At 67.5% G+C, this 55,543-nt stretch carries 58 protein-coding genes and 3 tRNA genes (2 of these 61 cut by a window edge); 37 read left to right on the top strand and 24 right to left on the bottom strand.

From position 1 onward, the window contains the following. The 3 genes from EL338_RS19615 to EL338_RS19605 all read right to left on the bottom strand — a co-directional run. Positions 1-338: the start of a PDR/VanB family oxidoreductase gene (locus EL338_RS19615; protein WP_308213139.1), read on the bottom strand. The gene continues 619 nt to the left of window position 1, outside the view; the window shows 338 of its 957 coding nt (coding positions 1-338); the start codon lies at positions 336-338; its stop codon lies off the left edge, out of view. A gap of 64 nt (positions 339-402) precedes the next feature. Further along, on the bottom strand, positions 403-1,620 hold the full coding sequence (locus tag EL338_RS19610) for a cytochrome P450 (protein ID WP_126335277.1): 1,218 nt from the start codon (positions 1,618-1,620) through the stop codon (positions 403-405). Between the two features lie 290 nt (positions 1,621-1,910). After that, on the bottom strand, positions 1,911-3,098 hold the full coding sequence (locus EL338_RS19605; RefSeq protein WP_126335276.1) for an alkene reductase: 1,188 nt from the start codon (positions 3,096-3,098) through the stop codon (positions 1,911-1,913). Between the two features lie 225 nt (positions 3,099-3,323). Between EL338_RS19605 and EL338_RS19600 the strand changes: the two genes are divergently transcribed. From EL338_RS19600 to EL338_RS19590, 3 genes are all read left to right on the top strand, one after another. Continuing rightward, positions 3,324-3,695 (top strand): EthD domain-containing protein, encoded by a 372-nt coding sequence (locus tag EL338_RS19600; protein ID WP_163791855.1) that lies wholly within the window; start codon positions 3,324-3,326, stop codon positions 3,693-3,695. 123 nt (positions 3,696-3,818) lie between these two features. Continuing rightward, positions 3,819-5,384, top strand: coding sequence for an AMP-binding protein (locus EL338_RS19595; RefSeq protein WP_126335274.1), 1,566 nt, complete (start codon positions 3,819-3,821; stop codon positions 5,382-5,384). Continuing rightward, positions 5,381-6,367 carry a DUF7064 domain-containing protein gene (locus EL338_RS19590; protein ID WP_126335273.1) on the top strand — a complete coding sequence of 329 codons (987 nt, stop codon included), beginning with the start codon at positions 5,381-5,383 and terminating at the stop codon, positions 6,365-6,367. The genes EL338_RS19595 and EL338_RS19590 overlap by 4 nt, the downstream gene beginning before the upstream one ends. Positions 6,368-6,388: 21 nt before the next feature. Here EL338_RS19590 and EL338_RS19585 read toward each other — a convergent pair whose 3' ends face one another. After that, a complete protein-coding gene (locus tag EL338_RS19585) occupies positions 6,389-6,676 on the bottom strand; it encodes a hypothetical protein (RefSeq protein ID WP_126335272.1) in 288 nt (95 codons plus the stop codon). A gap of 15 nt (positions 6,677-6,691) precedes the next feature. Beyond that, positions 6,692-7,750, bottom strand: a complete 1,059-nt coding sequence (locus EL338_RS19580) for a phosphotransferase family protein (protein WP_126335271.1) — start codon at positions 7,748-7,750, stop codon at positions 6,692-6,694. 271 nt (positions 7,751-8,021) lie between these two features. Here EL338_RS19580 and EL338_RS19575 point away from each other — a divergent pair, with 271 nt between their 5' ends. From EL338_RS19575 to EL338_RS19500, 16 genes are all read left to right on the top strand, one after another. Then, positions 8,022-9,218 carry a TetR/AcrR family transcriptional regulator gene (locus EL338_RS19575; protein WP_163791853.1) on the top strand — a complete coding sequence of 399 codons (1,197 nt, stop codon included), beginning with the start codon at positions 8,022-8,024 and terminating at the stop codon, positions 9,216-9,218. A 203-nt stretch (positions 9,219-9,421) separates the two neighbouring features. Continuing rightward, positions 9,422-11,362 carry a flavin-containing monooxygenase gene (locus tag EL338_RS19570; protein ID WP_126335269.1) on the top strand — a complete coding sequence of 647 codons (1,941 nt, stop codon included), beginning with the start codon at positions 9,422-9,424 and terminating at the stop codon, positions 11,360-11,362. A 9-nt stretch (positions 11,363-11,371) separates the two neighbouring features. Beyond that, positions 11,372-12,259 (top strand): alpha/beta hydrolase fold domain-containing protein, encoded by an 888-nt coding sequence (locus EL338_RS19565; protein ID WP_126335268.1) that lies wholly within the window; start codon positions 11,372-11,374, stop codon positions 12,257-12,259. A gap of 11 nt (positions 12,260-12,270) precedes the next feature. Further along, complete coding sequence (locus EL338_RS19560) at positions 12,271-13,881, top strand: flavin-containing monooxygenase (protein ID WP_126335267.1); 1,611 nt, start codon at positions 12,271-12,273, stop codon at positions 13,879-13,881. Between the two features lie 42 nt (positions 13,882-13,923). Beyond that, positions 13,924-14,739 carry a mycofactocin-coupled SDR family oxidoreductase gene (locus tag EL338_RS19555; RefSeq protein ID WP_126335266.1) on the top strand — a complete coding sequence of 272 codons (816 nt, stop codon included), beginning with the start codon at positions 13,924-13,926 and terminating at the stop codon, positions 14,737-14,739. Then, positions 14,739-15,779, top strand: coding sequence for an NAD(P)-dependent alcohol dehydrogenase (locus EL338_RS19550; RefSeq protein ID WP_126335265.1), 1,041 nt, complete (start codon positions 14,739-14,741; stop codon positions 15,777-15,779). The genes EL338_RS19555 and EL338_RS19550 overlap by 1 nt, the downstream gene beginning before the upstream one ends. 624 nt (positions 15,780-16,403) lie before the next feature. Next, complete coding sequence (locus tag EL338_RS19545; protein WP_126336972.1) at positions 16,404-17,114, top strand: MlaE family ABC transporter permease; 711 nt, start codon at positions 16,404-16,406, stop codon at positions 17,112-17,114. Continuing rightward, positions 17,111-17,965 (top strand): ABC transporter permease, encoded by an 855-nt coding sequence (locus tag EL338_RS19540; RefSeq protein WP_126335264.1) that lies wholly within the window; start codon positions 17,111-17,113, stop codon positions 17,963-17,965. The genes EL338_RS19545 and EL338_RS19540 overlap by 4 nt, the downstream gene beginning before the upstream one ends. A 3-nt stretch (positions 17,966-17,968) precedes the next feature. Further along, positions 17,969-19,333: an MCE family protein gene (locus tag EL338_RS19535; RefSeq protein ID WP_126335263.1), complete on the top strand. Its 1,365-nt coding sequence runs from the start codon at positions 17,969-17,971 to the stop codon at positions 19,331-19,333. Between the two features lie 36 nt (positions 19,334-19,369). After that, entirely contained in the window at positions 19,370-20,398 is a 1,029-nt protein-coding gene (locus tag EL338_RS19530; RefSeq protein ID WP_126335262.1) for an MCE family protein, read from the top strand. Further along, positions 20,395-21,711, top strand: a complete 1,317-nt coding sequence (locus EL338_RS19525) for an MCE family protein (protein ID WP_126335261.1) — start codon at positions 20,395-20,397, stop codon at positions 21,709-21,711. The genes EL338_RS19530 and EL338_RS19525 overlap by 4 nt, the downstream gene beginning before the upstream one ends. Further along, positions 21,711-23,003 (top strand): MCE family protein, encoded by a 1,293-nt coding sequence (locus EL338_RS19520; protein ID WP_126335260.1) that lies wholly within the window; start codon positions 21,711-21,713, stop codon positions 23,001-23,003. Before EL338_RS19525 ends, EL338_RS19520 begins: the two co-directional genes overlap by 1 nt. Further along, entirely contained in the window at positions 23,003-24,148 is a 1,146-nt protein-coding gene (locus EL338_RS19515) for an MCE family protein (RefSeq protein WP_126335259.1), read from the top strand. Before EL338_RS19520 ends, EL338_RS19515 begins: the two co-directional genes overlap by 1 nt. Position 24,149: 1 nt before the next feature. Continuing rightward, entirely contained in the window at positions 24,150-25,583 is a 1,434-nt protein-coding gene (locus EL338_RS19510) for an MCE family protein (RefSeq protein ID WP_126335258.1), read from the top strand. Further along, positions 25,547-26,086 (top strand): Rv1363c family protein, encoded by a 540-nt coding sequence (locus EL338_RS19505; RefSeq protein ID WP_126335257.1) that lies wholly within the window; start codon positions 25,547-25,549, stop codon positions 26,084-26,086. The genes EL338_RS19510 and EL338_RS19505 overlap by 37 nt, the downstream gene beginning before the upstream one ends. Further along, positions 26,083-26,571, top strand: coding sequence for a hypothetical protein (locus EL338_RS19500; protein ID WP_126335256.1), 489 nt, complete (start codon positions 26,083-26,085; stop codon positions 26,569-26,571). Before EL338_RS19505 ends, EL338_RS19500 begins: the two co-directional genes overlap by 4 nt. A 34-nt stretch (positions 26,572-26,605) precedes the next feature. Here the strand turns inward: EL338_RS19500 and EL338_RS19495 are convergent, their stop codons facing one another. Continuing rightward, positions 26,606-27,433 carry an SDR family NAD(P)-dependent oxidoreductase gene (locus EL338_RS19495; protein ID WP_126335255.1) on the bottom strand — a complete coding sequence of 276 codons (828 nt, stop codon included), beginning with the start codon at positions 27,431-27,433 and terminating at the stop codon, positions 26,606-26,608. Between the two features lie 194 nt (positions 27,434-27,627). Here EL338_RS19495 and EL338_RS19490 point away from each other — a divergent pair, with 194 nt between their 5' ends. Further along, a complete protein-coding gene (locus tag EL338_RS19490; RefSeq protein WP_126335254.1) occupies positions 27,628-28,548 on the top strand; it encodes an alpha/beta hydrolase in 921 nt (306 codons plus the stop codon). Here EL338_RS19490 and EL338_RS19485 read toward each other — a convergent pair whose 3' ends face one another. The 6 genes from EL338_RS19485 to EL338_RS19460 form a co-directional block, all read right to left on the bottom strand. Further along, entirely contained in the window at positions 28,549-29,730 is a 1,182-nt protein-coding gene (locus EL338_RS19485) for a TetR/AcrR family transcriptional regulator (RefSeq protein ID WP_126335253.1), read from the bottom strand. It lies immediately after the preceding gene. 122 nt (positions 29,731-29,852) lie between these two features. Further along, the gene (locus tag EL338_RS19480; protein ID WP_126335252.1) at positions 29,853-30,269 is read right to left on the bottom strand and encodes a MaoC family dehydratase; all 417 of its coding nucleotides are present in this window, start codon (positions 30,267-30,269) and stop codon (positions 29,853-29,855) included. Then, positions 30,266-30,715, bottom strand: a complete 450-nt coding sequence (locus EL338_RS19475; RefSeq protein WP_126335251.1) for a MaoC family dehydratase N-terminal domain-containing protein — start codon at positions 30,713-30,715, stop codon at positions 30,266-30,268. Before EL338_RS19475 ends, EL338_RS19480 begins: the two co-directional genes overlap by 4 nt. After that, the gene (locus tag EL338_RS19470) at positions 30,712-31,905 is read right to left on the bottom strand and encodes a lipid-transfer protein (RefSeq protein ID WP_126335250.1); all 1,194 of its coding nucleotides are present in this window, start codon (positions 31,903-31,905) and stop codon (positions 30,712-30,714) included. Before EL338_RS19470 ends, EL338_RS19475 begins: the two co-directional genes overlap by 4 nt. Before the next feature lie 128 nt (positions 31,906-32,033). Further along, complete coding sequence (locus EL338_RS19465) at positions 32,034-32,828, bottom strand: SDR family NAD(P)-dependent oxidoreductase (protein ID WP_126335249.1); 795 nt, start codon at positions 32,826-32,828, stop codon at positions 32,034-32,036. Between the two features lie 203 nt (positions 32,829-33,031). Next, entirely contained in the window at positions 33,032-33,715 is a 684-nt protein-coding gene (locus tag EL338_RS19460; protein WP_126335248.1) for a hypothetical protein, read from the bottom strand. A gap of 161 nt (positions 33,716-33,876) precedes the next feature. Between EL338_RS19460 and usfY the strand changes: the two genes are divergently transcribed. Both usfY and EL338_RS19450 read left to right on the top strand, forming a co-directional pair. Continuing rightward, positions 33,877-34,188 (top strand): protein UsfY, encoded by a 312-nt coding sequence (gene usfY / locus EL338_RS19455; protein ID WP_126335247.1) that lies wholly within the window; start codon positions 33,877-33,879, stop codon positions 34,186-34,188. 168 nt (positions 34,189-34,356) lie between these two features. Then, positions 34,357-34,581 (top strand): hypothetical protein, encoded by a 225-nt coding sequence (locus tag EL338_RS19450; RefSeq protein WP_126335246.1) that lies wholly within the window; start codon positions 34,357-34,359, stop codon positions 34,579-34,581. A gap of 5 nt (positions 34,582-34,586) precedes the next feature. On the opposite strand, the gene EL338_RS19445 is transcribed toward EL338_RS19450, so the two are convergent. From EL338_RS19445 to EL338_RS19435, 3 genes are read right to left on the bottom strand one after another with little or no spacing between them, the layout of a single operon-like run. Further along, complete coding sequence (locus tag EL338_RS19445) at positions 34,587-34,919, bottom strand: GNAT family N-acetyltransferase (RefSeq protein WP_126335245.1); 333 nt, start codon at positions 34,917-34,919, stop codon at positions 34,587-34,589. Then, complete coding sequence (locus tag EL338_RS19440; RefSeq protein WP_126335244.1) at positions 34,916-35,899, bottom strand: pirin family protein; 984 nt, start codon at positions 35,897-35,899, stop codon at positions 34,916-34,918. Before EL338_RS19440 ends, EL338_RS19445 begins: the two co-directional genes overlap by 4 nt. A 17-nt stretch (positions 35,900-35,916) precedes the next feature. After that, positions 35,917-38,640 carry a cation-translocating P-type ATPase gene (locus tag EL338_RS19435; RefSeq protein ID WP_126335243.1) on the bottom strand — a complete coding sequence of 908 codons (2,724 nt, stop codon included), beginning with the start codon at positions 38,638-38,640 and terminating at the stop codon, positions 35,917-35,919. A 95-nt stretch (positions 38,641-38,735) separates the two neighbouring features. On the opposite strand from EL338_RS19435, the gene EL338_RS19430 reads away from it, so the two are divergent. Continuing rightward, complete coding sequence (locus tag EL338_RS19430) at positions 38,736-40,388, top strand: NERD domain-containing protein (RefSeq protein WP_126335242.1); 1,653 nt, start codon at positions 38,736-38,738, stop codon at positions 40,386-40,388. Here EL338_RS19430 and EL338_RS19425 read toward each other — a convergent pair. The 3 genes from EL338_RS19425 to EL338_RS19415 all read right to left on the bottom strand — a co-directional run bounded on the left by EL338_RS19425 (position 40,385) and on the right by EL338_RS19415 (position 42,490). Beyond that, the gene (locus tag EL338_RS19425) at positions 40,385-40,978 is read right to left on the bottom strand and encodes a TetR/AcrR family transcriptional regulator (RefSeq protein ID WP_126335241.1); all 594 of its coding nucleotides are present in this window, start codon (positions 40,976-40,978) and stop codon (positions 40,385-40,387) included. The two genes, EL338_RS19430 and EL338_RS19425, sit on opposite strands and share 4 nt — an antisense overlap. Positions 40,979-40,985: 7 nt before the next feature. Then, a complete protein-coding gene (locus EL338_RS19420) occupies positions 40,986-41,684 on the bottom strand; it encodes a crotonase/enoyl-CoA hydratase family protein (RefSeq protein ID WP_126335240.1) in 699 nt (232 codons plus the stop codon). An 80-nt stretch (positions 41,685-41,764) separates the two neighbouring features. Next, the gene (locus tag EL338_RS19415) at positions 41,765-42,490 is read right to left on the bottom strand and encodes an MBL fold metallo-hydrolase (protein WP_126335239.1); all 726 of its coding nucleotides are present in this window, start codon (positions 42,488-42,490) and stop codon (positions 41,765-41,767) included. 100 nt (positions 42,491-42,590) lie between these two features. Between EL338_RS19415 and EL338_RS19410 the strand changes: the two genes are divergently transcribed. From EL338_RS19410 to EL338_RS19345, 14 genes are all read left to right on the top strand, one after another. Then, entirely contained in the window at positions 42,591-43,040 is a 450-nt protein-coding gene (locus tag EL338_RS19410; protein ID WP_126335238.1) for an RrF2 family transcriptional regulator, read from the top strand. Continuing rightward, positions 43,037-44,284 (top strand): globin domain-containing protein, encoded by a 1,248-nt coding sequence (locus tag EL338_RS19405; RefSeq protein WP_126335237.1) that lies wholly within the window; start codon positions 43,037-43,039, stop codon positions 44,282-44,284. The genes EL338_RS19410 and EL338_RS19405 overlap by 4 nt, the downstream gene beginning before the upstream one ends. 203 nt (positions 44,285-44,487) lie before the next feature. After that, positions 44,488-44,560, top strand: a tRNA-Thr gene (locus tag EL338_RS19400). A gap of 38 nt (positions 44,561-44,598) precedes the next feature. Further along, positions 44,599-44,672: transfer RNA gene (locus tag EL338_RS19395), tRNA-Met, on the top strand. 38 nt (positions 44,673-44,710) lie between these two features. Then, positions 44,711-44,878 carry a 50S ribosomal protein L33 gene (gene rpmG / locus EL338_RS19390; RefSeq protein WP_126335236.1) on the top strand — a complete coding sequence of 56 codons (168 nt, stop codon included), beginning with the start codon at positions 44,711-44,713 and terminating at the stop codon, positions 44,876-44,878. Positions 44,879-44,967: 89 nt separating this feature from the next. Continuing rightward, positions 44,968-45,420 (top strand): (3R)-hydroxyacyl-ACP dehydratase subunit HadA, encoded by a 453-nt coding sequence (gene hadA, locus EL338_RS19385; RefSeq protein ID WP_276006025.1) that lies wholly within the window; start codon positions 44,968-44,970, stop codon positions 45,418-45,420. Then, on the top strand, positions 45,407-45,835 hold the full coding sequence (hadB, locus tag EL338_RS19380; RefSeq protein ID WP_126335234.1) for a (3R)-hydroxyacyl-ACP dehydratase subunit HadB: 429 nt from the start codon (positions 45,407-45,409) through the stop codon (positions 45,833-45,835). Before hadA ends, hadB begins: the two co-directional genes overlap by 14 nt. Before the next feature lie 15 nt (positions 45,836-45,850). Further along, positions 45,851-46,354: a (3R)-hydroxyacyl-ACP dehydratase subunit HadC gene (hadC, locus tag EL338_RS19375; RefSeq protein ID WP_126335233.1), complete on the top strand. Its 504-nt coding sequence runs from the start codon at positions 45,851-45,853 to the stop codon at positions 46,352-46,354. Between the two features lie 199 nt (positions 46,355-46,553). Next, positions 46,554-46,626 (top strand) — tRNA-Trp (locus tag EL338_RS19370). An 85-nt stretch (positions 46,627-46,711) separates the two neighbouring features. Further along, the gene (gene secE / locus EL338_RS19365; RefSeq protein WP_126335232.1) at positions 46,712-47,155 is read left to right on the top strand and encodes a preprotein translocase subunit SecE; all 444 of its coding nucleotides are present in this window, start codon (positions 46,712-46,714) and stop codon (positions 47,153-47,155) included. Positions 47,156-47,193: 38 nt separating this feature from the next. Then, positions 47,194-47,997, top strand: coding sequence for a transcription termination/antitermination protein NusG (gene nusG, locus EL338_RS19360; protein ID WP_126335231.1), 804 nt, complete (start codon positions 47,194-47,196; stop codon positions 47,995-47,997). A gap of 79 nt (positions 47,998-48,076) precedes the next feature. Next, on the top strand, positions 48,077-48,505 hold the full coding sequence (rplK, locus tag EL338_RS19355; RefSeq protein ID WP_126335230.1) for a 50S ribosomal protein L11: 429 nt from the start codon (positions 48,077-48,079) through the stop codon (positions 48,503-48,505). Positions 48,506-48,602: 97 nt separating this feature from the next. Continuing rightward, complete coding sequence (gene rplA / locus EL338_RS19350) at positions 48,603-49,310, top strand: 50S ribosomal protein L1 (protein WP_126335229.1); 708 nt, start codon at positions 48,603-48,605, stop codon at positions 49,308-49,310. Between the two features lie 79 nt (positions 49,311-49,389). Further along, positions 49,390-49,989, top strand: a complete 600-nt coding sequence (locus tag EL338_RS19345; RefSeq protein WP_235666219.1) for a M15 family metallopeptidase — start codon at positions 49,390-49,392, stop codon at positions 49,987-49,989. A 280-nt stretch (positions 49,990-50,269) separates the two neighbouring features. Here the strand turns inward: EL338_RS19345 and EL338_RS19340 are convergent, their stop codons facing one another. From EL338_RS19340 to EL338_RS19315, 6 genes are all read right to left on the bottom strand, one after another. Further along, positions 50,270-51,130, bottom strand: a complete 861-nt coding sequence (locus EL338_RS19340) for a cyclopropane mycolic acid synthase family methyltransferase (RefSeq protein ID WP_126335227.1) — start codon at positions 51,128-51,130, stop codon at positions 50,270-50,272. A 37-nt stretch (positions 51,131-51,167) separates the two neighbouring features. Further along, positions 51,168-52,085, bottom strand: a complete 918-nt coding sequence (locus EL338_RS19335; RefSeq protein ID WP_126335226.1) for a cyclopropane mycolic acid synthase family methyltransferase — start codon at positions 52,083-52,085, stop codon at positions 51,168-51,170. A 169-nt stretch (positions 52,086-52,254) separates the two neighbouring features. Continuing rightward, complete coding sequence (locus tag EL338_RS19330) at positions 52,255-53,106, bottom strand: alpha/beta fold hydrolase (RefSeq protein WP_126336971.1); 852 nt, start codon at positions 53,104-53,106, stop codon at positions 52,255-52,257. A 65-nt stretch (positions 53,107-53,171) separates the two neighbouring features. Beyond that, on the bottom strand, positions 53,172-54,542 hold the full coding sequence (locus tag EL338_RS19325; RefSeq protein WP_126335225.1) for an ABC1 kinase family protein: 1,371 nt from the start codon (positions 54,540-54,542) through the stop codon (positions 53,172-53,174). Positions 54,543-54,603: 61 nt separating this feature from the next. Further along, on the bottom strand, positions 54,604-55,197 hold the full coding sequence (locus EL338_RS19320; RefSeq protein ID WP_126335224.1) for a DinB family protein: 594 nt from the start codon (positions 55,195-55,197) through the stop codon (positions 54,604-54,606). 1 nt (position 55,198) lies between these two features. After that, positions 55,199-55,543 carry the 3' portion of a DinB family protein gene (locus tag EL338_RS19315; RefSeq protein WP_126335223.1) on the bottom strand. It continues 186 nt past the right edge of the window, so only the last 345 of its 531 coding nucleotides appear in the window; its start codon lies off the right edge, out of view; it ends in the stop codon at positions 55,199-55,201.

The raw sequence follows: 55,543 nt of genomic DNA, 5'->3' as shown, positions 1-55,543 counted from the left end.
ACATAGTTGGCGGCGGGCGCCAGCCGAAAGTGGTTGCGCGGGCCGCGGATACGCAGCGTCGTCCCCGGCTCGATCGAGTCGTGCACATAGATCGAACCGCCGCGCGACTGTCCCTCGGGTTCGCGGAGCACCGCGATGCGCCAGGACCCGCGATCCGCGGGATCCCCACACAACGAGTACTGGCGCACCAGGCCCGAGGGCATGACCAGGTCGATGTGCGCGCCGGGCTCCCATTCGGGCAGCGGGTGGCCGCCGACCTCGCGCAGCAGCAAGGAGGCGACACCGTCGGCGACGGTGGTCTTCTCGGCCACCGTCACGTCGGCCTCGTACTCGCGCATCACTAGCCGAACGGTGCTCGGCTGAGGCAGACAATCGACCCCGGTCATGCGTATTCCTCGATGTTCACCAGGTGACGGGGAGCGCCTTGAGTCCGAAGATCCGAGCGTCGTTCTTGAGCTCGACCTCCTCGGCGGGCACCGCAACCTTGAGGGTCGGGATCCGCTGCAGCAGCGCGTTGATCACGACCTGCAACTCGACGCGCGCCAGGGGAGCGCCGAGGCAGACGTGGATGCCGTATCCGAATGCGATGTGGCTGCGCGCATCTCGGCGGATGTTCAAGGTATTGGGATCGTCGAAGACCTTCGGGTCACGGTTGGCCGCATCCATGGCCACCATGACGATGTCGCCCTCCTTGAACGTGTGACCACCGATCTCCACGTCGGCGGTAATCGTCCGTGGCAGGTTGCCGATGATGTCGTCGAAGCGCAGCAGTTCTTCGACCGCGCCGGGCAGCAGCGTGGGATCCTGCCGGATCTGTTCGAGCTGATCGGGATGCTCGAGGAGGGTGAACATGCCCAGCGAGATCATGTTGCCCGTGGTCTCGTGGCCGGCCATCAGCAGCAGCGTGGCCATGCCGGCCACCTCGTTCAGTTCGAGGTCGCCGCTGCGAACGTGGTTGACCAGCAGGCTGATCAGGTCGTCGCCGGGGTTCTCCAGCTTGCTGGCCGTGAGCTCGCCGAGGTACTGCATGACCGCCATGATCGCGCCGTTCACTTCCTCCGGAGCGGCGTCGGAATCCAGCACCTTGCGGGTCTCCACCTGGAACCAGTCGTGCTTGTCGTAGGGCACACCGAGGAGTTCGCAGATCACCAGCGAGGGCAACGGAAGCGCGATGTCCTCGACGATGTCGCCGGTGCCGGGCTTCTCGAGCATCGCGTCGATGAGGTTGTTGGCGATCCGCTCCACCGTCGGCCGCATGGCCTCCATGCGACGCGGAGTGAACTCGCGGGCGAGCATCTTGCGCAGACGAGTCTGCTCCGGGGGATCCATCGCCAGGAAGAAGCCGGGCATGGCCTGATCTCCGGAGTCGCCGCGCGACGGGTCTGGGATGTTCTGCACGCTTGCCGCGCGGTCCGCCAGCACGGCCTTCACGTTCTGGTGATCGGTGACCAGCCAGGCCGGAACGTTCTTGAACAACACCTCGGTGACCCCGTCCACCTCGGCGTACTCCGCCGCGGGTGCGAACGGACAGGTCCGCTTGAACGGAAACGCCGGGGGCTGTGCGGTTCCCGCGTCGGAGCCGCCGGGCTGGGCGGTGGTTGTTTGCTCGGTGATCGCCATTTCAGATCCTCCTGGAGTACGCGCCACGCTGCTTCGGTGGAAATGACCCTGCTCACATTAGTGATTGCCGATAGCATCACATAGAACCGATCATGCCGTCAAGGTTGCCGTGTGAAGGCGGGTTTGTGCCGCCCGGTAGACGCCCTGAAGATACATCGTTGAGCTGCGTAAATAGTCCGGAAGTCGGCGGTCGGTCGGAGGCCTCGCAGCACGGTCTGCCAAGTCCTTCGCGGCGCCGATAGTAAATAATGATTCTGCGAGTGACCCGGATGTGTGGGCGCGGCGGGCGGTCACGACCCGCGTTGGTCGGCCTGCGGGATGAACGTCGAGGGGTCGGCGGCGAGATTCGCCGAATCGGCGTCTGCGCCGACCGCCGCCCGCGGGTCCCAGGTCGGATAGTCCGTGTAGCCCTGCGCGGTCGGCGGACCGTAGAAGGTCGTCGGGTCCGGGGCGGTCAGCGGTGCGCCGTGCCGGAACCGCTCGGGCAGGTCCGGATTGGCGATGAACAGCGCGCCATACGAGATCGCGTCCGCATGGCCGGCGGCCACGGCGTCCGCGCCGGTGCCGCGCGAATAGCCGCCGTTGGCGACGAGGAAGCCGTCGTAATGCTCGCGCATCAACCCGACGGCGCGAGTCTCCGATTGATAGGAGTAGTACTCCCCATAATCGGACACCTCCAGGAACGCCAGGCCCCGGGAACTCAACTCCCGCGCGGCGTGGCTGAAGGTGGCAACCCAGTCGTCGTCGCGAACGTCGTTGAAATAAAAGGTGGGGGACAGCTTCACTGCGGTGCGGTGTGCGCCGATGGCCGCAACGATGGCGTCGACCACCTCCAGCAGGAACCGAACCCGGTTGGCTACCGAGCCGCCGTAGGAGTCCGTGCGGTGGTTCACGCTCGACGCGAGGAACTGGTTGACGAGGTAGCCGCTCGCGGCGTGCAATTCGATGCCGTCCATCCCCGCGCGCACGGCACGCACCGCGGCCTGTGCGTGCCACTCGATCTCCTCGTGAATTTCGGCCGTGGTCAATGCGCGGGGTTGCCCGAAGGCGCGCTTCGGGCGCGGGCAGGTCCAGGTGTAGCCGCGAAAGTCGGGGTCGGGCTGGATGGCCGACGGTGCCACCGGCTTCGCGCCCGCCGGTTGGTACTCCTCGAACGAGAGCCGGCCCACGTGCATGAGCTGCATGAAGATCGTGCCGCCGCGCTGGTGGACCGCGTCGGTGACCGGCCGCCACCCGGCCTCGTGTTCGTCGGTGTAGATCGCGGGGACGAAGTCGTAGCCGCGCCCGCGCGGCGAGGGGTTGACGCCTTCGGTGACGATGACGCCGGCACCGGCCCGCTGGGCGTAGTACTGGGCCATCAGCGGCGTGGGGATCTCGTCGATGGTCGCCCGGTGCCGTGTGCAGGGCGCGAACCAGATCCGATTCTCGATCGCTCGGTTTCCGACCGTGGCCGGTGAGAACAGGTCCGGTGCTGTCATACCCGCGAAATCCTTTCCCGTGCAACGCGTGCCGCTTCTGTGAATCAAGATATCACCCAGATGTGGTCTTTCAGATCCTTTTGGGCGAAGCTTCTGGTCGGTGCGTGGCAGCTCGATGTCCGTGTAAACAGGGAAATTGCAGTCGAGTACCGTCTGCGAGGCTCAGATGCGGTCGATGTTGTGGCTCCGGCGGTGGCGGTCAGCGTGAATCACTATTCTGTCTACATGTCTGTACCCATGGTCACGTTCCTCATGTTTATCCGCAAGCGTCCAGAGCTGTCGCGCGCGGAGTTCGTCGATTACTACGAGAACAAACACATCGAACTCATCGGCCGACTCGTCGGCGGGCGCCCCAAGGCGTACCGGCGGCATTACGCCGTCGAGGGAGACCCGTTGGTGCACCGGCTGACGGTGGCGCGCGGCGATCGGGTGGCCGACCTCGCCGCCGTCACGGAGTTGACCTTCGAGCGCTACGCGGATGCCGAGGCCATGGTGGGGCGGATGCTGGCCGACGATGTCCTGCCGCAGGTTCTCGCTGATGAACGGCGGTTCATCGCGCCGGAAGGGATCAGCTGGCTGTTGACGCAGCGGGAGTGACAGGGATATAACTACCGATATAACAGCACTTCACGCTTATCGTTATAGTTCCAGCTAAACAGCTAGGACTGTGCCGACATTCACTGTAAGTGCGATTTGCATCGGGCTTGAGGAGGCGTTGCGATGTACCCCGGTGACCGAGCCCGGCAGTACCCAGACCGAGTTGCCCTGGTGATGGCCGAGACCGGCGAGAGTCTCACCTACGCGGACTTCGAGGCGAAGGCCAACCAGCTCGCGCACTTCTACCGCGACCTGGGTCTGCGCCCCGGGGAAGGGGTGGCGTACATGATGGAGAACTGCCTGGCCAACGTCGTCGCTCAGGGTGCCGGCGAGCGAACCGGCCTGTACTACACCCTGATCAACTTCCACCTCACCGCGGACGAGGCGGCCTACATCGTCAACGACAGCGAGGCGCGGGTGGTCGTCACCACGCGGGCGGTCCTCGACGTCGCGCGGGAGTTGCCGGCCCGCTGCGCGGGCGTGCAGCGATGGCTCATGGTCGACAAGCCCGACGATCTCGACGGATTCGAGGACTACGCGGCGGTCGTCGATTCCTATCCCACGGTTGCCGTCGACGACGAGCGGCTGGGTCTGGCGTTGCTGTACTCGTCGGGCACGACCGGAAAGCCCAAAGGTGTTCTGCGGCCGCGCCTCGACCTAGATCCCGCCGACCCGCTGCCGATCTTCCAGTTGGTGCCCAAGGTGTACCGGACCCGCCCGGACATGGTGTTCCTGCAGCCCGCGCCGCTATATCACTCCGGGCCCCAAAGTGCCACAGCGGAATCGCTGCGTTGCGGCGGCACCTGCGTGATCATGCAGAAGTTCGACGCCGTGCGCTTCCTGCAGCTGGTGGACGAACACAAGGTGACCAACACCCTCGTCGTCCCGACCATGCTGTCCCGCATTCTGCAACTGCCGCAGGAGATCCGGGACAAGTACGACCTATCGTCGCTGGAAGCCATCGCACACGGCGCGGCGCCCTGCCCGCCCTCGGTGAAGCGCGCCATGATCGACTGGCTGGGCCCCATCCTGTTCGAGTACTACGGCTCCACCGAAGCCAACGGCAGCGTCATCTGCGACTCGCACGAATGGCTGCAGCGTCCCGGCACGGTGGGCAAACCGTTGGTCGGCGAGCTGATCATCCTCGGGCCGGACGGTGCGCGATTGCCCGCCGGTGAGCCCGGCGTCGTCTGGATCAAGGGCGCCACGAACTTTCAGTATCTGAACGACCCGGAGAAGACCCGGGAGGCCCAGAGCGCCGACGGCACCATGAGCACCAACGGGGATATCGGATACGTCGACGAGGACGGCTACCTCTACCTCACCGACCGGGTCGGTTTCACCATCGTCGCCGGCGGCGTCAACATCTATCCCCGAGAGGTCGAAGACGTGCTGGCCGCTCACCCCGCCGTCGCCGACGTGGCCGTCATCGGCGTACCCGACGAGGACATGGGGGAGGCGGTGAAGGCGATCGTGGAGTTGCGCGCCGGGGTCGACCCCGAGGGGATCGAACGCGAACTGATCGAGTTCAGCCGGTCGCGGCTGGCCAAGTTCAAGTGCCCGCGCTCCGTCGATGTCGTCGACATGTTGCCGCGCAACACCAACGGCAAGCTGATGAAGAACGAGCTCGTCAAGCGCTATCGCGAGCAACCGCAGACGACCGAACTGCAGAAGGGAAGTGTGCGGTGAGCCGCAGTTACGCTGATTTCGCGAGGCCCTCCTACCGGGACACCCGCTGGCTCGAGACGCACTGGTTCTCCGCGGTGACCACCGATTCCATCCGGCTGCACTTCTGGATGGGCTTTCGGCTCAACACCGGCGTCGCGACGACGAAAGTGTATGCGTTCTCGCAGTTCTGCGATTCCGTGCTGGACATGGAGATGTGCGACATGCAGTACAACAGCCCCATCGGTGCCGCCCGGCTCTCGGACTTCGCCCTGGAATCGGGCGTGGCGGTCAAAGCCCGCTCGGCTCCGCGCGCCTACGACCTGACCTACCGCTCGGCCTGCGGTCGGATGACCGCGGACCTGGAGTTCGAGGCCCTGATGGCGCCCGCGGACCTGGCGGTCACCAAGATCCCGGACGGCCCAGAGGGTTTCGTGGCGTTCCATCGCGGCCCGAGCCGCGGCGCACCGGAGAACAGGACGGGCAGTGAGCCCTCCGGGCACATCGATCAGACGATGACGGCGCGTGGCAGCGTCACCATCGACGGCGTGACCCACGAGGTGGACTGCGTGGCGCAGCGCGATCACTCCTGGAGCCCCCGCGCCGAGGTCGGGCACACCATCGGCACCTTCGACATGGTGCACTTCGGCCAGGAGTTGACGCTGCTGGCCCACACCGGGGAGACACCGGACAGTGAGCCGACGGTCTCGCACGGGTATCTGCTGCGGGACGGGCAACTGCTGGCGCTGCGCGAAGCCAAGGTGAGCTACGAGCGGCAGGGCCTACGCATCGTCGGGTTCCGATACCTGATCGTCGACGAGAACGGTGCGGACTACGAGATCACCGGCCGCGCCCGGGGTTCGGCCGAGATCGACGGTGGCCAGAACATCTACCTGGTGATGGGCCTGTTCGACTGCGAATGGAACGGTCGGTCCGGCTACGGCGAGGTGCAGTGGCACGACTACATTCCCCGCCTGCAGGGGGTTCGGGCGGCGCAGCGCGCGTAACCCGCGCCGCGCCCGACGCTTTCAGGCCCCGCTGGCGGCCTTCCGGTAATGCAGCGACACCTGTTGGGCAACGTCGCGCCGAACCCGGTCCAGCAGTTCTGCGGCCGCCTCGGCGTCCGGGGTGACCGGTGTCGAGGGCGCCGGGTTCGGATCGGCGCCGGCCCGCAACTCGACCGCGACGTTGGCCAGGATCCCGGTCGAGGCCCACAGTTGTCCGCGGGCGTAGGGATCCTCGACGCGGTCCATCACATCGGTTTCCAGCGTGCGCACGATGGTGTCCAGCGCGTCGGACATGCTGATGTAGTCCATGAATCGTGTTCTTTCCTAGGTGGTCACGGTGGTGATGGTCGCGACGGGCTGGCCGCTGCCCTCGAAGGCACGGACCTTCTCCAGTAGAACGATCGAAAGCCGCCGGTTGATATAGCTCGACAGCAGCGGGCGCACGTCGCTGTAATGACCACTCGTCAGCAACGCGATGGCCTTGGCCTCCATGCACAGTCGGGACCACCCCGCGGCGACCTCCCACCAGATGAGACGTTCCTCGTCGATGGCGGTGCCCGTCTTCTCCGCGTACTGGCGCAGGAACTCGTCGCGCCGGAGCACTCCCATCATGAGGTCCTCGGGCGCCACGGTGCCCATCAGCGTCCAGCCCAGGTCGAAGTACGGGTCTCCGGCCCCGGCCTCCTCCCAGTCCAGCACTGCGGCAATGGTGTTCGGATCGGACCACATGACGTTGCCCAGTCGGTAATCGCCATGGACCACCGTCGGCGCCGCATCTGTCGAGGGCATCCTCCGCACCAGCCAGTCGGTCAGGAAGGTGTGAAAGTCGGGCAGCACCAAGCTGGTTTCGGCCAGCGACCGCGTCCAGCGCTCGACCACCCCGGCGGCGGTCTTGGTCGGTGCCCAGTCGAGGGCCTCCGGCGGCCGCGGGGTGTCGGCCAGCCGGTGCAGGGACACCAGCTGGTTCACGTAGGCCTCGGCCATCGCGGCCTTGGTCGCGGTATCGAGCCCGGGGGCGCCGTCGCCGACGACATAGCCGTCGATCATCTCGGAGATCAGGTAGCCACGACCGATGCGGGGCTCATGCGCAGCGGAGGCGATCACGCGTGGCGTCGGAATGCCTTGTTGCACCAGCCATTGGGCCAGCGCGGCCTCGCCCGCTGCGCTGTAGGGCTCGAGGGGGCCGTGTAGGGGTGGTATACGCACAATCACCGAACCGCCCCACGCCGGCAGGTCGCCGGTGTAGCGGAGGGTGGTCTGAGACAGCCCGCCGCCGAGCAGTTCTCGCTGCAGACCGACGGACCGCAACGCTTCGGACACCACTTGATCCAGGGCGTGCAGGTCGATACCCCAGTGCTGCTCCTGGGGGCTGCCGTCGTGCATCTCGCCACGTCCTTTCGAAAGCGGGCTGCGCTGGCCCGTCGGATGCCCGATGCGATTCACAATTTCACCCAGAAGAATACTTCACCGGATGGTGTAGTCAACCGGCTTGGGGCATGTATCTGCTGATATAGCGCCAGAGAACGAGGTTGTGCGGGAGTCCGGAGGGGCGCCGAGTGTTATTCGGGCTTCTATTTGTGGTGGCTGCTGCGGTAACCTATCGAGGTGCCTGCGCGCGGCAGTGCATCGAATCCGAGGTGAGGACAGTGGCCAGGTGACCCAGACGGCAACGGTCGCGGCACGGCCCGATTCGCCCCGCAAGCTGCAGATTGTCGAGACGGCCGGCGCGCTGTTCCAGGAGCGCGGCTTCCATCAGGTGAGCATGGACGACATCGCGCAAGCGGTCGGCCTGCGCGGACCCGCGCTGTACCGGCACTTCCGCAGCAAGCAGGAGCTCCTGACGCGGGTGGTGCTGGACCAGATCACGGTGTGCCTGGAGGTTGCCGAACGGGCCGCTGATCGCGACGGTACGCCACAGCAGCGGCTCGACCAGTTCGTCGGCGATCTTGCTCGGCTGGCGCTCGACCGCAACGAGATCATGCTCTGGCGTCGGGAGCGTCGTCGCCTGGACGCGCAGGCGCAACTCGAGTTCCGGCGCCGCGCGCGGTTGCTCGGTCAACACACCGGCACGGTGTTGCGCGGTGTCCGAGGCGATTTGGACGACTCCCAGATCGACTTGCTCAGCTGGGCGCTGCTGTCCACCTTCGCGCATACGCACCGGTTCGGCCGCGTGGTGGATTCGGTGGGCGGCCGCCAGCGGGCGCTGAGCGTCCTGACCCGGATGGCGGCCGCCGTCGCGGCATGTCCACTGCCTGCCGGCGGCGGGGACGATTCGGCGTTGCCGTCGAATTACTTGCCGCTCGGACGACGTGAACGCATCATCGAGACCACGACCACCCTGTTCAACGATCGCGGATTCGTCGAGGTCAGTATCGAGGACATCGCCGCCGCCTCGGATACCGCGATCGCGACCATCTACCAGTACTTCGACAGCAAGGCCAGCCTGCTCTACGCGATCCTCGACCGGGGGATCGAGGGTGTGAACTACGTGACGACGCATCTGCTGGCCGGCGTGGCGACCGACGCGGCCGCGGTCGAGGCGCTGATCGGCAACTACATCGATCTTGCGATGGGCCCGCACCGCAGGATGTTTCGCATTTTCGACGAGGAACTCACGGCCCTGCCCGAGCAGCAACGGGCCACCCTGTTGCTGGCGCATCGCGGCCACATCGACGAGTGGGTGGGGGCGCTGCAGCGGGTTCGCCCCAAGATGTCGGTGTTCGAGGCGCGGGCGCGGGCCCGCACCGCCACCGGCGTCGCGTCCGACATCACCCAGACCGATCGCCTGCGGACCGCCCCGGCCGCCCGGGCGGCGCTGGCGAGTGTCCTCGGAGCCATCGTGCTCGGCTGAGCCGGCGGGCTTGTCAGTACAGCGTGAATCATCCTTACGTTTCTATGGCGCTTATTTGGTGGCGATAGCATCCGAAAAGCCCTTATATAACGGATTTAGCCCGACCCCTTTGTGAATCTGCCTTCTGGTGTTAAGTTCTGTTCTAGCCAGACGGCATGTGTGAGGGCGACCGGTGTCGCCGCCCGTGACGAAAGGAATCCACCGTGAAGGCCACCCAGCCCCAGTCCGCTTTCGACGCGGGGGTGCTTCGCGAGGCGTTGCAGGAAGCCAGTATTCCCACGCTGCTACCGATCCTGGTGCAGCTGACCGGCGACGAGCGCTGGATCTCCGAGGAATTCCGGGTCGGTCGCCCGGTCGGCTTCGTCGACGATCCCACCGGCGGGCTCGCCGAGGAAAAGCAGCGCGAGGTCCGCGCGGCCGCCGGCGAGGCGATCCAGCGCTGGTCGGCGGGGGCCGCGGTGCAACTGCCGAACCCCGACGATGGCCTGCTCGCCCGCCTGATGAGTGCGGCCATGGGGCAGCGGGTTTCGGAGGCGTATTCGCCGATGATCGCCGAGCAGATCGGGTTGCGGCCGTTCACGCCGGACCCGGTGCAGCACGAAGACCGGCTGGACGTCGCCGTCATCGGCGCCGGCGTCTCGGGCATCGTGATGGCCCGTGCGCTCAAGGCCGCCGGGATTGCCTACACCGTGTACGAGAAGAACGACGAGGTGGGCGGAACATGGTGGGAGAACCGCTATCCCGGTGCCCGGGTGGATGTGCCGAGTAGCCTGTACTCCTTCTCGTTCGCCACCAAGCCGTGGTCTGAGCACTTCAGCCGGCGCGACGAGATCGCGGACTACATGATCGCCACCGCGGACGAACTCGGGATCCGCGACTCGATCCGATTCGGTCACGACGTGACCGCCGCCCACTGGGACGACGCCGCGCAGCGGTGGCGCCTGACCGTCGTCGCCGATGGCAAGACCCGGGAGGTGACGGCCGGCGCCGTGATCACCGCGGTGGGCCTGCACAACCGCCCGAAGTATCCCGACATCGCCGGACTGGACACCTTCGCCGGCGAGGTGGTGCACTCTGCCGCGTGGCCGGAGGGGCTGGACCTCACCGGGCGCCGCGTCGGGGTCATCGGCGCCGGCGCCAGCGCGATGCAGGTGGTCGCGGCGACCGTCGAGGCCACCGAACATCTGGCGATCTTCCAGCGCTCCCCGCACTGGATCGTGCCGAATGACATTTACTTCCAGCCGGTTTCGGACAAGCTGAACTGGCTGCTGGCGAACGTCCCGCTGTACTGGGAATGGAACCGGTTCCGGTTGTACTGGATCTACACCGAGGGGATGTTCCCCGCCCTGGTCGTGGACCCCGAGTGGGACCGCAGCAAGAACTCGGTCAACGGCTACAGCGAGGCGATCCGGCGGTTCTACACCGGATACCTCGAGCAGAAGCTGCCGGGCCGGCCCGACCTGATAGCGCGCACCACCCCCGACTTCCCGCCCTTCGGGCGCCGGATCCTGCTCGACAACGGCTGGTTCGACGCGTTGGTGCGCAGTGACGTCGACCTGGTCACCGAGCCGATCGACCGGGTCGAGGAGAGTGGGATCGTCACCGCCGACGGTGTGCGCACGGAACTCGACATCATCGTGCTGTGCACCGGGTTCCAGCAGCAGCGCTACCTGTACCCGCTCGAGGTGGTCGGACGCGGCGGGCGCAGCCTGCGCGACGAGTGGCACGACGACGACGCACGGGCGTACCTCGGGCTGACCACCCCGGGTTACCCCAACCTGTTCTACCTGTTCGGCCCGAACACGAATCCGCCGGGCGGCAGCTACATCAATCTTGCTGAGGCGCAGGCCCGTTACGTCGTGGAGCTGCTCGCCGCGATGGTGGCCGACGGGATCACCGCGGTTGACTGCCGCGAGGATGTCTTCGCCGACTACAACCGCCGCCTCGACGAGGCCAACGCCAAGATGGTGTTCGCCCAGGAGGGGGTGGACAGCTACTACCGGAACTCGACCGGTCGCGTCGTCACCAACTCACCGTGGACGGTGCTGCAGTACTGGACCATGACGCGACATCCCAACCTGGACGACTACCACGTGAGCACCGCCGGCCGGCAGCGCGTGAGCGCGTCCGCGGTGGCCGAGTAGGGAGTCGAGATGGCGGAACAACGCGTGATCGACGCTGTGGCGCAGGCGTATTCCTTTGCGGCCGCGGACGCAACGATCGATCAGATTCGATCGGGCTACGACGCCAGCATGGCGCGGGCGGGTATCTCGAACTCGGTGACGGTGAGCCAGGACGTGATCGGGGGAGTGCCGGGAGCCTGGTTCCGGCCCGCCGGGACCGTCGGCGGGGTGGTCCTGCATCTGCACGGGGGAGGTTTCCGGTTCGGCTCGAGCCGCAGCCACGGCCCCTTGGCGGCCGAGTTGGCCGCGGCGGCCGCGGTGGCGGTGTTCGTCGCGGACTACCGGCTGGCCCCCGAACATCCGTTTCCCGCGGCCGTCGATGACGCGGTGGCCGCGCTGGCCGCGTTGATCGCCGACCATGGTGCGGAACACGTGGTGATTTCCGGAGATTCGGCCGGGGGTGGACTGGCGCTGGCCGCCCTGCTGGCAGTCAAGAGCCGCGGCGGCCAACTGCCCGCGGCCGCAACCATGCAGTCGATGTGGGCCGACCTGACCATGCGCAGTCCGTCGGTGACCGAGCGCGCCGGCCGGGATCCCTTGATGACCCGGGAACAGCTGGACGCCAACGCCGCCGACTACCTCGGCGTCCACGATCCGGCGGATCCGCTGGCGTCGCCGGTGTACGGCGACCTTTCCGGACTGCCGCCGCTGTACCTGCAGGTCGGCACCGAGGAGATCCTGCACGACGACACCACCCGGGTCGCCGAGGCCATCCGAGCGACGGGCGGCCGGGCCACCGTCGAGGTGTACGACGGGATGCCGCACGTGCACCAGATCCTGTTGGGCGACTTGCCCGAGGCACACTCGGCGATCTCGGCCACCGCAGACTTCATCCGCGACGTTCTCGCTATCCAGTAAAGGACCACGATATGGCGACCGAGCCCCTCAACGACGCGACAGATCCGATCGACGTCCTCGTGATCGGTGCCGGAATCTCCGGCATCTACCAGCTGTACAAGCTGGCCCAGACCGACCTCACGTACCGGGCGGTCGAGGCCGGCGACGGGGTCGGGGGTACCTGGTACTGGAACCGCTACCCGGGCGCCCGCTTCGATTCCGAAAGTTACAGCTACGCCTACTTCTTCTCCGAGGAACTACTCGGGGAGTGGAACTGGACCGAACACTTCGCCGGCCAACCCGAGATCGAGAACTACCTCAACACGGTCGTCGACAGGTTCGACCTGCGTCGCCACATCACCTTCGGGGTGCGGGTGCTGACCATGACGTGGGACGAGGCCGCCCGCACGTGGTCCACCACGCTCTCGGACGGCAGCACCATCCGCTCGCGGTTCGTGGTGACGGCGATCGGGATCCTGTCGGCCCCGCAGTATCCCGCCGTGCCAGGGATCGAGGACTTCCAGGGCGAGTCGTATCACACGGGACTGTGGCCCAAGCACGACATCGACTTCACCGGGATGCGCGTCGCCGTCATCGGTACCGGATCCAGTGGCGTCCAGATCATCTCGGCGATCGCCGGACAGGTCGGATCCATGACCGTGTATCAGCGCACACCCAACTGGTGCACCCCGCTGAACAATCGGCCGATCACCGCCGAGGAGCAGCAACAGCTCAGGGCCGACTTCGACCAGATGCACACCGGCCTGATGGGTTCGTTTGCCGGCTTCGTGCACAACTTCTCCGCCGACAACCCGGCCGAGCAGACCCCGGAGCAGCGCGCCGCCTACTGGGAAACCCTCTGGCAGGCACCCGGATTCGCCAAGCTTCTCGGCAACTACGTCGAGGTGATGACGGACAAGGACTACAACACCGAGTTCACCAAGTTCCTCGAGGCGAAGATCCGCGCCCGCGTCCACGATCAGAAGATCGCCGACAAACTCATTCCGGACCACGGTTACGGGGTCAAGCGGCCGCCGTTCGAGACCGACTACTACGAGGTGTTCAACCTGCCGCACGTCTCGTTGATCGACATGCGGGACACGCCGATCGAGCGTGTCACGCCGCGCGGCATCGCCACCGCCGACGGCGAACGCGAGTTCGACATCATCGTCTACGCCACCGGATTCGACGCGATCACCGGCGCCTTCGACCGCATCGAGATCACCGGCACCGCGGGCACGCTCAAGGATTACTGGGCCGAGGGCCCGCACACCGTGGTCGGCGCGGCGAGCCCGGGCTTCCCGAACCTGTTCTTCGTGGTGGGGCCGCACAGTTCGGCCGGCAACGTGCCGCGTATCTCGGAGCGCCAGTGCGACTTCGTCAACGAGGTGATCGGGGAGGCGTTGCGCCGCGGTTGCACCCGCGTCGAGGCCCGCCCCGAGGCCGAGGCGGAGTGGACCGCGCACGTCTACGAACTGAACCAGGGAACGCTGGGCGCCCAGGCCGCCCTCGACTACACCTACGGCGTGAACACCCCGGGGAAGGCGGTCACCTTCCGCCATTACGACGGCGGGCTGATCGGACTCACCGCCAAGCATGCCGAGATCGCGGATTCGGGCTACGCCGCATTCGACTTCAGTTGAACCCCCGGTAAACCCAGTCGACCTCAGGAAGGACATCAACCCATGGCCGGAGAACTCGACGGCAAAGTCGCCTTCATCACCGGTGCTGCGCGTGGCCAGGGCCGAACGCACGCCGTGGCGCTGTCGCGCGCCGGCGCGGACATCATCGCGGTGGACATCGCCGGTCCGCTGCCGGGCGTGCCCTACGATTCCCCGACGCCCGAGGATCTCGACGAAACCGCGCGACTGGTCGAGAAGGAGGGCCGCCGGGTGCTCGCCGAGCGGGTCGATGTTCGCGACCTCGACGGCCTGCGGGCCACGGTGGGCCGGGGTGTCGGCGAGTTCGGCCGCCTCGACGTGGTGGTTGCCAACGCCGCGATCTGCGTGCCTGCCACCTGGGACCAGACCAAGCCCGAGGTGTTCCGGGACAGCCTGGACATCAACGTCACCGGGGTGTGGAACACCATCATGGTCTCGGCGCCGCACCTGGTCGACGGCGGCGGCGGTTCGATCATCGTGGTCAGTTCCTACGCCGGCAAGAAGGTGCAGCCGTTCATGGTGCCCTACACCACCAGCAAGCACGCGGTGGTGGGCATGACCCGGGCGTTCGCCGCGGAGCTCGGCCGACATCGGGTGCGGGTCAACAGCATTCACCCGGGCGCGGTCGACACACCGATGGGGTCCGGGGACATGATCGCCCAACTCACCGCCGCCGGGGAGAGCAATCCGCCGTTGATGGGGATGGGCACGCCGTTCCTGCCGGACTACTCCACCGGGCCGGAGGAGATCTCGAAGGCGGTGGTGTTCCTGGCGTCCGACGCGTCGTCCTACATCACCGCCGAGCACCTCAGCGTCGACGGTGGGGCGCAGTACTTCTGATGCGTGCCGTACAGCTGGTCGAGCCCACGGTGGTTCGGATCGTGGAGGTCCCGATTCCGGAGATCGGGCCGGACGATGTTCTGCTGCGGGTGAGCGCGGCCGGACTGTGTCATTCCGATCTGCACGTGGTGCACAACCCGGACCGGATCTTCTCCCGGCCCGTGACGCTGGGGCACGAGGTGGCCGGCACCGTCGCCGCCGTCGGCGCCGGCGTGCGTGACTGGGTCGAGGGCGACTCGGCCGTCGTCCACCTCTGCTGGTCTTGTGGACGATGCCGCAACTGTGTCGCCGGTGCCGATAACGCGTGCCTGCGCGGTGGTCGTCGGGCCCAACCGCCGGCCCCGGGATTGGGTCCCGACGGCGGGATGGCCGAATTCATGCGGGTGCCGGCACGGTTCCTGGTGAGCATCGACGGACTCGACCCGGTGGTTTCCGCGCCGCTCGCTGACGCCGCGATGACCGCGTACCACGCGATCGGGCACAGCCGGGCCGCGCTGACGCCGGGGGCGGCAGCCGTGGTGATCGGTGTGGGCGGACTGGGCCACTGCGCCATCCAGATCCTGCGCGCGACGTCGGCGGTGCGCATCATCGCGGTCGACATCGATCCGGACAGGCTCGTCGATGCGCGACGGCACGGCGCCCACGACGCGGTGCCGGCCGGTGCGGACGCGCACACCGAGATTCTGGGCATGACCGACGGGTTGGGCGCGGCCGCGGTTTTCGATTTCGTGGGCAACGACGCCTCGTTGTGCACCGCGGCGCATTGTGTGGCGCCCTACGGAGTTGTGCAGGCCGCGGGCCTCGCCGGCGGCACGGCCCCGATAGCGGCGGAGCCGAGGACCGGTGTCGGCTGGCCCTGGGGTGCCACGTTCCGCACCTCCTACGGCGGCACAAGGACCGATCTGATGGCGTGCGTGGCGCTGGCGCGCGAGGGCCACATCGCCATCGATGTGGAGCGGTTTGCGCTGGTAGATGCGTTGCAGGCGGTTGAGCGGCTCGAGTCCGGGAAGGTTCAAGGACGCGCCGTTCTGGTGCCGTGAGGCGACGGGCCGCGAGTTTCGAGGCGGTGCCGGCGGGGGATCGAGATGGCAATGCCAAGTCCGTAAGGACAACTAACAAGGTGGTCCCTGTCGGGCGTCGGCGCGGACCGCGTCGCGAAAATCGTCATTTTTCGGACGCAATTCAGACGATCTAGAATTCCTATTTACAACGCGGATGATTTCGCGGCCCCGTGCGGCGGGTCTCGGCTACGCGGAGGGGTCTCCTCTGAATAGCGCAATCGCCTGTTCATAGGCGCAATATTGACCGGGCTGGAAGCCCGGGCCGAGTATTGACGAGGCCGCAACAAGGCCGGGAGCTTGACGGTCGAAAATCGAGTATGCGATGCTATCGTCAATCACTCTTGTGACGGAAGCCACTTCGGCGGTGCGGCGCGGGGCGCTTGATGGAAAGGGTGTCAGGTTGATTCGGTCAGTGCAGAATTATCTTTCACAAAGCGGTGTGCGCCGCGGGTGGGCGTACGCCCACGCAGGGACGATCGGACTCTCGTGACCACTACCGAAGCAACTGCTGCCGGTTCGACCTCGCGATGGAGCAACGGCCTGGCGAGCATCTCGTCGACGAAGGCGGGCAAGCCGTTCACCGCGCTCGGCGGTTTCTTCGCCATGGCGATGGACACCTTCGCGGCGATGTTCCGGCGGCCGTTCGCCTGGCGGGAGTTCCTGGAGCAGTCCTGGTTCGTCGCGCGCGTGTCGCTGGTTCCCACGCTGATGCTGGCGATCCCGTTCACCGTGCTGCTGATCTTCACCTTCAACATCCTGTTGCTCGAGTTCGGCGCCGCCGACTTCGCCGGCACCGGTGCCGCCTACGGCACCGTCACCCAGATCGGACCGGTGGTGACCGTGCTGGTGGTCGCCGGGGCCGGCGCCACGGCGATGTGCGCCGACCTCGGGGCGCGCACCATCCGGGAGGAACTGGACGCGCTGCGGGTGATGGGTGTCGACCCGATCCAGTCGCTGGTGGTGCCAAGGGTTTTGGCCGCGACGGTGGTGGCGACCCTGCTGTCTTCGGTGGTGATCCTGGTGGGTCTGACGGGTGGCTTCGCCTTCTCGGTGTTCGTCCAGCACGTGACGCCGGGTGCGTTCATCAGCGGCCTGACGGTCATCACCGGTGCCGCCGACGTGGTGATCTCGCTGATCAAGGCCGCACTGTTCGGTCTGGCCGCGGGTCTGATCGCCTGCTACAAGGGCATTTCCGTCGGTGGCGGGCCCGCGGGTGTGGGCAACGCGGTCAACGAGACCGTCGTGTTCACGTTCGTCGCGCTGTTCGCCATCAACATCATCGCCTCCGCGGTGGGGATCAAGGCGACGCTATGACCGCCACCACTCCCAGCAAGCGGTATGGGCGCTTGCAGAACAGCTTTCGTGGTTGGGTCGCCGGCCTGACCCGGATCGGGACGCAGGCGCGGTTCTACTTCTACACCCTGGGTTCCATCAAGGACGTGCTGCTGCACTACCGGGTGGAGCTCATCCGGTTGATCGCCCAGATGAGCCTGGGCGTCGGCGCTCTGGCCGTCATCGGTGGCACCGTGGTGATCGTCGGCTTCCTCACCCTGTCGACGGGTGCTTTGGTCGCGGTCCAGGGCTACAACCAGTTCGCCGACGTCGGCGTCGAGGCGCTCACCGGCTTCGCCTCCGCCTACTTCAATGTCCGACTGATCGGGCCGGTGATCGCCGGGATCGGGTTGGCCGCCACCATCGGCGCCGGGGCCACCGCGCAGCTGGGCGCCATGCGGATCAACGAGGAGATCGATGCCCTCGAGGTCATGGGGGTGCGGTCCATCGCCTACCTCGCCTCGAGTCGGGTGCTGGCCGGTGTGATCGTGGTGATCCCGCTGTACTGCGTCGCGGTGCTGTCGGCGTTCTGGGCGGCGCGGTTCGGCACGATCGTCGTCTACGGCCAGTCCTCGGGCGTGTACGACCACTACTTCGAGACGTTCCTGAACTCGACCGACATCATCTGGTCGTTCTTCCAGGCCATCGCAATGGCGGTCGCGATCATGCTGGTGCACACCTACTACGGGTTCACCGCGACCGGTGGGCCCGCGGGAGTCGGGGAGGCGGTCGGTCGCGCCGTCCGCACCTCGTTGATCACCGCGGTGTTGGTGGTGCTCTTCCTCTCGCTGGCGATCTATGGCCAGTCCGGCAACTTTCATCTGGCGGGGTAGTCGATGGAGAACACATTGGGCCAACGTCGGGTTCACCCCCTGTGGTGGACAGCGGCTCTGTTCCTGACGGTCATCGGTCTGGTGGTGATGTGTTCGGCGATCTTCGCCGGCACGTTCCGCCGTTATGTGCCAGTCACTTTGACCTCAGACCGCTCGGGTCTGGTGATGGAGTCGGGAGCCAAGGTCAAGCTGCAGGGCGTCGAGGTGGGCCGGGTCGCCGGCATCTCCGGCGGCAAGCACCCCGTGGGACTGCAGCTCGAGATCTTCCCCGACCAGGTGGACTACATCCCCGCCAACGTGGAGGCCGAGATCGCCTCCACCACCGCCTTCGGGGCCAAGTACGTCGACCTGATCTATCCGGCCGAACCGAGCGCGCAGCGGATCGCCGCCGGCGCGGTGCTGCAGGCCCGCAACGTGTCCACCGAGGTGAACACCGTGTTCGACAACCTCGTCGGGTTGCTCGACCAGATCGACGTCTCCAAGCTCAGTGCCGTGTTGACGGCCGTGGCCGACGGCGTCCGCGGACAGGGCGAGCGAATGGGCCAAGCCACCACGGACGCCAACGAGGTGCTGCTGGCGATCAATCCGCGGATGGACAACGTCGGCAAGAACTGGGTGTCGTTCAAGGGCTTCAGCGATGCCTACAGCAGTGCGGCCCAAGACATCCTCAGCACGCTGGACGCGGCGAGCGTCACCAGCACCACCATCGCCGACCGCGCCAGCGACCTCGATGCGCTGTTGCTCAGTTCGATCGGCTTCTCCAACAGCGGGATCGACCTGATCGCGCCGAACCGCGACAACATCATCCAGGGCATCAACGTCCTCGAGCCGACCACCAGCCTGCTGCTCAAGTACGACCCCATCTACACCTGCCTGCTGCAGGGTGCGAGGTTCGCGCTGGAGAACGGTGGCTACGAGAACATCGGCGGCAACGGCCGATCGGTGGTGCAGGACGTCGGGCTGCTGCTGGGCGACGACCCGTACAAGTACCCGCAGCATCTGCCGGTGGTCAACGCCAAGGGCGGACCCGGAGGCAAGCCGAGCTGTGGCTCGCTGCCCGACGTCAGCAAGAACTACCCCGTGCGATACCTGGTGACCGACACCGGATTCGGCACCGGCCTGGACATCCGGCCGAATCCGGGAATCGGCTTCCCGGGCTGGGTGAACTACTTCCCGGTCACCAAGGGCGTCCCCAAACCGCCGCGGCTGCGGTATCCGGGCGGCCCGGCACCGGGACCCCCGCCGCCGTGGCCGGGCGGCCCGCCCTACGGCGCCCCGTGGTACGGACCCGACGGCACCCCGCTGTGGCCGGGTGTGCCCGAGCATCCCGCCCCGCCGGCCCCGCCCGCACCGGAACCAGCACCATGACCCACCGGACCATGACCCACAGGACCAGGATCAACCGTGCGAACTAACCTGCGACGTGTCGTCGTCAACCTAACCGTGTTCGTGGTGGCGTGTGTTGTCGCCACGTTCGGTCTGCTGGCGATCTTTGCGAACCTGCGGTTCTCCGATCAGCCGCTCTACAAGGCCGAGTTCACCGACGTGAGCGGCCTGGAGATCAACGACTTCGTCCGCGTCGCCGGCGTGGAAGTCGGTCAGGTGAAGAAGATCTCGGTCCAGCAGAACTCGCTGGCGGTCGTCGAGTTCTCCGCCAATCCTTCGGTGTCCCTCACCGAGGCCACCAAGGCGCAGATCCGCTGGGCCAACCCGATCGGCGACCGCTACATGGCGCTGGTGGAGGGTGCCGGCGACATGCAGCGGCTACCCGCCGACGGCACCATCCCGGTGGCCCGCACCGAGCCGGCGCTGGACCTCGATACGCTGCTGGGCGGGTTCCGTCCGCTGTTCCGCGCGCTGGACCCCGAACAGGTGAACACGCTGTCGAGCGCGTTGATCCAGGCGTTCCAGGGCGAGGGCGCGACCATCGGGTCGTTTTTGAGCCACGCGGCCACGGTCACCAACACGCTCGCCGACCGCGATCAGCTGATCGGGCAGGTGATCACCAACCTCAACACCGTGCTGGGCACCTTCGGCGGCCAGACCGAGCAGTTCGGCAAGGCGGTCGACTCGCTGTCGGAGTTGGTGCAGGGCCTCGAGCAGCGCAAGGTCGACGTCACCAACGCGGTGGCCTACACCAACGAAGCCTCGGCGACGGTTTCCGACCTGCTGATGCAGGCGCGCGCGCCATTCAAAGAGACTGTCGCGCAGTCCGATCGGGTCAACTCGCTGGCGCTGGCCGATCACGAGTACCTCGACAACCTGCTCAACTCGCTCCCCGATGCCTACAAGCGGCTGGCGCGCCTGGGCAACCGCGGCGACTTCATCCCCGAGTACCTCTGCTCGATGTCGTTGAAGCTCAACGGCAAGGGCGGTCAGCCGGTCTACGTCAAACTCATCGAGCAATCCACGGGGAGGTGTGCACCGAAATGAAACCGTTCGCCGAACGCAACCCCTTCCTCGTCGGGCTCACGGGCGCCACGCTGACCGTCGGTATCGCGCTGGTCTCGCTCAACTACGACAAGCTTCCCTTCAGCGGTTCGTCCCGCAGCTACTCCGCGTACTTCGCCGAGGCCGGCGGCCTGCAGGCGGGCGCCCCGGTGCAGGTGGCCGGGTTCCGGGTGGGGGAGGTCTCCAACATCGACCTGGACGGCAACCGGATCCTCGTCGACTTCGACGTCGACAAAGGTGTGCACCTCGGTGAGTTGACCGAGGCCCGGATCCGCACCAAGAGCCTGCTGGGCTCCAAGGTCCTCGAGATCACCGCCCGCGGTGAGGGACGACTGGACTCGACGATCCCGGTGGAGCGCACGATGTCGCCCTATCAGCTGCCCGACGCCCTGGGCGATCTGTCCGCCACCATCAGTGGTCTGGACACCGACACGGTGTCCGACGCGCTGGCCACCCTGGCCGACACCTTCCAGCACACCCCGCCGGATCTGCGGGCCGCGATCGAAGGCGTCGGACGGTTCTCCGACACGCTCGGCCAGCGCGACACCGAACTGCGCAACCTGTTGAGCAACGCCAGCAAGGCCACCGGGGTGCTCTCCGAGCGCGCTGACCAGGTCGCCGAGTTGGTGTCCAACAGCAATGCGCTGCTGGCCCAGCTGAGTTCGCAAAGCACTGCGCTGCAGCAGATCTCCCGCAATCTGTCGTCGTTCGCCCAACAGCTCGCGGCGTTCATCGAGGAGAACCGCGAACAGATGAAGCCCGCCCTGGACAAGCTCAACGGGGTCCTGGCCATCGTCGACAACCGCAAGGAACGCGTCACGGAGGCCATCGTGTACCTGAACAAGTACACGATGTCGCTGGGCGATGCCGTCGGGTCGGGCCCGTTCTTCAAGGCGTACCTGTCGAACGCGCCGGGTCAACTGGTGCAGCCGTTCATCGACGCGGCGTTCTCGGATCTGGGTCTGGATCCCAACGTGAAGCTGCCCTCGGAATTGATCACGCCGCAGACCGGCCAACCGGCGACCCCGGCGCTGCCGGAACCGTTCCCGCGCACCGGTCAGGGCGGTGAGCCCCGGCTCACGGTGCCCGACGCCATCACGGGCAACCCGGGCGACCCGCGGTATCCGTACCGGGAACCGCTGCCCGCGCCGCCGCCGGGCGGGCCCGCTCCCGGACCGCCGGCGCTGTGGCCCAACGGTGAAGCGCCGCAGTTGCTGCCCGAGGTCGAGCCCACGTCGACGCCGGATGTCGGCTCACCGGCCGGCCCGGTCCCGCACGGCGGAGGAGGACAGTGATGCGCAAACCGACACTGCGCACCGGCCTGATCGTCGCGCTGGTACTGGTCGTGGTCGCCGGCGGGGTGCTGGCGCTACGCGCGTTCAACCAGGCCGGGCGCACCAACGTCGTCGCGTACTTCGACAACAGCAACGGCTTGTTCGTCGGCGACGAGGTGCGCATCCTGGGCTTCCCCGTCGGTGCCGTCGAAAGCATTGAGCCGGAACCGAGTCGGGTCAAGGTCAGCTTCTGGGTCAAGGGCAAGTATCAGGTGCCCGCCGACGCCAAGGCCGTCATCGTGTCACCGCAGCTGGTGACCGCCCGGGCGATTCAGCTGACGCCGGCCTACACGTCGGGGCCGGTGCTGGAGAACGGTGCCGTCATCGGCGAGGACCGCACCGCGGTGCCACTCGAATGGGACGACCTGCGCGCCCAGCTGGAGAAGCTTTCCGACGCGCTGCAGCCCACCGAACCCGGCGGCGTGAGCACGCTGGGGCAGTTCGTCAACACCGCGGCCGAGAACCTGCGCGGACAGGGCGTCAACATCCGGGAAACCGTCACGACGATGTCGCAGGCACTTTCGGCCCTCGGTGATCACAGCGACGACACCTTCGCCAGCCTCAAGAACCTGTCGGTGGTGGTGACCGCGCTCGAGGACAGCTCGCAGCTGCTCGGGCAACTCAACCGCAACCTGGCCGCGGTCACCGGGCTGCTGGCCGACGATCCCGGCGCGGTGGGTGCCGCGATCAACGACCTCAACTCGGTGGTCGGGACGGCGACCCAGTTCGTCCGCGAGAACCGGGAGGCGGCCGGTATCGCCGTCGACAAGCTGGCGTCGATCTCCACCGCTGTGCACGGCAGCCTCGATGACATCGAGCAGGCACTGCACTCGTTCCCGACCGCGGCGCAGAACTTCGCCAACGTCTACCAGCCCTCGCAGGGCGCGCTGACCGGCATGCTCGCCGTCAACAACTTCGCCGATCCGATGTCGCTGGTGTGCGGCTCGGTGGAGGCGGCCGCACGGTTGAACTCCGAGTATTCGGCGAAGCTGTGTATGCAGTACCTCGCGCCGATCGTCAAGAACCGGCAGATGAATTTCCCGCCGCTGGGCGAGAACCTGTTCGTCGGTCAGTCGGCGCGTCCCAACGAGCTGACCTACAGCGAGGATCGGCTGCGGCCCGACTACTACCCGGTGCAGAACCCGGCCCCGGCGCCGCCGGCCGAGACCGCGCCGGTCGCGGTGCCCGTGGGCGCCGCCGATCCGGCCGCGGGACTGCCGGGCCTGCTGCTGCCGGCCGAAGGAGGTTCGTGATGTCCCTCGCTCAAATCTCCTGGCGTAAGCGGTGTTTGGCCGCCGTCGCGGCGGTGGCGGTGACGGTGCTGACCGGCTGCGAGTGGCGCGGTCTGAACTCGCTGTCCATGCCCGGCACCGAGGGCGGCGGCGACGGTGCCTTCACCGTGCGGGCACAGTTGCCCGACATCGGGACCATTGAACCGAACTCGCGGGTTCGCGTCGGCGACGTCAACGTGGGCACCATCACCAAGATCGAGCTGCAGGACTGGCACGCGCTGATCACCATGCGGCTCAACGGCGATGTCGAGCTGCCGGCCAACGCGCGGGCCACCGTAGGCCAGACCAGCCTGCTCGGCTCGCTGCACGTCGAGCTCGGACCGCCGACCGACGTTGCCCCGCAGGGCCGGTTGCAGGACGGGGCGTTGATCCCGCTGCAGGCCGGGGCCGCCTACCCGACCACCGACCAGACGCTGGCCGCGCTGTCGTTGCTCCTCAACGGCGGCGGTGTGGGGCAGATGCAGGACATCACCGCGGCGTTCGCCACCGCATTCGTCGGCCGGGAGGGCGACCTGCGCAGCCTGATCGAACAGCTGGACCTGTTCGTCGGCCGCCTCGACACCCAGACCGGCGACATCGTCGCGGCCAGCGACAGTTTCAACAATCTGGTGGGCCAGTTCGCCGACCAGAAGCCGGTGCTGGACAACGCCCTGGAGACCATCCCGAACGCGCTCGAGGTGCTCAGCGAGAACCGACAGAACCTCACCGACGCCGTCGACGGCTTCGGCAAATTCAGCGCGCTGACCGCCGACACGGTCAACCAGACCAAGCAGAGCCTGGTGTCCGAACTTCAGGCCCTCGGACCGGTGTTCAAGTCCCTGGCCAACGCCGGGCCGGACATGACGCGCGCGCTGAGCCTGTTGGCCACCTTCCCGTGGCCCATCGAGAACATCGAGAAGATCGTGCGCGGCGACTACCTCAACACCGACGTGATCTTCGACCTCACCCTGAGCCGGCTCGGGGACGGGTTGCTCAACGGCACCCGCTGGGAGGGTGATCTCACCGAGTTGGAGATGCAGTGGGGTCGCACCATCGGGCAGCTGCCCAGTCCGTACACCGCGGGCAATCCGCTGGTGGCTCCCTACCAGTTCAACCAGGGGCCCTGACATGGTGACCAAGCGAATCAAGATGCAGTTGGCGATCTTCGGGATCGTCTCGTTGGTCGCGGGCGCCATCATGGCGTTCAGCTACGTCAAGGTGCCGTCGATGCTCGGCATCGGTCAGTACACCGTCACCGTCGAGTTGCCACAGACCGGTGGCCTGTACCAGACCGCGAACGTCACCTACCGCGGCACCAAGGTCGGGCGGGTCACCGATGTGCGGCTGACGGACACCGGTGGGGTCGAGGCCGTGCTGTCGCTCAAGAGCGGGATCAACATCCCGTCGGATCTGAGTGCAGAGGTGCACAGCGTGTCGGCCATCGGCGAGCAGTACGTTGCCCTGCTGCCCCGCTCGGAGGACGGCCCCGAACTGCGTGACGGGGATGTGATCCCGCTGGATCGGTCCACCGTCCCGCCGCCGATCAACAAGCTGCTCGACGCGACCAACCGGGGCATCCAGGCGATCCCGAAGGACAACGTCAAGACCGTCATCGACGAAAGCTACACCGCGGTAGGCCGATTGGGGCCGGAGCTGTCCCGCATCGTGCAGGGCTCCACGCAGCTGGCCAGCGACGCCCGCGCCAACCTCGACCCGCTGATCACCCTGATCGACAAGGCCGCCCCGCTGATGGATTCCCAAGCGGAGACCGCCGATTCGATCCAGGCCTGGGGCGCACACCTGGCGAACCTGACCGAGCAGGTCCGTTCGGCCGATCCCGCCGTGGCCGGCCTGATCGAGAACGGGGCCGAGACGGCCGAGGAGGCCCGGCAGCTGTTCGACCGGCTCAAGCCGACTCTGCCGGTGCTGATGGCGAACCTGGTGAGTGTGGGCGAGGTGGCCGTGACCTACCAGCCGGCCATCGAACAGGTGCTGGTGCTGCTGCCGCAGCTGACGGCCAGCCTGCAAGGTGCGCTGCTGGCCAACAAGGATTCGCTGCGCAAGTACCCCGGCCTGTACGTCAGCTTCAACCTGAACCTGAACCTGCCGCCGGTGTGCACCACCGGATTCCTGCCGGCCGACCAGCAGCTGACACCCAACGTGGAGGCCACGGCCGATCCCATCGAGGGTGACCTGTACTGCCGGATCCCGCAGGATTCGTGGAACGTCGTGCGCGGCAACCGCAACTACCCGTGCATCACCCGCCCGGGCAAGCGGGCGCCGACGGTGAAGATGTGCGAGAGCGACGAGGAGTACGTGCCGCTCAACGACGGCTTCAACTGGAAGGGCGACCCGAACGCCACCCTGTCGGGCCAGGGCATTCCGCAGCTGCCACCGCCGTCCGCCGAGGAGCGGCCCGCCCCGCTGCCGGTCGCCGAGTACGACCCGGCCACCGGCGACTACGTCGGACCGGACGGCAAGCTCTACAACCAGGCGAACCTGGCGACGCATACGGAAGGCAAAACGTGGGAGAGCATGCTGATGCCGCCACCGGCGAGCTGAACGATCCACCGGCACAACGGTTCGACGGCGTCCGGGCGGCCATCGCCCTGGGCACCGGGGCGCTGGTGGTGCTCGGCTGCCTCGGCGGTTGGCTGGGCTATCGGGCCGTCGAGCAGCACCGCGACGAGGCGCGACAGGCCGAGTTCGTCGAGGCGGCCCGCCAAGGCGTGCTCAACCTGACGACCATCGACCACGCCACGGTGGACGCCGACATCCAGGAGATCCTGGACTCGTCGACCGGGGTGTTCCGCGAGGACTTCGAGAAGCGGGCCGAACCGTTCGCGGAGGTGGTGCGGCAGGCGAAGTCGACCTCGGAGGGCTCGGTGACGTCGGCCGGCCTGGAGTCCCGCGACGGCGACAGCGCACAGGTGCTGGTGCTGATGTCGGTGAAGATGACCTACGCCGGTGCACCGGAGCAGGATCCGCAGATCTGGCGGATGCGCATCGGGGTGCAACGCAGCGGTGACGCCGCCAAGATGTCCGATGTGGCGTACGTGTCATGAGGCGACCGCAGCAGAAGACCCTGGCCTACGTGGTGCTGCCGCTGGCCGTGTTGGTCATGGCGTTGGGCGTCGGTTACCTCAAGTGGCACGCGCAGCCCGGCGCGCTGTCCGAGGTCGGTGCGGCCCAGGCGGTCTCGGCGGCCACGGAGGCCACCACAGCGATGCTGTCCTACCGCGCCGAACATGTCGACGCCGACTTGACCGCCGCCAGCGAGTACCTGACGGGGGACTTTCGGTCCCGCTTCGCCGCGCTGATCAACGACGTCGTGATTCCCGGTGCCAAGGAGCAGCACATCTCGGCGCAGGCGTCGGTGCCGGCCGCGGCCGTGGTGTCCTCGACGCCCGACCGCGCCGAGTTGCTGGTCTACATCGACCAGACAACCACGGTGGGCGACAGCGCACCGACCGTGACCCAGTCCTCCGCGCGGGTGCTGGTGGAGAAGGTCGACGGCCGGTGGCTGATCGCCGATTTCGAACCGATCTGATCCGCTACTGCCTGATTCGCTACTGCCTGATTCGCTACTGCGACGTCGCGGTCGCGGCCCCCAGGGCCACCATGTCCGGCATGAACGGCTGGTGCGCCAGCAGGCCGCCGTCGACCCGGATGGTCTCGCCGTTGATGCCCCGGGAGTCGTCGGAGGCCAGGAACGCGTAGACCTTGGCGAGCTCGGCGGGACCGTTGAGGTCTTTGGCCAGGGTGTGGCGGCGGTAGATGTCCTTGACCACGTCGGGCAGCTGCTGGGCGGGCGGCGTGGTGGTGGTGCCGGGGCAGATCGCGTTGCACCGCACCCCTTCCTGGCCGTATTGGGTTGCGGTGTAGGCGGTCAGGGCCAGCAGGGCGGCCTTGGTGGCGCCGTATCCGGTCAGGCTGGTGTCCCCGGCGAACGCGTGGGTGGACGCCGTGTTGACGATCGACCCGCCGTTGGCGCGCAGCTGCGGCAGCGAATGCTTGGTGGTGAGCATGGCGCTGCGCAGGTTGACCGCCATGACGTCGTCCCAGACCTCGGTGGACATGGTGGCGATGTCCCCGTCGCCGGGCGGGAAGACGCCGGCGATGTTCAACAGGACGTTGATACCGCCGAAGGTCTCGATGGCGGTGGCCACCAGCTTCTCGATCTGGTCCTCGTGGCGCAGGTCGGTCTGCACGGCGACCGCGACGCCCGGGCCGCGGGCCTCGTTGAGCGCCTCGGCCAGCGCCGTGGCGCCGTCGATGTTGAGGTCGGCCAGCACCACCCGGGCGCCCTCGGCGACCAGTTCGGTGGCCGCGGCGCCGCCGATGTTCAGGCCGCCGGGGGTTACCGTGGTGGCTCCGGTGACGATTGCGGTCTTGTCGGAGAGTCGGGGCATGGGGGTCCTCATCTGTGCGCGGCGACAATGTGTCGCAAATGGTCCTTTGTGAAGGCTAACTTCATCAGACAGGCCAGTCAATGGCGCTGTGACAGGTTATTATGGCCTTAGAGTTAGTATTGATTCTTGTAGGAAATGGCTAGGGCGGAGCCCCCGGGCGGGCGGGGCCCAGCCGCGGCAGATGGGTGGTCGAGATGAGTGCGTTGCCTTCCGACGACGACTGGACGCAGGCGGACGCCGAGGCGCTCGAGCGGGCCGAGGAGCAGCTGCGGGAGGTATTCGGCGACGGGCGCCAACCGCTGCCCGTGATGCGCGAGAAGCTCGACGCGATGATGACCTCGCTTCCGCTGCCCGAGGACGCGGCGGTGGCCGAGGTGTCGGCCGGTGGAGTCCCGGCGCTGCGCGTCAGCGCCGGCGCGGTCGACGACAGCGCCGCGGTGGTGTGGCTGCACGGCGGCGGCTACCTCATCGGGTCGCCGACGGGATATCGCGGCGTCGCCGCGGCGGTGTCGGCGGCCTGCGGGCACCCGGTGATCGTGCCGGACTACCGACTGGCCCCGGAGCACCCCTTCCCGGCCGCCGTCGAGGACGCCCATGCCGTGATGGAGTGGGCCGCAGTGCAGTTCGGACCCCGCTGGGTGCTGGCCGGTGATTCCGCCGGCGGCGGGCTGACCGTGGCATCCCTGATCCGCGCGCGCGACACAGGCACCGCGGTGCCCGCGGCCGCGGTCCTGGTGTCGCCGCTGGCCGACTTCACCGCCTCCGGGGAGAGCTTCGACACCCACGCCGAGGCCGATCTGGCGATTTCCCGGCGCTCGGTGCAGGGGTTGGCCGCGGCCTACCTTCGGGATCACGATCCGCGGGATCCGTTGGCCTCGCCGGTGTTCGGCGCGCTCGATCGGCTGCCGGCGACGCTCATCCAGGTCAGCGACCGCGAGGTGCTGCTGGATGACGCCAAGGCGTTGCACGCCGCGATGCAGCGCGGGGGATCGGCCTCGACGTTGTCGATCTACTCGGGTGTGTGCCACGCCTGGCCGATGTTCGTCGCGTACATGCCGCGCGCGCAGCGGGCGGTCGCCGAGATCGGCGCCTTCGCGCGTGCCTCGGTGGGCTGATCAGCTGGCCAGAACGGCGGCCACCAGCCGGTGCAGTTCCATCGCGATGCCGGGGCGGGCACGCATGCTCTGGGTCTGGGTGATGTCGGTGACCAGACCGATGGAGGCCTGCGCCAACAACCTCGCGTGGTGCACCGACAGGTCCGGTCGGATCCCGACGATCGCGGCCACCCACTCGTCGATGTACTCGCGCTCGCTGGTCCGGATCGCCTCTTGCGCGGGCTCGGGCAGATAGATCAGGTCGGCGGCCAGGATGGCCAGGATCGGTTGATGCGGTCCGAGCGCCAACTCGATGAGCGTGCACGCGATGACATCGACGGCCTCCTGCGGTGTGCGCGCAGCCGGCAGCCGGTGGTTGGTGACGTAGTGCAGACCCTCGGCGCCGCGGTGCAGAACCGCCTGCAACAGTTCGGCCTTGCCGTTGAAGTACTGGTAGAACGTGGCGATCGCGGTGTCCGAGGCCGCGGCGATCTCCTCGATGCCGACGGCGTGGTAGCTCTGGCCGTGGAACAGCCGGGTGGCCGCGGCCAGGATGCGCTCACGCCGGCCCGGCGGGCGTCGCAGGTAGGCCGGCGGCGCCGAATCGGCGGTGGCGCCGTCCAATTCGCAGTCCAGGATGTTGGTGGCCATGGACTGCAGGATCGACTTGACGGTGGCGTCGTCGAGGCGTCGACGGATCGCCGAGACGCTCGAGTAGACGGCCAGCACGCTCCACGCCCGCAGCTCGGCGTCGCTGGCCGGCTGGTCGTGGTCGTCGAGCCCGAGGGCCTGCATCGTGAGTCGCAGAACCTGGTTGAGCTTCAGCCGGAACTGGTCCTGTTCGGCCTCGGAGAGCTGCCGTCGCTCCCGCTTCCACAGTAGGACCTCTTCGCGTTCGAGCACCAGATCCGCGAGTTCGGACAGGAACTGGGCCGACCGCTGCGCCGGGTCGAGGTCGGCCGCCACCGCCCGCGCCGCGACCTCCTCGACCGCGCCGAGTTGCTCGGAGACCGCCTGGGCCAGGATGTCGTGCTTCTTGCGGAAATGCCGATACAGGGCGGGGCCGGTGAGCCCGACCGCCGAGGCGACGTCGTCCATGCTGACGTTGTGGTAGCCGCGCTCGGAGAACAACCGGGCGGCGGCCTGGGACAACTGCAGCTTGCGCACCGAACTCCGGGCGTGCTGGCGGACGGCTTGTGCCACTTGGCGTCCCTCCCCTCGTGTGCCGGTCGGCGGGTGATCCGTGCCCGTCAGTGAAGCATGATTATAGGCGGGCACGTCCCGCGCCGCGCTGAGGCGAACGTCGATCTTTGCGGCGCGGCGCCTCAGGGCAGCGCGACGACGGCTTCGCCGGCCAGTGTCACCGTGCCGTCGGCCAGCGTGATCTTCACGTCCACCGTCGCGCGCTTCTCGCCGTCGACCTCGTCGACCGAGGTCACCGTTCCGGTACAGGTCGGCTGGGCCAGCACCGGGGTGATCGCGGTGAATCGGGTGCTCAGCGAGCGCAACTGGGACTGCGGCACCCACGAGGTGACCAGCCGGCCCAGGTAGGCCATCGAGAGCATGCCGTGGGCGAAGACGTCCTCGAAGCCCGCGGCCTTGGCTGCGTCGATGTCGACGTGGATCGGGTTGTGGTCGCCCGAGGCGCCGGCGAACAGGGCCAGGGTGGTGCGGGAGATCGGCGCGAGCTCCAGCGGCGGGAGTTCGGTGCCAACCTGGATTTCGGCGATGTCGGTGCTCACGAGGGCGCTCCATTTCGAATGACGGACACGCTTTCCATCTCGGCGACCAGCTCGTCGCCCGAGGTCAGCTGTGAACGGCGAACCAGGAATTCCAAGGCGCCGTTGCGTTTCGAGTAGTAGTCGGTGAACTCGGCCCGCAACGACAGCGTGTCGCCGGCGTGCACCGGCCGGTGATAGGTGAACCGCTGCTCGCCGTGCAGCACGGCCGACACGTCGACCCCGTTGGCCTCGAGCACGCCCAGGGTGTCGGAGTGCTCGAGGTCGATGCCGAACACGAAGGTGGGCGGCGCCAACAGGTCGGGGTGTCCGGCCGCACGGGCCGCCTCGAGGTCGGAGTAGACCGGATCGGTCTCACCGATCGCCTTGGCGAACATGGCAACTCGACCGCGTTCGATGTCGACGGTGCTCTCGGGCCACTGGTAGCCCTTCAGGGATTCGGCGCTCATCGGGCTCCCGCCTTCTCGTAGAGGGTGACCACGCAGGCGCCGCCGAGACCGAGGTTGTGCTGCAGCGCGAGGGTGGCGCCCTCGACCTGGCGGTCGCCGGACTGGCCGCGCAACTGCCACACCAGTTCGGCGCACTGCGCCAAGCCGGTGGCGCCCAGCGGATGGCCCTTCGACAGCAGCCCGCCGGAGGGGTTGGTGACCACGCGGCCGCCGTAGGTGTTGTCGCCGTCGAGGATGAACTTCTCGGCCGTGCCCTCCGGGGTCAGGCCCAGGCCCTCGTAGGTGATCAGCTCGTTGGTGGTGAAGCAGTCGTGCAGTTCGACGACCGGAATGTCCTCGGGCCCAACGCCGGCGGCCTCGTAGACCTCGCTGGCGGCCTTGGCGGTCATGTCGTAACCCACGACGCGGCGCATGTCCTCGCCGTTGAACGCCCCGGGCAGGTCGGTGACCAGCGACTGCGCCCGGATCCGGATGGCGCCGTCGATGCCGTGCGCCGCGGCGAACTCCTCGCTGCAGACCACCGCCGCGGCCGCGCCGCAGGTGGGCGGGCAGCATTGCAGTCGGGTCAGCGGCCCCCAGATCTGCGGCGAGGACATCACTTCGTCGAGTTCGACGGGGGTGCGGAAGACGGCGAACGGGTTGTTGGCCGCGTGCTTACGCGCCTTGACCGAGATGCGGCCGAAGGTCTCGGGCTTGGTGCCGAAGCGCTCCATGTGCGCGACGCCGGCGCCACCGAACAGCTGCGCGGCCATCGGCGCCTGCGGGTCCGCACCGGGCTGAGCTTGCGCGACCTCCTCGAACTTGCCGGTGGAACTCGGACGGTCGTCCCACACCGCGGCGAGGGCGCCGGGACGCATCTGCTCGAAGCCCAGTGCCAGCACGCAGTCGGCGACGCCGGCGGCCACGGCCTGCCGGGCCAGCCACAGCGCCGACGAACCGGTGGAGCAGTTGTTGTTGACGTTCACCATCGGGATGCCGGAGAGGCCGAGGTGGTACAGCGCGGCCTGACCCGAGGTCGAGTCGCCGTAGACGTAGCCGACGTAGGCCTGGTTGATCTTGGCGTAGTCCACGCCCGCATCGGCCAGCGCGGCCTTGGCGGCCTGGGCCCCCATCTCCTGGTAGTCCTGGCTCTTGCCGGGTTTGGCGAAGGGGGTCATCCCGACTCCCGCGACGCAAACGGTGTTCTGCATTTCCACCTCGTCCGATCTTGACTAGAATCAAAACTAACCATATGGCCTGATGTGGCTTTACTGCAACTAGCCCGTTGTCGCAGATGCCGATATTGGTAATAACTGGACGTGAAGCAGCGGCGCGTTCGTCAGCCGGCCGGTTGCGGGCCGGCAGCGGGCTGGGTGGCCCGCTCGAAGTGGGCGTGCACATTCGGGTAGCGCATCATGTGAGCGCCGCCGTTGAGATCGAGGACCTCGCCGGTGATCCATTGCGCTCGAGCCAGATACAGCACCGCCTCGGCGATGTCCTCCGGCGTACCCGGTTTCCCCAGCGGGATGTTCTCCACATATTCGGACTCCACGCCGTCGACGCCCAGGGCGCCCGAGGTCAGCGGGGTGTGCACCAGACCCGGCGCCACGGCGTTGACGCGGATGCGCGGGGCCAGCTCGAGCGCCGCGACCTGTGTCAGCATCGACAGGCCGGCCTTGGCCGAGCAGTAGGCGCTCATGCCGACGGCGGGCTGGCGGGCGTTCAGCGAACTCAGCGTGATGATGGCGCCGCCGTCCACGAGGTGGCGACCGGCCTGCTGGATGACGAGGAAGGTGCCGCTCAGGCAGACGTCCACCACGCGGCGGAACTTGGCGACGGGCAGATCGGTCACCAGCCCGAGCGTGGTGATGCCGGGGCAGTGGACCACGGTGTCGATGCTCGCGGCGTGCTGGGCGGCCTGCTCGAACATCGCCGCAACGCTGGCCTCATCGGCGACATCCACCGGCAGCGCCGCGTGTCCGGTGCCGGGCAGTTGCTCCACGACGGTCTGCGCACCCTCGGTGTTGCGGTCGGCCACGATCACGGTCTTGCCCTCCCGGGCCATGCTCTGGGCGATCGCCGCCCCGATGCCCGATGCTCCGCCCACCACGATGGCGCAGGACTGCTCGCTCACGGATGCTCCCTTGTTCGATGGTTCCGTCGTGCGAAAACCGGGAACGTGCGCACGTGACGCTGGCCGCCCGACCCGCTCTGTTAATTCAGATTCTATCAGTGACGGACCGGCGGCGCGACGCCTCACCGTGGGGAACGGCGCATACCTCGCCCCGGAGAGTGTGGCGAACAATGACGATTATGGTTCCGGGTCGCCCGGCCGGATCACTGCACCCGGAGGCCGGTGACCGCGAAACGTTCCACCTCGGCGACGTGTCCACCCGTCGAGACGACCACGGTGACGGTGCCCGGTCGGGGTGCGCGGGTCATGCTCACCTGCGCCGACCACGGCTGGTCCTGACCGCCCGCCGGTAAGCAGCAGTAGTCGCCGAGAGCGCGGTCCTGACCGGACTGGCGGATCTGCAGGTGCAGGCTCTCGTCGATGCCGGTGATCCGGCCGCCGGCCTCGACGGTGTCGCGGACCAGGCTGCCGTACGGCGGCGCTTGGAGCGTGAGCACCTCGTCGCGGGTGCCCACCACCTCCCACGGCGCATCGGCGGCGGGGCCGAACCGGGCCAGGTGGATCGTCGCGGCTGTGGCCACCCGGTCGTCGGGAAGTCGATAACCGACGTCGACCCAGGCCTCGTCGTCGTCCTCGGTGGCCCCTGCGATCCGGTCGATTTCGTTGAAGTCCAGGAAATCCCGGGTGAACGCCAACGCGGTGGCGCCGGGGTCAGCGTGCCAGTCGGCCGTGGATTGGTCCGCCTCCTGCTGGTCGGCGAAGGGCCAAAGTGGTTGGTAGCCAAAGACAAATCCATCGACCGGGGCCGGGTTGGCCGGCGAGCAGGAGATCAGCAGCAGCCCGCACAACGCGGCGAGCACCGCGGTGCGGCGAGCGGCGGGAGTCATGGCTGCGATGATGCCAGCCATTCGCCGAGATGGCCGAAATGCCGAAAGTTACTCGCACAAACCGGCCCGAACTCCCCTTTGGGCGAAGGAGGCTGCGAGCCCTGTGACGCGCATCACAACCAGCGTATCCTGGGGTTATCTCTGCGATGAAGGGAGGCGCGATGAAGGGCGCACATAGGGACCCCATCGATCACTCTCGGACCACCCAGCCGCACGCCGGTGAATCGTTCATCGACACGCTGTGGTGGCCGGGGCTGCTCCTGCTGGGGATCGGCACCGTGCTCATCGCCTGCACCGTGGCGGCGTCGGCGTATGGCAACAGTGGTCTGTCGCTGACCCTTGCGCTGATCGCCGGAGCCATCGTCACCGCGGGCACGTTGTTGATCACCCTGGAGCACCGTCGGGTCAACCGCGTCGAGCGGCGCTGGCAGGCCGAACACGCCGACCGGATGCCGCACCTGCGCGCCAGCTGATCGGTGCGGACGCACGGGGTAACCGCATTCTCGCAGCTGGCCACCTGTGGCGCTGTCACCTGCGGAAATAGCTTAGCTGACCTTGCATATCGGTTTGGCGGTGTCACTGTGCTTTATCCCACACAAGGCTCTACACTGTGGTCCACGCCATAAGTGAAGGGGAATGCAATGGTCGGATTTGATGACGGCCCGGTGGGACAGTCCAAGAAGGCGCTGCCGCCCGCCGCGGGTGGGTCCATCAGCGGCCACCGTGCTCTGTTGGCGGTGTTGTTGTTCGTCATCGGCGTCGCCGTTGTCACCGGCGTCGCGGTGGCCGTGATGAGTGGGCAGGTCGCCGTCGCGATCGCGATCGGACTGGTCGGTGCGGCCTTCTTCAGCCGGGTGGGCGCCTGAGGCGCTCAGTCCGGCAGTGATTCCCGGATCTCCGGCGTCGCCTCATCGGCGATGGCGGCGAATTCCGGGTGCTTGTCGACGTAGGCGGCGACCATGCTGCAGACGGGGACGATCCGCACATCCTCGTCGCGGGTGGCCGCCAGCGCCGCCCCGATGAGCAGGGTCGCCAGCCCGCGACCCTCGAAGCCGTCGGACACCTCGGTGTGGAAGAAGACGCGCCGGCCGTCGCGCTCGACGTAGGCGGTATGGCCCGCGGTCTTGCCGTCGACGCCGACGGTGAACCGGTCGGATTCCTTCGTGACCGTGACGGGGGCGCCGGTCTTGTCGGTGAGAGTCATGAGAGGCCCTTTCGCTTCGGTTGTTGTCGTGGTTTGAGCCTGGTGGTCGGCAGCGGGGGAGCCGGAATCCGGTCCAGCTCACCCTGATACCCGTGTACCGCGCCGAACCGCGCGGACTCGGCCTGCCACTGCGCGCGGTATTCGACGATCTCCTCGTGGGTGCGCCCGACGAAGTTCCACCACATCAGCAGTTCCTCGGTGAACGGCGGGCCGCCGAGCAGGATGGCCCGCGCGCTGTCGGTGCCGGTGTTGGTCAACGTCAGCGTGGTCTCGCCGACACCCTGGTAGGCCAACTCGTGTTGCGCCACCGCGGTGTCGGCGACGTCGAGTGCGCCGGTGTCGATCAGCACGGCGTGCTCGAACGTCGAATCGATATCCAGCCGCACCGATCCGGCGGCGGGCAGGTCGATCTGCGCGCCCAGCAGCGGCGTCGGTGTCCGGACCGGCGACCTCGCACCGGCGAGCGAGCCCAGGAACACCATCAGTTGCGCGTCGCCCGCCGCGGTGGGCTCCGGCGCGAAGTGGTCGAAGCCGCGGTCGCCGTGGCGCGCTTCCTCCGGCTGCGCGAACCACAACTGGACGCCGTGCAGGATGCTCGTCGCCGGGGTCGACACCTCGGAGTGGCAGATGCCGGTACCGGCGGTCATCAGGTTGAGTTCACCCGGGTGCACCATCGCGTGCACGCCACCGGAGTCGCGGTGCTCGATCTCCCCACTGAAAAGCCAACTGACCGTGGCCAATCCGGTGTGCGGATGCGGTGCGACATCCATGCCGGGCCGGGTCCGGACATCTTCGGGGCCGTAATGGTCCACAAAGCACCAGGCGCCCACCATCGAGCGTTGCCGCTGCGGCAGCGTGCGGTTGACGCGCATGGCCCGCGGGCCGCCGAGCGGGACATCGCGCGGGGTGAGGATCTCGATGCGCTCCGAAGGCCCCGCCCCGCAATCGACTTCCACGGGTTCGACTTCCAGATTGCTCACGGTTCCTCCCGGTGAATCTAGTAACCCATCCGGCGCCCGACGGCCTTGGCCGCCTCGATCGCCAGGAAGACCACCACGGCCAATGCTACGGCCAGCAACCAGCCGCGCACGGCGATCGGCGCGGAACCGAACGTGCCGTGCATGAACGGGGCGTAGGTGAAGATCAACTGCAGCACCACCAACGCGCCGGCCATCCGCCAGATCCAGGGATTGCCCTGCAGCACCGCCGGGCGCAGGCTCGACGACGTCACGAACCGGCAGTTGAGCAGGTACGCCAGCTGACCGAACGCGAGCATGTTCACCGCCGCGGTCTGGGCGACGGGCAGCGGATGCCCGCCGCCGCTGACGAAGAAGTACACCGCCAGCGTGGCGCCGGCGATCAATACCGATACCAGCGCGATCATCGACAGGTCGATCGGCGCGACGATGGAGCGGTCGGCCGCGCGCGGCGGCCGCTGCATCAGCCCCGACTCGGCCTTCTCGAACACCAGCGCCAACGACAGCGTCACCGAGGTGACCATGTTCACCCACAGGATCTGCACCGGTTCCAGCGGCAGCGCGAACCCGAAGAACACCGCGACCAGGATCACCAGGGACTGAGAGCCGTTGGCGGGCAACAGGAACAGCACTGATTTGCGGATGTTGTCATAGATCCGGCGCCCCTCTTCGACCGCCCGCTCGATGGTGGCGAAGTTGTCGTCGGCCAACACGATGTCGGCCGCCTCCTTGGTGGCCTCGGTGCCCTTGATGCCCATCGCGACGCCGATGTCGGCGCGGGTCAGCGCCGGCGCGTCGTTGACGCCGTCGCCGGTCATCGCCACGACCTTGCCCTCGGCTTGCAGCGCGCTGACGATCCGCAGCTTGTGTTCGGGGCTCGTCCGCGCGTAGATGTCGACCTCGTCGGCCACCTCGCGCAACCTGGGCTGGCTCATGGCCTGCAGGTCGGCGCCGGTCAACACCGGCGGATCGGGGTCGTCGGTGATGCCCATCTCGCGCGCGATCGCGCGGGCGGTCCCGGCGTGATCGCCGGTGATCATCTTGACCCGGATCCCGGCGTCGTGGCAGCTGCGGATCGCCTCGACGGCCTCCGGGCGCGGCGGGTCGACGATGCCCACCAGTCCCAGGAATTCCAACCCGTCGTCGATGTCCTCCAGCGAGATCTCGTCGCTGCCAAGACTTTCCGGGGACACAGGCTTGCGTGCCGCCGCCAGCACCCGCAGCCCCTGGTCGCCGAGTTCGTCGATGCGAGCCTCCCAGAACTCGCGATCCAGCGGCTCGGGGGCACCCGCGCGCCATTGGCTGGTGCACCGGTCCAGCAGCCGGTCGGGAGCGCCCTTGATGTGCAGCGAATGTTGGTCGTCGGCGGCAGAATTGAGGGTGGCCATGAACTTGTTGGCCGATTCGAACGGCAACTCCGCCAACCGCGGGTACGCGTCGCGGTCGACGCCGGCCTTGGCGCCCAGCGCCTGCAGGGCACCCTCGGTGGGTTCGCCGACAAGCTGCCACTGCTCGCCGTCCCGGCGCAGGCGCGCGTTGTTGCACACCGCCATCGTGGTCAGCAGCGCGGCCAGGTCAGGGTGCTCGCCCAGGGACACCGGCGTCCCGGCCAGTTCGATGTCGCCGTCGGGCCGGTAGCCGGTGCCCGTCACCGAGTACCGGTTCCGGGCGCTCACCACCGTGCGCACCGTCATCTCGTTCTGGGTCAGGGTTCCGGTTTTGTCCGAGCAGATGACGTTGACCGACCCCAGGGCCTCCACCGCCGGCAACTTGCGTGTGATCGCGCGCCGGCGGGCCATCTGCTGCACGCCCAGGGCCAGGGTCACCGTCACGACGGCGGGCAGACCCTCCGGCACCGCCGCGACCGCGAAACTGATGGCCGCCGAGATCATCTGGCTGATCGAGAAGTCGTGGACCAACCGGCCGATCAGCAGCATGACCGCCGCCATGCCGAGGATCACCGCCGAGAGTTGCTTGCCGAACTGCTCGAGGCGGCGCGTCAGCGGGGTGGCGAGCGGTTCGACCTCGGTGATCATCGACTGGATCCGGCCGATCTCGGTGGCCGATCCGGTGGCGGTGACCGCGCCGATCCCGGTGCCGGCCACCACGATGGTGCCCGAGTACACCATCGAGGTGCGGTCGCCCAGGCCGGCGTCGTCGTCGACGTGGGTGGTGCTCTTGGTCGCCGGGACCGATTCGCCGGTCAGCGCGGACTCCTCGACCCGCAGGTTGGTGACCTCCAGCAGGCGCATGTCGGCCGGGATCCGGTCGCCGGAACCGATCCGCACGACGTCGCCGGGCACCACCTGTTCGGCGTCGATGTTGACCCAGTCGCCGTCGCGGCGGACCTGGGCGGTCACCGACAGCATCTGTCGGATGCTGTCCAGTGCGCGTTCGGCCTTGCCCTCCTGCAGGTAGCCGATGACCGCGTTGATCACCGCCGCGGCCATGATGACGGCGAAGTCCACCCACTCGCCCAGGATCGCCTTGAGCACGCCGGCGGCCACCAGGATGTAGATCAGCACGTTGTTGAACTGCGCGAAGAACCGCACGATCGCCGAGCGCTGCTTGGGTGCGGGCAGCCGGTTCGGTCCGTCGACGGCGAGGCGCTGCGCGGCCTCGGCGCCGGTGAGGCCCTCGGCCGTGGTGCCCAGCGCGGCCAGGATCTCGGATCGGCTGCGCGCGTACGCCAGGCCGGCGAACTCGTCGTCTTCGATTCTGGTCTGCGCTGTGGGTCCCGGCATCTTCTCGATCGTCCGTGCTCGGGAGGTAGGGCGCAACTGTCGGGCCGGCCGGTTAGCATCCGAACCGAGACGCCGACGGTGAAGGGGGACGCGGGGTGGCCACGATTCCGGGCGAGGTGCCCAGGCTGATCAACGGCGCCGAGCGGCGCGTCTGGGACGCGTTGCGCACCCAGTTGGGCCCGGCGGATCTGGTCATTCCCGGCAAGCGGGTCACCGACCACCTCAAGGACCACGAGGTCGACTTCGTCGTCGCTCTCGAGGGTGCGGGCATCGTCTGCCTGGAGGTCAAGGGCGGCGAGGTCACCCACGACGGGCAGCGCTGGCTGCAGCGTCGCCGCGACGGGCACCACCACGAGATCGAACCGGTGCGCCAGGCGCGCGAGGCCTGTTACGCGCTGCGGTCCTTCGTCGAGGCCGACCCGCGTTGGACCCAGCACCGGTTGCGGTGGGACCACGTGGTGGTCTTCCCGAATTCGTCGATCCCGGCGGACTTTGCGCTGTCGGAGTGCCCGCGCTGGAAGGTGATCGACCGCGACGACCTGTCCGACATCGTCGACCGGTTGCGGCAGGTGCTGGTCGACCAGGAGTTGCAGCGGCCGCTGTTGACCGCCGAGGGGATCGAGGAACTCCAGGTCGTGTTCGGCGGGCGCGGCCTGCCCCAGCGCGACGTCGTCGCCCGGGCCCTGGCGAACGAGGACGCCGCCGACCTGCTCACCGAGCATCAGTCGGTGATCCTGGACGCGATCCGGCAACTGCATCGCGTGGAGGTGCGCGGGGGAGCGGGCAGCGGCAAGACCTTCCTGGCCGTCGAGCAGGCGCGCCGGCTCGCCCAACGTGGTCAGCGGGTGGCGTTGGTGTGCTACTCCCACGGCTTGGCGAGCTATCTGCAGCGGATCACCGCCAAGTGGCCGCGGCGCCAGCAGCCCGCCTACGTCGGTGAGTTCCATCAACTCGGGGTGACTTGGGGTGCGCCGGTCGGTCCCGACGAATCGGTCCGCAACGAGGAGACGGTCCGGTTCTGGGAGCACGACCTGCCGCACCAGATGGCCGAGTTGGCCGCGGCGCTGGAACCCGGGCACCGGTTCGACGCCGTGGTCATCGACGAGGCCCAGGACTTCGCCGACGCGTGGTGGGACCCGATCCTGGCCGCGTTGCGCGACGACGAGTCCGGCGGCATCTACGTGTTCACCGACGAGGGGCAGCGGGTCTTCGACCGCCACGGCGCCCCGCCGGTGCCGTTGGTGCCGCTGATCCTCGACCACAACCTGCGCAATACCCGCCAGATCGCCACGGCGTTCCAGCCGCTGGTGGACCACCCGATGCGCTTCCTGGGCGGGGAGGGCCCGGCGGTCACGTTCGTGGCGTGCAGCACCGCCGAGGCCGTGGCCGCCGGCGACGATCAGGTGGATCTGCTGCTGGAATCCGGTTGGCGCCCAGAGGATGTCGCGCTGCTGACCACCGGCAGCCGGCACCCCGAGCAGGTCGCCCGGCAGGCCGAGGGGCACGACGCCTACTGGGACAGCTTCTGGGACACCGATCAGGTCTTCTACGGTCACGTGCTGGGTTTCAAGGGGCTCGAGCGCCGGGCGGTGGTGTTGGTGGTCAACGAGCAGGCCAAGTTCGAACGCTCGCGCGAGCGCCTCTACGTGGGGCTGTCGCGGGCCCGCGACCAGTTGGTGGTGTGCGGGGATCCCGACTTCATCGCGACGGTCGGCGGCCCGGACCTGGCCCGCCGGTTGGGCATCTAACCCGCGAAGCCGCGCAGCAGGGCGCGCACCCCGGCGGCCCACCGCCGGTCGACCGAGGCCGCCGAACCGCCGAGCCAGCGGCCGCCCTCTTGGACGGCCAAACCCTGCGCCAGGGCGAGCAGCACGTGGGCGATGTCGACCGGATCGCCGGTCAGCGCGCCCTCGTCGACGCAGCGCCGCACCCGCGCCAGCAGGACCTCGCGGACCGTGGGGGCGTCCGGGTGGAGATCGCCGGGGCGCGGGTCGAAGTCCTCGAACGGACGGGAGAACATCACCCGGGCCAGCGCGGGGTAGTCCAGACAGAACCGTCGGAACACCGCGATCAGCTGTTCCAGATCGGCCAGCGGCGCACCGGTTTCCGGGACCGCGGCCAGCTCGCGGCCGAGCCGCCGGAACCCCTCGAGGTAGACCGCGCGCACCAAACCGGCCTTGTCGGTGAACAATTCGTAGACCGCCGGCAGCGAGGTGCCCGCCCCTTCCGCGACCCGGCGAGTGGTGAATCCGGACATCCCGTCCCGGCTCAGCACCTCGACGGCGGTGGACAGCACCCTGGCCCGCAGCTCAGGTGTGCGCTGCTTGGGTCTGGCCACGTCGGCCTCAGGTCAGGCCGAGTTCGGCCGCCATGTTGTCGATGCCGGCCCGGATGCCCGCCAGCGCGTCGGCACGGGCCCGCAGTTTCGACTCGTGATGGGCGCGCTGGTGCAGGTTGGCGAACTCGCGCGCGGACTCCTCGGCCCGCTCGAGCACCGCCTCGGGCAGCGCGATCTCGTCGATCCAGCCGGCGGCCTGCGCGGCCTCGCCGAAGTACGCCTTGGCCAGGCCCGTCGCCTGCTGGCGGGCCGACGGGGTCAGCCGCAGCTTCATGACCTCGAGCGCGGCGTACGGCATCACCATGCCGATGGCGACCTCGTTGGCCTGAATGTTGTAGCCGGGGGCGGCAATTCGGTGATCGCCGCTGCACAGCAGGAACGCGCCCATGGCGATCGCGTGACCGGTGCAGGCGATCACCACCGGCTTGGGGAACGACAGCAGTCGGTGCGTCAGTTCGAACCCGCCCTGGAGCATGGCCAGCGCCGCCTGCGGATCGCCCGACTGGAACACCTTGAGGTCGAAGCCGCCGCTGAGCACCTTCTGGTTGCCGGCGAGCACGATCGCGCCGACCCCGTCGCTCTCGGCGCGGTCCAGTGCCGCACCGATGGCCTCCTGCATGCGCGGGCCGAGCACGTTGGCCTTGCCGTCGTCGAGGGTGATCACGGCGATCGAATCGTCATGGCGGTAGGTCACCGGGTCGCTCATGATGCTCCTGAGGGATGGGGGCGGACGGTGTCGCCGACGTTACGTAACGGTGTTACGAAACGTCAAGAGTTCCCGGTGGCTCAGCCGCCCATCAACATCCGCCACTGGTCCAGGTTGGACGCGCGGTAGACGTAGTTGGTCCGCTTGACCTCCTCGAGCGGCGCGCTGGGCTCGGCCGAGTACCAGTGGCCGGGGAAGACGGTGGGATCGCCGGACAGCGCCGCGAGTTGCTGCAGGCTGCGGAACATCTCGTTGACATCGCCGCCGGGGAAATCGGTGCGCCCGCAGCCCTCGAGGAACAGGGTGTCACCGGCCACCAGCCGCCCGTCGACCAGGAAGCACTGGCTGCCCGGGGTGTGGCCGGGGGTGTGCAGCAGTTCGATCTCGACGGCGCCGACGGCGACCTTGTCGCCGTGCTCGTGCGCGGTGAGCTCGGACATCGGGATCTCGGTGGTGCGCGAAACCCACTGCGCCTCATGAGTGTTGACGTGGATGGGCACGCTTTGCCGGTCCATCAGCTCGGCCAGGCCGGCCAGCGTGAACCCCATCATGGTGCCGCCCACGTGGTCGGGGTGGTGATGGGTGACCAGCACGCCCGACAGGTGCATGCCGTCGCCCTCGAGGATGTCGACCAGGTCGCCGGCGGCGTACGCGGGGTCCACCACCACGCAGTCGCCGCTCTGGCGGTCGCCGATCAGGTAGGCAAAGTTGCGCATCTGGTTGGCGATCATGTCGCCGGCGGCGTAGTCCCGCCCCGACAACAGTTGTCGGAAGTAGAGCCGGTCCTGGGTTTCCGAAGTTGCCATGGGCCCATCATTGCAGGTCAAAAAACCGCACTTCAAACGGTGTTTAACCACACACCGACAAAAGTCGCATCAAAGATGCGGAATTAATAATGTCGATCCCATGCAGCTGACACGGTTCACCGACCTGGGCCTTCGGGCCATGATGCTGCTGGCCGCCGGGGAGTCCGAGGAACGCCGCGTCACCACCCGGACCATCGCCAGCGGCGCCGCGGCCTCCGAGCACCACGTCGCCAAGGCGGTCTCCCGGCTGTCGGAACTGGGCATGCTGCACGCCCGGCGCGGGCGGGTCGGCGGGCTGCGGCTCACCGATGCCGGCCGGACCGCCTCGGTCGGCTGGCTGGTGCGCCAACTCGAGGGCGATCGCGAGGTCATCGAGTGCGGCGGAGACAACCCCTGTCCGCTGATCGCCGCGTGTCGGCTGCGCCGCGCGCTGGCGGAGGCCAAAGAGGCGTTCTACCGCGAACTCGACCGCTACACCGTCACCGATCTGGCCGGGAGCAAAAGCCTCCCGGTTGTTCTGCAACTCACTGGAGAAGGGATCCCACGATGACCGTCACAACCCCCGAATCATCGGTTGTTCGCGACGAACTCGAACCGCACCACGCGGAGATCGTCAAGGCGACGCTGCCGCTGATCGGAGCGAACATCGACGCGATCACCGGGAAGTTCTACTCGATGATGTTCGAGGCCCACCCCGAGTTGCTGCGCAACCTGTTCAACCGCGGCAATCAGGTCAGCGGCGCCCAGCAGCGCGCGCTGGCGGCCTCGATCGCGACCTTCGCCACGCATCTGGTCGATCCCGAATTGCCGCACCCGGCCGAGTTGCTGTCCCGGATCGGGCACAAGCACGCGTCGCTGGGGGTGACCGCCGACCAGTACCCGATCGTGCACGAGCATCTGTTCGCGGCGATCGTGGCGGTGCTCGGCGCCGACACGGTGACCGCCGACGTCGCTGCGGCCTGGGACCGGGTGTACTGGATGATGGCCGAGACCCTGATCGACATGGAGCGCGAGCTCTACGCCGAGGCCGGTGTCGCCGCCGGCGACGTCTACCGGCGCGCCAAGGTCATCGCCCGGGTGGCCGACCCGTCGGGCGCGGTGTTGATCACCGTGGCGCCCGTCGCCGGCCCGATCGGTGAATTCGTTCCCGGCCAATACGTGTCGGTCGGCGTGACGATGACTGACGGCGCCCGGCAGCTGCGGCAGTACAGCCTCATCAACGTGCCCGGAAACGGCGAACTGACTTTCGCCGTCAAGCCCGTCGACGGTGTCGAGGGGGCCCCGGCCGGCGAGGTGTCCACCTGGATCCGGGACAACATCTGCGTCGGCGACCTGGTGGACGTCACGGTGCCGTTCGGCGACCTGCCGGCCCCGGCGTCGACCGATACCCCCGTCGTGCTCATCTCGGCCGGTATCGGGATCACCCCGATGATCGGCCTGCTCGAGTACTTCGCGGCCCGGCAGCCCGACACCGCCGTGCAGGTGCTGCACGCCGACCGCGGCGATCAGCAGCACCCGCTGCGCGAGCGGCAGGCCGAACTGGTCGATCTGCTGCCCAACGCGAGCCTCGACGTCTGGTACGAGGACGGGCTGACCGGGGGACGGCCCGGCGTGCACGCGGGCTTGATGAACCTCGACGGGCTGACCGCCGCGCCGTCCGCCGACGCCGAGGTGTACCTCTGCGGCAACAACGGCTTCGTCCAGGCGGTGCGGTCCCAGCTGACCGCCCTCGGGGTCCCGGAGCAGCGAGTGCACTGCGAGCTGTTCAACCCCAACGATTGGCTGCTCGGCTGAGCCTGCGGGCTGAGTGCGAGGGGTCTGCCGAGCAGAACCCGCGAAATCGCACCCCGGACGGCGCGTCCGGGGTGCGATTTCGGCCAAATCCGGCTCAGACACCCCGAACTACCTGCGGTTTGGTGTTGAAAAGCCGCAGACTGTACCCTCTTTAAGGCCCGCCTCCGTTTTTCCCAACGGACCACGCGGTGCCAAGCAGGTAGGCCCCCTTAGCTCAGTCGGCAGAGCGTTTCCATGGTAAGGAAAAGGTCAACGGTTCGATTCCGTTAGGGGGCTCGGTGGACGCCGGACGGTGCGCCGACCGCGTCGATCGGGGCGGTGTAGCTCAGCTGGTTAGAGCGCACGACTCATAATCGTGAGGTCGGGGGATCGAGTCCCCCCACCGCTACAAGACAAGCATGAACCTGACAGAGGAGAGCAGCCGAAGTGGCCTCCAGTACCGACGTCCGGCCGAAGATCACCTTGGCCTGCGACGTGTGCAAGAACCGTAACTACATCACCAAGAAGAACCGGCGCAACGATCCGGACCGGCTGGAGCTGAAGAAGTTCTGCCCCAACTGCGGCACGCATCAGCCGCATCGTGAGTCGCGCTGACGCGTTCCATTGGCGCAGGCCGATAGCCGGTTTGCCGAGATCTACCAGGTAGGTTCTAGCCCGTGGCACTATCCGCAGACATCGTCGGGATGCATTACCGCTACCCCGACCATTACGTGGTGGAGCGGGAGAAGGTTCGCGAGTACGCGACCGCGGTGAAGAACGATTTCCCCGCGTTCTACGACGACGCGGCGGCGGCCGAACTCGGCTACTCGGGTTTGACGGCCCCGCTGACCTTCGTCTCGGTCTTTGGTTACAAGGGCCAGCGCGCCTTCTTCGATCACGCCGACATCGGCATCAAGGATGCCAAGATCGTCCAGGTCGACCAGGAGTTCAAGTTCCTGGCCCCGATCGTGGTGGGCGACAAGCTGTTCTGCGATGTCTACGTCGATTCCGTCCGGCAGGCGCACGGGACCGACATCATTGTCACCAAGGTGCTCATCACCAACGAGGCGGGCAAATTAGTGCAGGAGACCTACACCACGCTTGCGGGGCGTAGCGAGGAAAACGGAGAGAGTGGCTTCAACGATGGCTCTGCGTGAATTCAGTTCGGTTCAGGTCGGCGACACATTGCCCGAAAAGATCATTCCGTTGACCAGGCAGGACCTGGTCAACTACGCGGGTGTCTCCGGCGACCTCAACCCCATCCACTGGGACGACGAGACCGCGAAGCTGGTGGGGCTGGACACCGCCATCGCCCACGGGATGCTCACCATGGGCCTCGGCGGCGGCTACGTGACCTCCTGGGTCGGTGATCCCGGTGCGGTCACCGAATACAACGTGCGCTTCACCGCTGTCGTCCCGGTGCCCAACGACGCCAAGGGCGCCGAGATCGTGTTCAACGGCCGGGTCAAGTCGGCCGACCCCGAGACGAATTCGGTCACCATCGCGATCAACGCCACCACCGGTGGCAAGAAGATCTTCGGCCGGGCGATCGCCACGGCGAAGCTGGCCTAGCGGGGATCGATAGCGATGGCTCTCAAGACCGACATCCGCGGAATGGTCCACAAGTACGACGACTACTTCGTCGTGGGCCGCGAGAAGGTGCGCGAATACGCCAAGGCGGTCAAGAACGACGACCCCGCCTTCTACGACGAGGCCGCGGCCGCCGAACTCGGTTACGACACGCTGCTGGCGCCGCTGACCTTCGTGTCCACGGTCGCACTGATCGTGCAGCAGGACTTCTTCCGCAAGGTCGACGTCGGCATGGAGACCATGCAGATTGTCCAGGTGGACCAGCAGTTCGTGTACCACCAGCCGATCAAGGTCGGCGACCACCTCTATCCGGTGATGACCGTGCAATCCGTCGACGAGCGCTTCGGCGCCGACATCGTGGTCACCCGCAACACGCTGACCAATCAGCACGGCGAGCTGGTCCTGGAGGCGTTCACCACGATGATGGGTCAGCAGGGCGACGAATCGGCCAAGGTCAAGTTCGACGTGCAGTCCGGTCAGGTCACCCGCGTCGCCGATTAGCGCACCGCATCCGGGGAGATTAGTGGATCGGAGTTTCCCCGATGTACACTCGTACCTCGGGGTTCTCCCAGAACAAGCGCGCTTGTCCAGCGGTTCGCCAAAGGCCGCCGGAGAGCGCGCGAGTTATGTGGGGCACTTGCGGGCACGACGAACCGAGACCAACTAGCGTGTGGAAGTGAGGAGTGCCGCAAGGACTCGAAGGGGCGTAGCTCAACTGGCAGAGCAGCGGTCTCCAAAACCGCAGGTTGCAGGTTCAAGTCCTGTCGCCCCTGCTCAATTGAATACTGGCAGTAGTGGACACTGGAAGATGCGAACTAACGGGCCCGACGGGCCACGGGTGAAGCTAAGGAGCGTGCGGTGAGCGACGAGCGCGACAGTGCCGACGCCACGGGCGACGGCACCGAGGACAACGGGGCCGAAGCCAAGCGGGTCGGCCAGACTGCGGTCGTCACCCCGGCGCGTCCGACCGGCAAGCGGTCCCGGCAGCGCGCGCTGAGCAAGACCGGCGCCGAGGCGGACACCGAGGCCGGCGGCGACACCGAGGATGCTGCGAAGACCGCCAAGGTGAGCAAGGCCAAGAAGGCCAAGGCCGCATCCGGCGGTGGCATCCTGGCGCCGTTCAGGTTCGTCTGGACGTATCTCAGCGAGGTCGTCAACGAGCTGCGCAAGGTCATCTGGCCCAACCGCAAGCAGATGGTCACCTACACGACGGTGGTCTTGCTCTTCTTGGCGTTCATGGTGGCGATGATCTCGTTGGCAGATATCGGGTTGACCGAGCTGGTAACGCTGGTGTTCGCCTAGAAACCAGACGATTTTTACGTGAGGAAGGACTGACAACCGTGACTAGCTTCGAGGGCGACACGCCCGAGAGTGAGTCGGGCGACAACGGAGACGTCATCATCGACGAGACGGTCTCCGAGGCGTCGACGGACTCGACGTCAACGGATGCGGCTCCGGGGGAGGACGTGCAGGACGCGGCAGCTGAAGCCGACGCCGAACAACCCGAAGAGACCGAGGAAGACCCGGCCGTCGCGCTCAAGAAGGAACTGCGCCTCAAGCCGGGCGACTGGTATGTGATCCACTCCTACGCCGGCTACGAGAACAAGGTCAAGGCCAACCTCGAGACCCGCGTGCAGAACCTCGACGTCGGCGACTACATCTTCCAGGTCGAGGTGCCGACCGAGGAAGTCACCGAGATCAAGAACGGCCAGCGCAAGCAGGTCAACCGCAAGGTGCTGCCGGGCTACATCCTGGTCCGGATGGATCTCACCGACGACTCCTGGTCCGCGGTGCGCAACACCCCGGGCGTGACCGGGTTCGTCGGCGCCACCTCCCGCCCGACCTCGCTGTCGCTGGACGACGTGGTGAAGTTCCTGCTGCCGCAGGGCGCCGCGAAGAAGGCCGCCAAGTCCACCGCCGCCGCGACGACCGGCGCGACCACCGAGGCCACCCTGGAGCGGCCCGAGATCCTGGTCGACTACGAGGTCGGCGAGTCGGTCACCGTCATGGACGGCCCGTTTGCCACGCTGCCCGCCTCCATCAGCGAGGTCAACGCCGAGCAGCAGAAGCTCAAGGTGCTGGTGTCCATCTTCGGCCGCGAGACACCCGTCGAACTGACCTTCGGTCAGGTCGCCAAGATTTAGCGATTTCGGTGCGCTCAGTTGCGCTCAGCGCAACTGAGCGCACCGAAATCGCAGAAATAAGAAAGGAAACACCACACCCATGGCCCCGAAGAAAAAGGTCGTCGGGCTGATCAAGTTGCAGATCCAGGCCGGGCAGGCCAACCCCGCCCCGCCGGTCGGTCCCGCGCTCGGCCAGCACGGCGTCAACATCATGGAGTTCTGCAAGGCGTACAACGCCGCGACCGAGTCGCAGCGCGGCAACGTCATCCCCGTGGAGATCAGTGTCTACGAGGACCGCAGCTTCACCTTCGCCCTGAAGACCCCGCCCGCCGCCAAGCTGCTGCTCAAGGCCGCCGGCGTGCAGAAGGGTTCCGGCACTCCGCACACCGACAAGGTCGCCAAGGTCAGCTGGGATCAGGTCCGCGAGATCGCCGAGACCAAGAAGGAAGACCTCAACGCCAACGACATCGACGCTGCCGCGAAGATCATCGCCGGCACCGCCCGGTCGATGGGCATCACCGTCGAGTAGTTTGCGGATCGACCAGACAGAAGTCGAGTAGATCGACTCCCGTGGGAGGGCTGGCATCGGCCCGACAACCACAACCAACGAGATTGATTGGATACCAATGAGCAAGAACAGCAAGGCCTTCCGCGAAGCCGCCGAGAAGGTGGACCGCGACAAGCTCTACAGCCCGCTCGAGGCCGCCAAGCTGGCCAGGGAGACGTCGTCGAAGAAGCAGGACGCCACCGTTGAGGTCGCGATCCGGCTGGGCGTCGACCCCCGCAAGGCCGATCAGATGGTGCGCGGCACCGTCAACCTGCCCAATGGCACCGGCAAGACCGCCCGCGTCGTGGTGTTCGCGGTCGGCGAGAAGGCCGAGGCCGCCCTGGCCGCCGGCGCCGATGCCGTGGGTAGCGAGGACCTGATCGAGAAGATCCAGGGTGGCTGGCTCGATTTCGACGCCGCCATCGCCACCCCCGATCAGATGGCCAAGGTGGGTCGCATCGCGCGCGTGCTGGGCCCGCGTGGCCTGATGCCGAACCCCAAGACCGGCACGGTCACCCCGGACGTGGCCAAGGCCGTGACCGACATCAAGGGTGGCAAGATCAACTTCCGCGTCGACAAGCAGGCCAACCTGCACTTCGTGATCGGCAAGGCCTCGTTCGACGAGGCCAAGCTGGTCGAGAACTACGGTGCCGCGCTGGAGGAGATCCTGCGGGCCAAGCCGTCGTCGTCCAAGGGCCGCTACCTGAAGAAGATCGTCGTCTCGACGACCACCGGCCCGGGCATCCCGGTCGACCCCAGCATCACGCGCAACTTCGCCGAGGCGTAGACGTTCGAAGGTGTACCGGATGCGCGCATTTCGCCGCTTTGCCCGCATCCGGTACGCACTCGTCATGGGAGCGGTACTGATGGCAACCCCGACAATCGCGGCCGCCGAACCCGTCGGGTCGGCGGGCCAGGACCGGTTGGTCGACGTTCGCACCGTGCTGCCCGATGCCCTCATCGACCTGCGCTACGCCACCGCCGACAACTTCCTCGGGGTTCGGCTGTATCCCCCCGACGCCCGCTGCCTGGTGCACGAGTCGTTGACCGCCGGCCTGGTCGAGTCGGCGAAAGTCCTTCGCGCCCAGGGTAATCGCCTGGTGTTCTGGGACTGCTACCGCCCGCACGAGGTGCAGGTGCGGATGTTCGAGGCGGTGTCCGATCCCGCCTGGGTGGCCCGGCCCGGCAACTTCGCGCGCAGCCACACCGCCGGTCGGTCGGTGGACGTGACGCTGTCCGACGAGGCCGGTGCGCTGCTCGACATGGGCACTGACTTCGACGAGTTCTCGCCCCGGGCAAAGGCTTTCGCCACCGAAGGGGTCGGCGCCGAGGCGCAGGCCAACCGCGCGCGACTGCGGACGGCGATGGCCGCGGGCGGCTTCACGGTCTACGCCGGGGAGTGGTGGCACTTCGACGGTCCCGGCGCGCAGGTGCAGCGCCCGATCCTCGACGTTGCGCTGAGCTGATTTCGGGCGCCGCCAGGCGTTTTCGTCGTAGACTCGGCTGCACAGCCACTAGGGGGACGACTTGTCAGAATCTGCAACATCCGCAACGTTGTGCCTGTGCGGGCATCAGCGGTCGGCGCACGAACATCACCGTGCCGGCACGGACTGTGCACTGTGCGCCGAGGGGCAATGTCCGCGGTTCCGGCGCCCGTCCCCGCTGCGCCGCCTGATCGCGAAATTTGCCCGCCCGCACTGATATTGCGGGCGGCGTTTGCTGAGTGCGGGCCCAGCTACCCCGGGCTCACTTCTTCAGGGTGAACTGATGCACGCTGGTGTGGCCGACCCGGAACAGGTTCACGCAGCCGTTGAGGTACTTGTCGTAGCGGTCGTAGACCTCTTGCGACTGGATCCGGATGGCCTCTTCGCGGTGCGCGGCGAGCTCCTCGGCCCAGATCTGCAGCGTGCGCACGTAGTGGGGGCCGATCTCCTGCAGCTGCGTGAGCTCGAAACCGGCCGGCAGCGCATGCTCCTGCACCTTCTCCACCGACGGCAGGCGGCCGCCCGGGAAGATCTCGGTCATGATGAACTTCGCGAACCGGGCCAGCTCGAAGGTCATCGGCAGGCCGAGCTCCTTGGCCCTGCGCATGTCGAAGCCGGTGATGCAGTGCAACAGCATCACGCCGTCGTCGGGCAGGGCGTTGTAGGTGGTCTCGAAGAAGTCGTCGTAGCGTTCGAAGCCGAAGTGCTCGAACGCACCGATCGACACGATCCGATCGACCTTGTCGTCGAATTCCTCCCAGCCCTGCAGCCGGACCTCGATGCTGCGTTCGGTGGGGACCTTCGCGAGCTTGTCGATCGCGTACTTGCGCTGCTCGGCGGACAACGTCAGGCCGATGACGTTGACGTCGTACTTCTCGATGGCGCGCTGCATGCAGGCGCCCCAACCGCAGCCGATGTCCAGCAGCGTCATGCCGGGCTCCAGGCCCAGCTTGCCCAGCGCGAGGTCGAACTTGGCGAGCTGCGCCTCGTCGCCGGTCATGTCCTCGCGCTCGAAGTAACCGCAGGTGTAACCCATGGTGGGGCCCAGGAAAAGTTCGTAGAACTCGTTCGAGATGTCGTAAATGGACTGGAGTTCTTCGTACTTCGGCTTCAGATTGCTCATCGGTGCAGACTCCCACCCGCTAGTGATTGATAAAACGCTAACCCATCCGGGACGCACCGCGCGGCGGCGCTCCCGGGAAAACGGGCATTAAAATTTTCTTCAGTGTGAACTGGCAGACGTCGGTGGTGCCGTTCCGGAACAACCTGGCGCAACCGGTCAAGTACTTCATGTAGCGGTCGTAGACCTCTTGTGACTGGAGTGTGACCGCCTCGTCGTGACGGGCCTCCAGTGCCTGCGCCCACAGATCCAGAGTACGGGCGTAGTGCAACTGCAATGACTGGACCCGCTGGACCTCGAACCCGGCGGCCACCGCGTGGTCGGTCACCAGCGCGATCGAGGGCAGCCGGCCGCCGGGGAAGATCTCGGTGAGGATGAACCGGATGAACCGGATCAATTCCATGGTCAGCGGCACCCCGTCGGCCGCGGCGTCCCTGGGATCCGTGGCGGTGATGGTGTGCAGCAGCATCACCCCGCCCGGCGGCAGCGCCTTGTTGGCCTGGGCGAAGAAGTCGTCGTAGCGGTCAGGGCCGAAGTGCTCGAACGCGCCGATGGACACGATCCGGTCGACCGGCTCGAAGAACTGTTCCCAGCCCTGCAGCAGGACCTGCTTGGAGCGCGGGCTCGGATCGCCGTGCAGCAGATCGGCGACGAAGTCGCGCTGGTTGCGGCTCAGGGTCAGCCCGATCACGTCGACGTCGTGGCGCTGTACCGCGCGTTTCATCGTCGAACCCCAGCCGCAGCCGATGTCCAGCAGCGTCATCCCGGGCTTGAGGCCCAGCTTGCCCAGGGCCAGGTCGATCTTGGCCAGCTGCGCCTCCTCGAGGGTCATGTCCGCGCGTTCGAAGAAGGCGCAGCTGTAGGTCCGGGAGGGATCCAGGAAGAGCTCGAAGAACTCGTCGGACAGGTCGTAGTGGGCTTGCACGTCCTCGAAGTGTGGCTCGAGCGCCTTGGGCATCTACCGGGGCCTTCCCTCGTCATGGCAGGAGGGCAGGCGCAATGATCCCCCCGGAACCAGTGCTTCCACCCCCTGTTGGCAACTCACATGCTTGGGGCAGCGGGCGCGCAGGGCAACGCGGCGACGGGGTACGTCATCTACCCGTCATCTGTCGCCGGCGACAATTACCTCAGCCGGCGGCGGCCGAAAACGTGAGGTCGAGCTGGTCGACGATGGGGTCCCAGAGCTGCTCGGGAAGGTCGTGGGCCATGCCCGGGAACAGCACCAGCCGGGCGCCGTCGATGTTGTTGGCGACGGCGCGACCGCCGGCGGGCCGCATCAGCCGGTCGGCGAGGCCGTGAAGCACCACCGTGGGCGCGCTGATCCGGTGGTCGTAGTGGCGCAGGCTGCCGCTGCCCATGATGGCGCCGAACTGCCGCGCCACCCCGACGGGGTAGTGGTTGCGGTCGTAGCCGGCCGCGGCCTCGGCGCGGATCTTGGCCTCGGGCGCGCGGTAGGCGGGGCTGCCGATCACGCGGCTGACCCGCACGGCGTTGTCGATGATGACGTCGCGCGGGGCGTCGGCCGGCGGGCCCTTGATGACGGCGTAGAGCGCGCGCGGATCGGGCGGCGGCAACGCCGCCTGGTTGTTGCTGGAGAAGATGACGCCCAACGAGCGGGTTCGCTGGGCGTGCCGAGCCGCGACCACCTGGGCGATCATCCCGCCCATCGAGGCACCGACGATGTCGGCGCGATCGATGTCGAGGTGGTCGAGCACCGCGGCCGCGTCGTCGGCCATGTCCTCGAGCGTGTAGACCGCCGGGCTGCGCCGACCCAGCGCCGAGCGGATCATGCTCGGGTACTGCGAGCCCTCGATCCGCAACCCGTCGAGCTTGCTCGACAGCCCGACGTCGCGGTTGTCGAACCGGATGACCCGTCGGCCTCGTTCGATGAGTTTCTGGCAGAACTCGTTGCGCCACAACACAAGTTGCGCGCCGAGCCCCATGATCAGCAGCACCGCGGGATCGTCCGGGTTGCCCATGTCCTCGTAGTAGATGTCGAGGTCCCCGGAGCGGGCGGTCCCGGTTCGCACGGTGTCCGGCTGCACTAGACCTCGATCTCCTTGTCGGACTTGTCCAGATCCTCGCGGTGGTCGCGGCTGACCTCGACCATGAAGTTGGCGAAGTAGCCGGAGAACTGCGGGTCGTTCATCATCTGCCAGCGCGGCGCCAACAGCTTCATATAGCGCTCCACGTAAAGGAATTGCTTGCCGATCAGCACCAGCTCGCGCGGGAGCTTCACGTCGTAGGCCTCGGCCAGGGTGGAGAGTTGCTTGCCGATCTCGGCGTAGGACATGTCACCGAGCGTCTTCATGCTCAGCGGCTCGGCGAAGGCCTCCAGGTCCTTGGCGGCCTGGGCCTCCGGCCGCACGGTACCCACCGCGCCCAGCAGCACCACGATCTTGCCGGCCGCGGCATGGTCCTTCTTGACCAGCAGCGCGTAGATCAGTTCGCGCAGCAGCCAGCGGGTGCGCGGATCGATGCGGCCCATGATGCCGAAGTCGAGGAACACGATCCGGCCCTGCTCATCGACCAGCAGGTTGCCCGCGTGCAGGTCGCCGTGGAACAGGCCGTGCCGCAGACCGCCCTCGAAGGTGGAGAACAGCAGCGCCTTGACCAGTTCGGTGCCGTCGAAGTCCTGTTTGCGGATGGCCGCGACGTCGTCGATGCGCACCCCGTGCACCCGCTCCATGGTCAGCACGCGCTGGGTGGTGAAGTCCCAGTGCACGTCCGGCACCTTGATGTTCTTGCCCAGCGGCGAGGAGTGCAGGTGGCTGACCCAGGCCTCCATAGACTGCGCCTCGATGCGGAAGTCGAGTTCCTCGGCCAGGTTGTCCGAGAAGTCGGCGACGACATCCTGCGCGGACAGCCGACGGCCCATCTTCGCGAACTCGACGACCTGCGCGAACCGCTTGAGGATCTGCAGGTCGGCGGCCACCCGGCGGCGGATGCCCGGGCGTTGGATCTTGACCACCACGTCCTCGCCGGAGTGCAGGGTCGCGAAGTGCACCTGGGCGATCGACGCCGAGGCGAACGGCTGCTCCTCGAAGTGCTTGAACAGGTTGCGCGGCTCGTCGCCAAGTTCTTCCTTGAACAGTTTCTGCACTTGGGCGGGGTCCGCGGCCGGCACGGAGTCCAGCAGGGTGCGGAACTCGCGCGACAGCGGCTCGCCGAAGGCCCCCGGGCTGGACGCAATGATCTGGCCGAACTTCACATAGGTGGGGCCGAGATCGGCGAAGGTCTGCGGGATCTCCTTGATGACCTTGGTCTGCAGGCTCCCGCGGCCCGGCAGCCGCTTGGCCACGCGTGCCGCGGTACGAGTGAGCTGCCAGCCCGTGGTACCGACGCGAGCCGCCTCGAAGGGCAGCGGGACGCGGTCGAGCTTGACGACCTCCCGGTGGTGATTGGTCGGACTCATTGTTGTAGTGTGCCAAACCCGCCTTCGACGTTCCCAATTACCGTGACCGCGACCACAACAATCAGCCCGCACCCCACGGCGTGAGCCAGGGCGTGGGCGCCCAGCCCTCGTGCGCGGCGATGAGCTCGTAGAGGGTGGCGCCGTCGATGGCCTCGCGGATGATGTCGGCGTGCCCGGCGTGCCGCGCGAGCTCCTCGAGCAGGTGGAACAGCACCCACCGCACCGACCAGGCGCCGATGTCCTGCGGGAACCAGGGGACGTCCTTGGGGATCGGGACGGCCGCACCCAGATCGACGGTGTCGATCAGGGCCAGCGCCGCGGCGTTGCCCTCGTCGAACCGGGCCAGGATCTCCGCGAGCGTCTCATCGTCGGTCATGACGAACTCGTCGGCGTAATCGGCGGCCTGATCGGCCATGGGGCGCTCGTCGTCGGCGCACCTGTCGGGTGCCGCGGTCACGCGCTGCAGCCAGCCGTGCTGACAGTTGGTGACGTGCTTGATCAGCGCGCCGATCGACAGGGCGCTGACCGTGGGCGTGGCGCGGGCCTGCTCGTCGGTCAGCCCGAATGCCACGGCGTGGAAGGCCTGTTGCTGTGCGGCGAGGTAGTGCTTGAGTCCGGCGCGTTCGTCGGCGATCGGCGGGGGCAGGGCGGGCATGTCAGCTCTCTTTCTTGTTGTGTGCGTACAGGTCTCGAAGCAGGGAGATCTCCGCGCCGTGGTGGATGACTTCGCGGTGGATGTGCAGGACCAGGTCGATCATGGGGCGATCACCCCACTGGCCCTCGGCGGCGCCGATCGGGCGGTCGAGGGCCGCGGGAGTCAGGGGGCGCACCCCCGCGACCCAGCGGTCGTGAGCGTCATCGAGTTGGGCCAGCGCGGTCTCGGCATCGGTTGCGTACGACCAACTCTGGTAGTCCGCGGGTGGACCGTCGAAGTGCGCGTGGTTGCGCATGGCCAGCACGCCGACGATGACGTGGGCGAGCCGCCAGGCGATCGTCGTCAC

It is taken from the genome of Mycolicibacterium chitae (assembly GCF_900637205.1).
Classification (GTDB): Bacteria; Actinomycetota; Actinomycetes; order Mycobacteriales; family Mycobacteriaceae; genus Mycobacterium; species Mycobacterium chitae.
This window is presented reverse-complemented; position numbering and strand designations above follow the sequence as displayed.

Coding starts and splice junctions, on each gene's coding strand:
- hadA (WP_276006025.1), top strand. CDS start 44,968: ATGCATTACCGCTACCCCGACCATTACGTGGTGGAGCGGGAGAAGGTT.
- rplK (WP_126335230.1), top strand. CDS start 48,077: ATGGCCCCGAAGAAAAAGGTCGTCGGGCTGATCAAGTTGCAGATCCAG.
- EL338_RS19535 (WP_126335263.1), top strand. CDS start 17,969: ATGGAGAACACATTGGGCCAACGTCGGGTTCACCCCCTGTGGTGGACA.
- EL338_RS19490 (WP_126335254.1), top strand. CDS start 27,628: ATGAGTGCGTTGCCTTCCGACGACGACTGGACGCAGGCGGACGCCGAG.
- EL338_RS19520 (WP_126335260.1), top strand. CDS start 21,711: ATGCGCAAACCGACACTGCGCACCGGCCTGATCGTCGCGCTGGTACTG.
- EL338_RS19450 (WP_126335246.1), top strand. CDS start 34,357: ATGGTCGGATTTGATGACGGCCCGGTGGGACAGTCCAAGAAGGCGCTG.
- EL338_RS19345 (WP_235666219.1), top strand. CDS start 49,390: ATGGCAACCCCGACAATCGCGGCCGCCGAACCCGTCGGGTCGGCGGGC.
- EL338_RS19595 (WP_126335274.1), top strand. CDS start 3,819: ATGTACCCCGGTGACCGAGCCCGGCAGTACCCAGACCGAGTTGCCCTG.
- rplA (WP_126335229.1), top strand. CDS start 48,603: ATGAGCAAGAACAGCAAGGCCTTCCGCGAAGCCGCCGAGAAGGTGGAC.
- EL338_RS19605 (WP_126335276.1), bottom strand. CDS start 3,098: ATGACAGCACCGGACCTGTTCTCACCGGCCACGGTCGGAAACCGAGCG.
- EL338_RS19415 (WP_126335239.1), bottom strand. CDS start 42,490: ATGGCAACTTCGGAAACCCAGGACCGGCTCTACTTCCGACAACTGTTG.
- usfY (WP_126335247.1), top strand. CDS start 33,877: ATGAAGGGCGCACATAGGGACCCCATCGATCACTCTCGGACCACCCAG.
- EL338_RS19580 (WP_126335271.1), bottom strand. CDS start 7,750: ATGCACGACGGCAGCCCCCAGGAGCAGCACTGGGGTATCGACCTGCAC.
- EL338_RS19515 (WP_126335259.1), top strand. CDS start 23,003: ATGTCCCTCGCTCAAATCTCCTGGCGTAAGCGGTGTTTGGCCGCCGTC.
- EL338_RS19555 (WP_126335266.1), top strand. CDS start 13,924: ATGGCCGGAGAACTCGACGGCAAAGTCGCCTTCATCACCGGTGCTGCG.
- EL338_RS19340 (WP_126335227.1), bottom strand. CDS start 51,130: ATGAGCAATCTGAAGCCGAAGTACGAAGAACTCCAGTCCATTTACGAC.
- EL338_RS19470 (WP_126335250.1), bottom strand. CDS start 31,905: ATGCAGAACACCGTTTGCGTCGCGGGAGTCGGGATGACCCCCTTCGCC.
- EL338_RS19525 (WP_126335261.1), top strand. CDS start 20,395: ATGAAACCGTTCGCCGAACGCAACCCCTTCCTCGTCGGGCTCACGGGC.
- EL338_RS19565 (WP_126335268.1), top strand. CDS start 11,372: ATGGCGGAACAACGCGTGATCGACGCTGTGGCGCAGGCGTATTCCTTT.
- EL338_RS19550 (WP_126335265.1), top strand. CDS start 14,739: ATGCGTGCCGTACAGCTGGTCGAGCCCACGGTGGTTCGGATCGTGGAG.
- EL338_RS19585 (WP_126335272.1), bottom strand. CDS start 6,676: ATGGACTACATCAGCATGTCCGACGCGCTGGACACCATCGTGCGCACG.
- EL338_RS19325 (WP_126335225.1), bottom strand. CDS start 54,542: ATGAGTCCGACCAATCACCACCGGGAGGTCGTCAAGCTCGACCGCGTC.
- EL338_RS19405 (WP_126335237.1), top strand. CDS start 43,037: ATGACCGTCACAACCCCCGAATCATCGGTTGTTCGCGACGAACTCGAA.
- EL338_RS19445 (WP_126335245.1), bottom strand. CDS start 34,919: ATGACTCTCACCGACAAGACCGGCGCCCCCGTCACGGTCACGAAGGAA.
- EL338_RS19610 (WP_126335277.1), bottom strand. CDS start 1,620: ATGGCGATCACCGAGCAAACAACCACCGCCCAGCCCGGCGGCTCCGAC.
- EL338_RS19435 (WP_126335243.1), bottom strand. CDS start 38,640: ATGCCGGGACCCACAGCGCAGACCAGAATCGAAGACGACGAGTTCGCC.
- EL338_RS19510 (WP_126335258.1), top strand. CDS start 24,150: ATGGTGACCAAGCGAATCAAGATGCAGTTGGCGATCTTCGGGATCGTC.
- EL338_RS19545 (WP_126336972.1), top strand. CDS start 16,404: ATGGCGATGGACACCTTCGCGGCGATGTTCCGGCGGCCGTTCGCCTGG.
- EL338_RS19335 (WP_126335226.1), bottom strand. CDS start 52,085: ATGCCCAAGGCGCTCGAGCCACACTTCGAGGACGTGCAAGCCCACTAC.
- EL338_RS19410 (WP_126335238.1), top strand. CDS start 42,591: ATGCAGCTGACACGGTTCACCGACCTGGGCCTTCGGGCCATGATGCTG.
- EL338_RS19560 (WP_126335267.1), top strand. CDS start 12,271: ATGGCGACCGAGCCCCTCAACGACGCGACAGATCCGATCGACGTCCTC.
- hadB (WP_126335234.1), top strand. CDS start 45,407: ATGGCTCTGCGTGAATTCAGTTCGGTTCAGGTCGGCGACACATTGCCC.
- EL338_RS19420 (WP_126335240.1), bottom strand. CDS start 41,684: ATGAGCGACCCGGTGACCTACCGCCATGACGATTCGATCGCCGTGATC.
- EL338_RS19540 (WP_126335264.1), top strand. CDS start 17,111: ATGACCGCCACCACTCCCAGCAAGCGGTATGGGCGCTTGCAGAACAGC.
- EL338_RS19600 (WP_163791855.1), top strand. CDS start 3,324: ATGTCTGTACCCATGGTCACGTTCCTCATGTTTATCCGCAAGCGTCCA.
- EL338_RS19495 (WP_126335255.1), bottom strand. CDS start 27,433: ATGCCCCGACTCTCCGACAAGACCGCAATCGTCACCGGAGCCACCACG.
- EL338_RS19460 (WP_126335248.1), bottom strand. CDS start 33,715: ATGACTCCCGCCGCTCGCCGCACCGCGGTGCTCGCCGCGTTGTGCGGG.
- EL338_RS19330 (WP_126336971.1), bottom strand. CDS start 53,106: ATGGGCAACCCGGACGATCCCGCGGTGCTGCTGATCATGGGGCTCGGC.
- EL338_RS19500 (WP_126335256.1), top strand. CDS start 26,083: ATGAGGCGACCGCAGCAGAAGACCCTGGCCTACGTGGTGCTGCCGCTG.
- hadC (WP_126335233.1), top strand. CDS start 45,851: ATGGCTCTCAAGACCGACATCCGCGGAATGGTCCACAAGTACGACGAC.
- EL338_RS19320 (WP_126335224.1), bottom strand. CDS start 55,197: ATGCCCGCCCTGCCCCCGCCGATCGCCGACGAACGCGCCGGACTCAAG.
- EL338_RS19475 (WP_126335251.1), bottom strand. CDS start 30,715: ATGAGCGCCGAATCCCTGAAGGGCTACCAGTGGCCCGAGAGCACCGTC.